This window comes from Brevibacterium iodinum ATCC 49514 (assembly GCF_900169265.1).
Taxonomy (GTDB): domain Bacteria; phylum Actinomycetota; class Actinomycetes; order Actinomycetales; family Brevibacteriaceae; genus Brevibacterium; species Brevibacterium iodinum.
Genome location: NZ_FXYX01000011.1, coordinates 57,672 through 101,430 on the forward strand (window position 1 = coordinate 57,672; position 43,759 = coordinate 101,430).

The following is a 43,759-nucleotide window of genomic DNA, read 5'->3' on the forward strand; positions in this document are numbered from 1 at the left end:
CTTGGTACACCGACAAACTAGAGGAGTCGACATGGCAGATCTGGATTATCCAGTGTCTTTGCGGTACTCGCGCGACCACGAGTGGGTTGCGACCACGGAAGACAACGCAGTAGTCCGTGTGGGTATCACTGATTTCGCCCAGGAACAGCTGGGTGACGTCGTCTATGTCGACCTGCCTGAAACCGGGGATTCGGTCACCGCAGGGGAGTCCTGCGGCGAAGTCGAGAGCACGAAGAGTGTCTCCGACCTGATCGCACCCGTGTCGGGGACCGTCACAGAGGTCAACGACTCACTCGACGATTCACCGGAGACCGTGAACTCGTCTCCCTTCGAAGACGGGTGGATGTATCTCGTCGAACTCAGTGACCCCGCACAGCTCGAATCGCTGATGGACAGCGAGGCGTACAAAGAGCTCATTCAGAGCGAGGAGGCGTAATGTCGCAGAACCACGATCAGAATCGTCCGACCCCCTCGCAGCCCTGGTATGACAACGGACAGGTCCCGCAGTCGAAGAAGTTCCCGTTCGGGGCCGGAAACGGCAATGGCGCTGACGAGTCGGCGACTCGGATGAACCCTCAGGTCGACCAGAACGGTCATGGGAACACCCCTCCCTACGGTCAGCAGCCTGCCGACGGTGCCCCGCAGGCACCGCAGTACGGCAATGGCCAGAATCACGGGGGCACGCCGCAGGGCGACCAGAGCTATGGCAACGGCCAGCAGTTCGGCGGCACCCCGCAGGGCGGACAGAACTATGGTGCGTCGCAGCCGGCGAGTCAGCCGTATGCCGGACAGGGGCAGGGCAGCCAGGGGCAGCCGCAGTATCAGCCTCAGCAGAATCAGTATCCGCCGCAGAACTACGGCCAGCCGCAGAACTACGGCCAGCCTCAGGGCGGCCAGAGCCAGCAGCAGTACGGCTCCAATGGTGCCGGCCAGTTTGCGCAGCCTCAGGGCAGCCAAGCTCAGCCGCAGTACGGGAACCATCCGCAGCAGGGCGGACAGGAACAGTACGGTTCGAACGGGGCCGGCCAGTACGGCCAGTTCGATCCGAACCAGCAGCAAGGCAGCCAGCCCGGCCCCGGCCAGTATGGTCAGCCGCAGTCCGGCCAACCCCAGGGTGGCCAGCCACAGGGCGCTCCGAGGAACGGCGGACAGGGCCCGATGAACGAATCGGGCAGCCAGCAGTTCCAGGGAATCCTGGATCCGCACACCGGCGAGATCCACCCGGTGCCCGACCTCGAAGGTCTGCAGGACGCCGATGCTCTGCTCGTCGTCGTCTCCGGACCGGACTCCGGTTCTCAGATCCTGCTCGACACCGATGTGGTCACGGTGGGTCGCAGCCCGAATGCCGACATCTTCCTCGATGACGTCACGGTCTCGCGTAAGCATGCCGAGTTCATCCGCACTCCCAGCGGGTTCACTCTGCGCGACACGGGTTCGCTCAACGGCACCTATGTGGGCCGTCAGCTCATCGACTCCATCGAACTGCAGAACGGAGCCGATGTGCAGATCGGCAAGTTCCGAATGATCTTCCAGCAGCGTCCGCGCTCCTGACCGAGGGATAATGTCAAAAGTCGAAGTCGAGGTTGTCGGCGTCCGCATCGAAATGCCCGCTAACCAACCGATTCTGCTGCTCAAGGCCAGCGAACCTGCTTACTATCTGCCGATCTGGGTCGGTGCGATCGAGGCCAATGCGCTCTCGATCGCGCAGCGGGGACTGACCCCGCCGCGCCCCATGTCACATGCTCTGCTGCTCGACGTCCTCGAGAAGTACGGGGCCGAGCTGCAGGACGTGACGATCACCGGCAAGGACGGTCAGATCTTCCTGGCAGAGCTGCACACGAATGACGGGAAGTCGATCTCCGCGCGCCCTTCGGACGCGGTGACTCTGGCGCTGACAGCCGACTGCCCCGTGTTCGTCGAAACACAATTGCTTGAAGAGTCCGGAATCGAAGCCCCCGAGGCCGATGAAGAGGAAGTCGCACAGTTCAGAGACTTCCTCGACAATGTCTCGGCCGAGGACTTCGAGACCGGTACCGAAAACCCATGAAAGTGAAACATTGAGTCTCCACACCGATCCGGTCCTGTCCAACAGAGAAATCGCCGCTGCCGGCCACGACAATCTCCGCGGTCTCGACGACTGGCGAGAGATGGATCCGAAGCAGCAGCCGACGTATCTCGACAGTGCTGCGCTCGACGAGGTGCTCACCGATCTGCGCAACTCACCCCCGTTGGTCTTCGCCGGTGAAGCCGATGTGCTCAAGCAGCGGATCGCCGCCGCCTCGCGCGGAGAAGCCTTCGTCCTGGCGGGCGGCGACTGCGCCGAATCCTTCGAAGGAGCCCAGGCGGACAAGATCCGGGCTCGTGTGCAGACGGTTCTGCAGATGGCGGCCGTGCTGACCTACGGCGGATCGATGCCCGTGGTGAAGATCGGCCGCATGGCCGGTCAGTTCGCGAAGCCGCGTTCGGCCGATATGGAGACTCGTGACGGAGTCACCCTGCCGTCGTTCCGCGGAGACATCGTCAACGGCTACGAGTTCACCGAGGAATCCCGCCGCCACGATCCGGAACGTCTGCTCAAGGCGTACCACATCTCCGCTTCCACGCTGAACCTCATCCGTGCGTTCACCCAGGGCGGCTTCGCCGATCTGCGATTCGTCCACGACTGGAACCGCGGTTTCCTCGCATCGAACCCCGGCTACCAGCGCTACGAGCAGACCGCTGCCGAGATCGACCGTGCCATCCGCTTCATGGATGCCTGCGGAGCCGACTTCGATGCGCTCAAGACCACCGAGTTCTACGCCGCCCACGAGGCGCTGCTGCTCGAATACGAACGTGCACTGACTCGCATCGACTCACGCACCGGTGAAGCCTACGACGTGTCCGGACACTTCCTGTGGATCGGCGAACGCACCCGCGAGATCGACGGCGCCCATGTTGACTTCCTGTCCAAGGTGCGCAACCCCATCGGCGTCAAGCTCGGACCCACTGCCACGGCTGATGACGCCTTGGCCCTGGCCGAGAAACTCGACCCGGACGCCGAGCCCGGCCGCCTGACCTTCGTCACCCGCATGGGTGCCGGTCAGATCGGTGAGTCGCTGCCGGCTCTGCTGTCGGGAATCGGCGACCGTCTGCCGCATGTGACCTGGGTCTGCGACCCGATGCACGGCAACACGATCACTTCGAACACCGGGTACAAGACCCGCCGCTTCGAAGACGTCATGGCCGAGGTCGAAGGATTCTTCAACGCGCACCGCGATGCAGGCACGATCCCCGGTGGACTGCACATCGAACTCACCGGCGATGACGTCACCGAGATCATGGGCGGGGCCACCGAGATCGACGACGAAGGCCTGCGTCGCCGCTACGAGACCCTCGTCGACCCGCGCCTCAACCACGATCAGTCGCTGGAGATGGCGTTCCAGGTCGCCGAGTACCTCACCCGTCGGCAGTAACCGCCACAACTGACAAAGCCGGGGGCTCCGCAGAATCTCTGCGAGCCCCCGGCTTTGTCGTCTGACCGACGGGAATCATCTTCGCCCGACCGACCCGTCGTGCCTGTCCGACTGTCGTGCCTGATCGACCGTCGTGCCTGACCGACGAGTCCTATTTGTCTTTGTCGTCGTCCTTCTTGTCGTCAGACTTCTTGTCCTTGGAATCGCTCTTCTCGTCCTTCTTGTCATCCTTCGAGTCGGAGTCTTCTTTCTTCTCCTTGCCCTTGGACACGCGGACAATGATGAGAGAGTTCGCGGGCTTCGCCTCGGTGCTCTTCGGGAACTGCGAGACGACCTTGCCCTTGGGCACGTCGTCGGAGAACACCTCGTCCTTGCCGACGCGGAATCCGCGCTTGGCCAGGGTCGCATAGGCGGCGTCGAAGGTCAGCCCCTCGACGTTGGGAACCGGGATCGGCGCGACGCCCTTGGACACGACGAGATCGATCTTCTCGCCCTTCGACAGCTTGGTTCCGGCCTTCTGCGATGCCGAGATGACGGAGTCCTTGGCGACAGTGTCGCTGTACTTCTCCTCTACCTTGCCGACCTCGAGGTTGACCTTCTTCAGCGCGGCCTCGGCTTCGTCGCGGGTCGTGCCCTCGAGCTTCGGAACCGCGAACTTCTCCTCACCCTTGGACACGACGACCGTGACGGAAGAGTCGGGGGCCAGCTCCGCACCACTGACGGGTTCGGTGCCGATGACAGTCCCGGCGGGAACCTTGTCGTCGAAGACCTCTTTGGGCTCGGCCTTGAGATCGTTGTCCTCCAGCTGCGAGGTGACTTCACCGACGGGCTTACCCGCCAACTCACCGGGAACGATGGATTTCGGTGTAGGCAGGTTCGCCACCACGAACCAGGCGACGAGAGCGAGCACGGCAACCACGGCGACGAGTCCCGTGAGGACACGACGGCGGCGACGTCGAACGGGAGATGCCCCCGCCGAGGCGGCCGCAGAGCCGGCGACCACCGCAGCCTTATCGTTGCGGTCGGAATCCGAATCCTTCGACACCGGTTCGTCGTCGGAGTCCTCTCGATCAGCGGAACCTTCCGAAGCGTCAGAATCAGCTGAATCGGCGGCAGCGCCTGCGGCTTCCGCACCCGTCGTGTCTGCGTCGGGGGATTCCGAGGCGGCACCGGCACCGGCAACCGCGGCACCGGCTACTCCGACTCCGGCCGCAGCGACGGCGGCCGCGCCGTCAGCACTGTCCGCGTGGTCGTGATCACCACGATCGGCGTCATCGGAGTCGGCGTCATCGTCAGGATCAGAGTCGTCCGATTCGGTACTGTCGACCCCGTCGGCATCGTCGCGGGAAGCTTCTGCGGCAGCCGCCTCGGCGGAGGACTCGTCGTCATCGGCATCGTCGGGACCGGCCGCACCTGCGTCCGTCTCGGTGTCGTCCTCTTCGCCTTCGAGATACGGGATCTCGTCGGTGCGGGAGCGCTTCTCCTTCGGCACCTCTTCGCCGAGGTCGATGCTCACGGTGAGCACGGGGGAGTGCTCACCGGTGGCGATCTGCGGATCTCCGAGGTCGAGCTCGGCCTCGGACATCTCCGCACGCGCTTCCGCCAACGCTGAGCGGAATTCGGCGGCATCGGCAGGTCGGTCCTCGGGGTCCTTCGACGTCGCCCACAGCACGAGCGCGTCCAGGCGCGGACTCAGGCGGGTGACGATGTCCGACGGCGGCGGAACCGTGTCGTGGACGTGACGGTACGCGACTTGGATCGGGACGTCGTCGGTATACGGCTGGGCACCGGTGAGCATCTCGTAGAACATGATGCCGACCGTGTACAGATCGGTGCGGGCATCGGCTCCGGCTCGGGTGACGAGTTCGGGAGCAACATAGCCGACCGTGCCTATAAGGGTCTTGGTCGTCGTTGCCGTGGTCACGGCACGGGCCAGACCGAAGTCGGCGAGCTTGACCTGACCGTCGGTTCCCAGCAGCACATTGTCGGGTTTGAGATCGCGATGGATGATCCCGGTCGAGTGCACGGCCTCGAGCGCGGCGAGGATCGCATCGAGGACGACGATCGCCTGTCTGGGCGTGAAGGTTCCGCGGTGCTTGAGCTCGCGGCGCAGCGTCACCGACGGCAGGTACTCCATGACGAGGTAGACGATGTCGCCGTCGCGCGCCTGATCGTGGATGGCCACGAGGTTCGGGTGGGTGAGCCGACCGGCGTTGATGGCCTCCCGGCGGAAGCGTTCGACGAAGGTGTCATCGGAGATGAGGTGCTCATGCATGACCTTGATCGCGATCTCTCGGTCGAGTCTCAGGTCGGTGCCGCGGTAGACCATGGCCATGCCGCCGCGGGCGATCTTGGCATCGATGCGGTAGCGGTCATTGAGCACCGTGCCGATGAGGGGATCTCGGCGGGCGGTCACAGGGCCTCCTCCAAACGCGCACGCTGCAGCTGGACGGCGCGGACGAAGGCCTTCGTCTCCGGCAGCAGTCCGTCGGCCCGAACCGAGCGCAGGTCCTGGTAGTAGCCGGCGATGGCTTCGTTCTCCGATTCGGCGGTTTCGATGAGCCAGCCGAGGATGACGGTGCCGGCGACGATATTGTCCTCGATGTCGAGCAGGTCGAGTCCGCGACCGACGATATCGGACGCCCAGCGACCGGATCGGGGAGTGATCTGCATGATCCCGATCGCGTTGCCGGCCGAGACCGTCGTGTGCTGGAAACCGGATTCGGCAGCGGCGACGGCCTGCATGAGGGCGGGATCGGCACCGAGCTCGACAGCCAGCGAGGCGACGAGCAGCTTCGCCTGAGCCGGGGCCGGATGGCGGCGGTGCAGCAGAGTGTATTTGTTCAGTCGCGCCGCGTGGAGCACCGAGGGGCGGATGCCCTCGACCTGCGCGCTGGCGGCAACGCGGGGGACGTCGCTCGGCGGTTCGGCCGGGGTGCGACGCGGGCGGGCCATCGACGGACGCAGCAGGAGGAGTTCGCCGACCGTGATGAACGAGTCATCGCCCATGGCGTTGGCCTGCCGCAGGGTCGCCGGCGAGATTCCGTGCCGCGCCGCGATCCCCTGCAGGGTGTCACCGGGGGCGACGACATGCGAAGGGTCATCATCGGGCAGATCGTTCTTCTCCGGCAGGGACAGGACCTGCCCCTGGTGGAGGTTCTGACGCGGCGAGATGCGGTTGAGTTCGGCTAACGCGGGCACTGAGACGCCGTGTTTGCTGGCCACACCGTAGAGGGTGTCGCCCTGCTTGACCTTGTATGTGCGGCCGCCATGGGTGACGGGAACGGTGGCACTCGCGGTGCCCGAGATCCACTGTGGAGCGGTGCTCGAGGTGGCTGCGTCCTCGTCAGCGGAGCGACGGTCGGATGTGTCCTCAGCGCCGTCATCGGACTGATCGTCGGGGGATTCGGTGGTGGGGGCCACCTCGGTGGGGGAGTCGTTTTCGGGGTCGACCCGTTCGGCTCCTGGGATCGGACCGGTCGAATTCACCTTCGATGCGGCGCGGATGTCAGGAGCGGCGGTGACGGGCCTGTGCCGTCGCGGTCGTGTCATCTGTCACCTGTTGACTTCATGTCGAGTGGGGAAGCTACGGTCTCCAGCCTAACGAGTAGCCGGGCTCGACCCGAGCATTCGGCACCGCATGGCGGGGTGTTTCTGCCGAATATTGCTACGCTTGGGGGCGTGAATACCGAAGAACTCGTCCAGGACTGGGCCCCGCTGCCCGACATCGCAGAGCTCACCGGGCTCGGCATCTCCCAGGTGCGGAGGCTGCTCGAAGACGGCGCCATCTGCGGAATCAAGATCGGCAATCCGAAGGTTCTGCGGGTTCCGTTGGCCTTCTTCGTCGACGGCGAGGTCGTCAAACCTCTCAAAGGCACCCTGCACACCCTCTATGACGCCGGATTCGACTACGAAGAAGCCATCGTGTGGCTCTTCACCCATGATGAGTCGCTGCCCGGCCGACCCATCGACCTGCTTCGCTCGGGTAACAAAAAGGAAGTGCGCCGCCGCGCTCAGGCTCTCGCGTTCTGATCTGCGCGGGCTCGAGGAGAGCAGCGCAGCATCCTTGAGGTGAGCAGCGTTTGACGTGGTCAACGCGGCACCCTCGAAGGGAGCAGACATGCTCGCCGGCCTCAGCTGGAGCGGTAGCTCAGGGCTTTCGCGAATCCCTTGAGTCGCTCCTGTGCGGCCGATCCGATGCGCACCTGCGCCGAGGCGGTCGACCCTGCCGCTGAACCTGCATCGGCATCGGCTTCTGCCCATGTATCGACCATCGTCGCTGCGTGGGCATGCTTGTCCGCGATGAAGGATTCGACGGCGGCGAGACCGCCCGAGTCCGTGATCATGTCAACGCATTCGGCCACCTCGGCGTCGCTGAGATCCGGATCGCCCAATCGCGCGGCGAGGATCTCGAGCCGGTCCGCCGAGATCCGGGCCGCGGTCTCGGCGATGAGCACGGTCCGCTTGCCCTCCCGAATATCGTCGCCGGCGGGTTTGCCTGTGGCCTCGGGGTCACCGGCGATTCCGAGCACATCGTCGCGCAGCTGGAACGCCTGTCCGAGGGGAAGGCCGAAAGCGGAGATCTCCTGCAGCTGCGCACCATCCGCTCCGGCCAGGGCCGCGCCGAGGAGGAGCGGCTGCTCGACCGAATACTTCGCCGACTTGAAGCTCAGCACCTCCCATGCGCGTTCGGCGATCCGATCGTCGCCGAGGGGGATCACCTCGGCGAGTACGTCGAGGTACTGGCCGACCATGACGTCTCGGCGCACGGTTGCACGCAGTTCGAGGGCGGCGCGGCTGTTGCCCAAGGCCTCCTGCGAGCGTTCGAAGAGCTCCTCGCTCAGCGCCAGGCAGATATCGCCGATGACGATGGAAGCGGAGACGCCGAAGGACGCGCCGTCGCCATGGAAGCCGGAGCGCTGATGGCGGGCCTCGAACTGTCGGTGCAGGGCCGGCCGGCCGCGACGGGTGTCCGAATTGTCGATGACATCATCATGGATGAGCGCGGCGGCGTGGAGGAGCTCGAGCGAACCGGCCGCCTGCGCCAGACCCGCGGTGACGTCGGCTGCGGAGCCGGCTGTCCGGTCGGCTGTGGGCCCGCCTGCCTCGCCGGCGCGGACGTCACCGCCGGCGAGCTGGAAGCCCCACCACAGCAGGACGGGGCGGATCCTCTTGCCGCCGCGGGTGAACTCGATGAGCGCCTCGCCGATCGCTGTCGCATCGAGTGAGATCGCCTCGAACTCGGCAGCCTTCTCAGCGAGGAAGGCCTCCAGTTGGGCGGACACCTCGGCAGCGATGGACTCGGGAGAGGAGAGGGACTCGACGAGGGTGGGAAGGGCATCGGCCGAGCTGGGCGCGGTGGACGGGACGGGAGTGTCGGACGGGGCGGGCTCAGGGGCGTCGCCGGTCATCCCTGATCTGTGCGAGGTCATGAACCGATGTTTCCGCCGACGGTCACGATCGAATTCGCCTTGTCCTCCGAATCCTCGGCGACCGTGACGACGAGGACGCTGTCATTGTCCTTGTGCTTGAAGTTGACCACGCGGGCGCTCTTCGTCTTCACCTCTTCGCCGAGGCGTTCGAAGTCCGCCTTGCCGAGCTCCTTCTCGTAGAACTCGAAGATGTCCCTGGCATCGGCCTTCGCCTTGACGACGAGGCTGACCTGCTCGGGCAGCTTCTTGTCCTTGTCGTTGTGAGCCTTCACGCTCGACGCCGAGAGCACCGCGGAATCCGGGTACGGCTTGATGTACTCGGGCAGATCCTTCACATCGTTCGATGTATCGGGGTCCGAGCCTGTGGCCTCGGTCGATGCTTCGGCCGAGGCGGACTCGGACTCGGCCGGGGACGCGGAGGCCGAGGCCTCCTGAGAAGCCGAAGGGGTCGATTCGGCCTTGTCTCCACCGTTTCCCGAGCAGCCCGCGAGAGCGAGCGCGGCAAGGATGGGCAGTGTCATGACAGCGGTGCGCGATACCATGCTTCAAGAGTACCTGGACAGTTCGGCGGAGCCGAAAGGAACAAGCGCGAGGGGCAGGCGATGAGTCGGAAGCAGCTGGCACGATCCGGAGGTGATCTGAGCCGCCTGGGCACGGACGACACCGGTGCCACCATGCTCCACCTCGATATGGACTCGTTCTTCGTCTCCGTCGAGCTGCTCAGTCGCCCGCATCTCGTCGGCCGCCCCGTCATCGTCGGCGGACGCAGCGGTCGCGGAGTCGTCGTCTCGGCCAGCTATGAAGCCCGCGAGTTCGGAGTGCATGCCGCGATGCCGATGTCGCGGGCCATGAACCTGTGCCCGGTCGCCGAGGTGATCCCACCTTCCCACGGCCTGTATTCCTCGTACTCCCGCCAAGTCTTCGATCTCGTCGCCGAGGTGACCCCCGACGTACGGCAGGTCAGCGTCGACGAAGCCTATATCGACGTCTCCGGAGCCGTGCGCCGACTCGGCTCCCCGGTGGAGATCACCAGGCAGCTGCGCGCCCAGATCCGGGAGCGCACCGGTCTGAGCGCCTCGGTCGGCATCGCCGTCAGCCGCGTCGTGGCCAAACTCGCCTCGACGAGAGCGAAGCCGAACGGCCAACTGCTCGTGCCCGCGGCCGCGACCCAGCAGTTCCTCGACCCGATGCCGATCGAAGCCCTGCCCGGGGTGGGGGAGAAGACGCAGGAGGGCTTCTTCCGCTATGGAATCCGCCTCATCGGCGACCTCGCCGCAGTCGACGAGGATTGGGCCGCCCGCGTCTTCGGTGCGCACGGCCATCAGCTGTGGCGGGCTGCCCACGGTCAGGACTCGTCCGGTTTCGACCATCAGGCCAAGGAACACTCGATCAGTGCTGAGAACACCTTCGGCGAGGACATCTGGGACGTCGCCGTTCTCGAACACGAACTGCTGCGCCTCGCCGACAAGGTCGCCTACCGTGTCCGTGCAGAAGGAAAGGTCGCCACAAGCCTCGGACTGAAGTACCGCCTCGGCGATTTCACGACTCTGTCGAGATCTGTGACTCTGTCGGCGCCGACGGATCTGGCCCGGGAGATGTACGAGGCGCTGCGCCCGGCTCTGCGCAAGCTGCGCGAGCAGCGCTCCCAGGGAGTCAGGCTGCTCGGCGTCCGAGCCGCCGGCCTCAGCGATTTCGCCGTCACCGGACGGCAAGCCACCTTGGACGAACCAGTTCATTCCGGACGCGAAGCCGAGGTCGCCCTCGATGAGGTGAGGCGGCGATTCGGCAGCGAAGCGATCTCCCAGGCCTCGCTTCTGCGCAAGCGCCCCGAGGCCTGAGAGCGGGTGAGCGGGAGCACAGTCTGAAGACCCCGTGGGAATCCGGCTCCTGACGGCCCCCGGAGATGTTTTTTCGGCCCTCAGAGACTATGATTGGGAGAAAGACCTGGGAAGCGAAACGGGGGTTCGAGATGCCACTCTCCGATCACGAACAGCAGCTGTTGGATCAACTTGAGAAGCAGCTGCGCAGTGAAGACCCTCGTTTTGCCCGGAATATCTCGGAAACCCAGGCCGCTGCCACGGGTCCCGGGTTCTCGGCGAAGCGCTTCGTCCTCGGCATCCTGATCGCCCTCGCCGGGCTGGCCGCGACGATCCTCGCGATCTCGCTCGTCTCCAGCTCCGCCTGGTGGATCGCTCTCGGCGTCGTCGGCTTCGGCCTCATGGTCACCGGAATGTACTGGGCGTTCAGCCGTCCCGGCCAGGTGCACACCACTCAGACGGACTCCCGGAACTCCGGAGCGAAGACCGGTGCCAAGGGCAACTCCGGATTCATGAGCCGAATGGAAGACCGGTGGGAGAAGCGCCAGCGCGGCGAATGATCCTGCTCAGGGCGATCAAGGCACTCTCGACATAAGGGTGCCTTTTTCAATGCCGGTCCGCGTACTCGCCGGTACTGTCCTTGGCGTTTTTGCCGGCGTCTTCGTCTTCGCCGAGGCGGCCCACTGTCGATCGGGCCGTCGTCGGCTGGGAGACTGTGATGCCTCTGGTGGCCGGCGATCACGGAGCGTTCGACGGTCGAGTCCAGGCGTTCGGGCCCCGGCCGCGGCAGGCAGAGACGAGAACACAGCCGACAGCGACCAGATCATCATCGTCCTCGGATATGCCAACCGCGGTCAGCGACCGAACGGAATCAACCGGTTTAGGGTCCGCGCGGGTCTGCGGTCGATCGATCCGGCAGCCCGGTCGACTCTCCTCATCTTCTGCGGAGGGGCCGTCACAGGACGAACACCGGAGGCCCTCATCCTCGAACGCTTCGCCCGGGACGAACTCGGCTTCACCGGCCGAACTGTGCTGGAAGGGCAGAGCACAACGACGTGGGAGAACATCGCCAACGCGATCCCCATCATCGACCGCGAACTCACCCCGGCCACAACGATCAGCATCGTCTCGAACTCCCATCATGCCGAGAAAGCCCGTGACCACCTGTGGCAGATGCGCCCGGACCTGGCCCGACGACTGGTCCGCGGGGGAGACTACCGGTTCGGAGAACATCCGCTGGTGAAGCCCATCGCCGCCGTGCGCGGCCTGCTCGCCCTGCGTGCACTCGATCAAGAGAACGCGAAACACGCGGCAGGGCACTAAGGTCCCAGACTCTCGCACTGAGCGCCCAGACTCTCCGAGACAGCGAAGAGTCTGGGCGCTCAGGACCGCCTCTTCGCACATCGACCAGGGTCGACAGGTATCGACCAGAGTCGTCAGCTCATCGTCATTTCGGACGATTGAACAGGCTGGCAGGCCAGATCTTCGCAGAGATCCGGCTGCCCGGCGTGGCCCGCTCCGACAAGTCCGTACTGACCTCGTCGACGAGCGCCTGCACCTCCGAGTCATCGAGCGACTCGGGAGCGGCACCGTAGCGCTGAGCTTCGAGAGCATCGACGAACGCTCCCAGCGCAGAATCATCATGACCCGACTCGGAAGGACGTGACGGGGCCGGGCTGCTCAGACGCCGCAGCCGTTCATCCGAACGATCGAACGTCGAGGAACCGGCGGCTTCTGCGCTCTGTGCGGTGGCACCGGAGCCGGCTGCCGCCTCGGCGGCGGACCTGCGCAACGGTTCGCCGGACTCCGGATCGATCTCGGGTGCCGTGGAGCCGGCATCCGCACCGGTAGAGCTCGAGGCATCCTCAGTCTCGGTCCCGCCGCCGGCAGCACCGGCAGCTCCGGCCGCGGGGGCGGCACCGGCGAGCACGAGCTCGTTGAAGCGCAGCGTCCGGCTCGAATCCAGGCTCTGCCCGTAGTCGGTGGCCAGAGCTCGGACCTCGGTCCATACCGCTTCGAGATTCTGCGGATCCTTCGTCCGGCGGGAGCGCAGGATCGACCGCCAGATCGCGGGCAGGGCAGCGAGCAGCAGCAGGACGAGCACGATGGCTGCGATGCCGAAGACAGTGCCGAAGTTCGAACCGGCCGGCTCTGCGGCCTGAGTGCTCGTCTCCTCCTCGGTGAGCTCCTCGGAGCCACCGGTCGGCGAAGCAGATTCGCTCGGCTCTTCGCTCGGGCTCGCAGACTCCGACTCGTCGCCCTCCTCCTGCTGGTCGGCGCCATCGGCGAGGGTCCACTTCGGCGGATCTCCGGCGGGACCGCCGGGGGTGGGTTCGAAGCGCACCCAGCCGGCACCTTCGAAGTAGAGTTCCGGCCAGGCATGCGAATCCTGCATGCTCACATCGACGCCGTTCTCGGATTCGTCCCCGCCGGCGTATCCGACGCCGATGCGGGCCGGAATTCCCATCGTCCGGGCCATGATCGTCATGGCCGAGGAGAACTGGACGCAGTAGCCCTGCTTATCGGCCAGGAAGTCCGAGATCGCGTCGCCGCTGGCCCGTTCGGGAGCATCGAGCGAATACTCGAAATCGCCGCCGCGGAAGTACGCCTGCAGCATGACTGCGGCCTCCCACTGGTTATCCGCATCGGCGGTGACCCGCTCTGCGGTCTCCTTCACGCTGGTCGGCAGGGAATCGGGGACGGCGAGTTCGGTCTCGAAGTCGCTCTCGGACACTGGAGTCGCCGACTGCAGATCCTCGACGTCGGGATTCGGGGACAGATAGTCCATCGAATACTGCAGTCCACCGGTCTTCTCACCGTTGCCGACGACCGTCAAGGTCTTCTCGTCGAAGATCCACCGACGACTCAGATCCTTCGGCTGCTGCGGAGCATACGGAGACGGCAGATACTGCTGGTCGTAGCTGTCGCCGACGGCGACGCTGATCGTCTGCTCCTTGAAGTTCTTGTCCCGCGGCATTCCCGCGGGCCATGGCATTCCGTCGGCGGCGATCGCGAACGGATCGAGGCTGAACGGGCTGGGTGCCCAGTTCTCACCGTCGAAGTCATCGATCGAGGTCAACCGGATCGGATCCGCGTCTGCGTCCGTCGTCTGGTAGCTGAACAGCGTCTTGTCATCCCGGTCGCCGAGGTTCTGGCGCAGGTTGAGGAATGGGTTCGTCACCGTCAGGTCGCCCTGGCCCTTCGAGGCCCGGTCGGGCAGGCTGGGCACCGGGGGCAGCAGAAGGGGCAGGCCGATGCCGATCGCCAGAGCCAGAGCTCCGGCGAGGATCGCCGTCATTCCTCCGCGCCACCGGGTCGCGGGCAGATAGGGGCTGAGCATGAGCAGCAGGAACGCCGCGAGGATCGCGACGATGTGCCACCACTTCACCTCCTGCGCGGCGAAGTAGACGGGGATCATCCACAGCACGAGCAGCAGCACACCGCCGACCTTCGGTGCCCGCAGATCCGAGACGAGGCCGTCGATGAGGATCGTGATGAGGGTGAAGGCGATCGTGAGCATCGCGATGAAGCCCGGTGTGCTCGCCGCCGGGGGAGCGGTCGCGTAGAGGTCGCTGACCCCCTCGGAGAGCAGATTGAGCACCGTTCCGAAGGACTCACCAGTCGGGATGAACCCGAGCAGAAGCGAATCCGCGGCGCAGACGATGAAGACCGCGATGAGACCGGCCACGCACTGGGCGATGACCGCGGTTCCGGTCGAGCGCAGTGCCGGAACGGTGCGGAACACGGCGCCGACGATGACGACGACGGCGACGGCGACCAGCACTGGCGAGACCCAGGCGAAGTCCTTGAACACTGCCGAGACGGCGACAGCGGTCAGGGCCATGGCGACGAAGACGACTATCGCCTCGAGCCAACCCGTGCTCGGACGCTCATCGCCCGTCGACACGGGTGCCGAATAGTCATTCGCCGGAGACTCGGAATCGACCCCGCGCGGACGTGCGTCAGGAGTATTCAGACTCATCGGCGCACCCCCTGCGGAGTCGAGCTCGCACCACCCGGAGCCGCAGACACGCTGCCGGCACCGACGGTTCCCGGTCCGGGCTCAGCCGAGGTCCGACCGGTGCCGCTGCGAGAGCGCTTGGACTCGAACGTCGTCCAGGACTCCGGCAGGTCCTCGCTGAGACCGAGCATCGTCAGATCGTCGATCTCGCTGAGAGTGCGCAGAGTCACCGGCACACGGCGGGAGAAGTGCGAGGCGAGTTCCTGCCCGCGCTGATCGCCGACGGAGCAGATGACGATGTGGTTCGGGTTGTCGTGCGCGGGCAGTTCGACCCTGCCCGGGCGCACAAGGGCGGAGAGCAGACGCAGCTTGTCGATCTCGCGGGCTCCTTTGAATCTGATCTGGTGTCCGGGAGCGACGACATTGACTTCGTAATCGGCCTTGAGGAACGCGGTTCCGGCCGCGGTCGCCGCGGCCAGCAGGAACTCGATCTCGAGGTCGCTCGGCTCCTCGGCGCCCTCATCGGCGACGAGGTCGATGAGGATGAGCGAATGGAGCGTCTCCTCATCGGCTTCGTGCCGGACCATGAGCTCGCCGGACTTCGCCGTCGAGGGCCAATGCACATGTCGGAGGTCATCGCCGGGCACGTACTCACGTGTGTGGAAGTCCCGGGTGGTGTGTCCGGTGCGGACCTTGCCGTCGTCGAGGCGGGAGGGCCGGATCGACGAATCCTGCGGGATGCGTGCAGGCAGGATCGGCACGGACACGGCCACGTGGAAGGCCCCGTGGACCTTCTTCTTCATCTTCACCAGGCCGAAGGGGCCGAACACGGTGATGAGGACCGCATCGATGCCGGAGACACCGCGGCGATTGGGGGTGAACGACGTCAGCACCGTCTGCGATGCCCCATGGGCCAGAGCCGGGACATCACCGGAGGTGGAGTCGCCGAATCCCTCGGCCGGAGTGAAATCGATCGTCGCGGCGGGAATCGCGAGCTGGCCGACATTGGTCACGCGCGCCTGGACTTCGACCTCTTTGCCTTCGGCGGCCAGCGGGTAGCGGTCTCCCGAAGGAGACAGCGCCACCTCCTGGAGGTTCGTGCTCATCGCGATCGACACCCGACGGGTGCCCCACAGGATGAGCAGCGCCGAGAGCAGGACCAGGCCGAGCAGCAGCAGACCGGCCGGCAGCAGGCCGGGCAGCGCGAAGCGGTAGGCCGTGATGATCAGGGCCGCCCCGGCCAGGACGAAGATGATGCCCGAAGTGCTCAGTCGCATGCGGTCACTGGTTCGCTGAGACGGGCACGCGGGACAGCACCCGACCGATGAGATCGGCAGCCAGGTCTGCGTCGTCTCCGTCGCGGGGGATGATGCGGTGGGCGAGGATGTACGGGGCCAGAGCCTGCACATCGTCGGGGGTGACGAAGGTGCGCCCCGACAGTGCCGCTCGGGCCTTCGCCGCCCGCAGCAGATGGACGCCGCCGCGCGGGGAGCTGCCGAGCAGGATCGCCTGATCGTTGCGGGTGGCATGGAGGATCGCCACGATGTACTCGCGCAGCTGCCGGCTCGCGGAGACATGGCGGACGATGGTGCGGGCCTGAGTGATCTGCTCGAGGTTCGTCACCGCGGCAGCGGTCTCGAGGGGATCGTTCTGGATCTGGTTGTCCAGCAGATCGACCTCATCGGACGTCGCCGGATATCCCAGGGAGATGCGGGTGAGGAAGCGGTCGCGCTGCGCCTCGGGCAGAGCGTAGGTGCCCTCCATGTCGATCGGATTCTGAGTGGCGACGACGATGAATGGCGTGGGCATCGGATAGGTCTGCCCGTCGATCGTCGCCTGACCCTCGGCCATGCACTCGAGCATCGCCGACTGCGTCTTCGGGGACGCGCGATTGATCTCGTCGGCGATGACGATGTTCGCGAACACCGGTCCCTGTCGGAACTCGAAGTGACGAGTCTCCTGGTTGAACAGGTTCACACCCACGACGTCGGTGGGCAGCAGGTCCGGAGTGAACTGGATACGGCGCACGGAACCGTCGACGACCTTGCCCATGGCACGGGCCAACAGGGTCTTGCCGACGCCGGGGACGTCTTCGAGGAGGACATGTCCGCCGGCGAGCAGTGCGATGAGCGAGAGCCCGACGGCCTCATCCTTGCCCTCGAGCACCGAGTTCATCGCGGTACGTGCCCGCGAGGTCAGATTCTGCACCCACTCGATGTGTTCGGCGCCGATCACGGAATTGGTCTGTGTACCTTCTTGGCTGGTCGACATACCCTCCATTGTCCCTTAAAGCCCGCACCCCAGCCACACGAGTTTCTTTCAGCTTCGTCACTCCCTTCTCCTCCCCACTCCCACTCCCTCCCCGAGGCGCCCCACCCCACTCCCCACCACCCTCCCCACTTTCCTCCACGCGGACCCTCCACTTTCCTCCCCACTCGCCTCCACTCCGGTGCGGGGAATCGCCTGCGATCCCTGGATTCTCGCGGATCTGCGCCGTTCTCATCGTCCTCGCCGAGGCGGCCCACCGCCTTCGCAGGCCCGCCGTTCTTCCCTCATCCGACACTCCCGCGACGCGGCTTCGAGAAAGTTTACCCACTTTCCTCCACCTATCTGACCTGGGAAAACAATGAGTCAGGAGCATCAGTGGGGCGAAAAGCTGGAATATGTGGAGGGAAGTGGAGTACTGTGGTTGCTATCGGAGCCGATGGGTTTCGAAAGGGGTGAGACGACATGTTCTTGGGCACTCATATGCAGAAGCTCGACGACAAAGGTCGCCTCATCCTGCCCGCAAAGTTCCGCGAGGAGCTGTCGCCCGGACTCGTTCTTACCCGTGGCCAGGAGAACTGCCTCACCCTGTTCCCCACCACGGAGTTCGAAGCCGAGCACGCGCGAATCCAGAACGCGCCGAAGACGAATAAGGAAGCCCGCGATTACCAGCGTGTGTTCCTGTCGGCGGCATTTGCGGACCAGCCGGACAAACAGGGACGCATCACGGTCCCGAACATATTGCGGCAGTACGCATCACTCGATCGGGAAGTCGCAGTGATCGGCATGGGCAACCGAGTCGAGATCTGGGATGCACCGACCTGGGAGGACTACCTCGTCGGCGCTCAGCAGGCCTTCGCCGAACGCGAAGAGGAGGTGATCCCCGGAGTGATCTGATTCTGCTCGGGTTTGATCCTTGCCCGCCGTGCTCGAGTTTCGGGGAACTTCCCCGTTTCCGAAGCTCGGACGTCCTGACACACTTCCCCGGTGGCAGGGCCACGGCGGTCAAGGTTCTGGCTCCAGCAGCGCACCTCCGACCACCCCCGTATGAAGGACCCACGAATGACAGCTCAGCACGTACCGGTGCTCCTGACGCGCGTGGTCGAACTCATCGGCGTCGGAGTCGAAGCCGCCAGGGAGGCCGGACTCACCCCGGTCGTCGTCGACGGCACACTCGGAATGGGCGGGCACGCCGAAGCAGTCCTCACGGCCTTCGACGATGTCCACCTCGTCGGCATCGACCGTGATCTGCAGGCCATCGACATCGCCACGAAACGCCTGGCCCCCTTCGCCGACCGAATCGATATCGTCCACGCAGTCGACGACGAGCTGCCCGATGTGCTGGCCGACCTCGGCATCGCAGAGATCAGCGCGATCCTGCTCGACCTGGGAGTGTCCTCGCTGCAGCTCGACGAGGACGAACGCGGATTCTCCTACTCCCGGCCGGCGCCCCTGGACATGCGCATGGACCGCACCCAGGAGCTCACCGCCGAGAAGGTGCTGGCCACCTACTCGGAATCCGAACTGCGCCGCATCCTCCGCGAATACGGCGAGGAGAAGCTCGCCGGCAAGATCGCGAAGATCATCGTCACCGACAGGGTCGACACCCCGTGGGAGACATCGGATCAGCTCGCGGCCATGCTCTCCCGAGTGATCCCGCAGACGAAGAAGAAGTCGCATCCCGCTAAACGCACCTTCCAGGCCCTGCGCATCGAGGTCAACGACGAGCTCGGGGTGCTGCGCACCGCACTGCCGGCGGCATTGGAAGCGCTGCACATCGGGGGAGTGGCCGTCATCGAGTCCTACCAGTCGCTGGAGGACACGATCGTGAAGAAGACCTTCCGAGCGGCCACGATCTCCTCGGCACCGCCGGATCTGCCGGTCGTGCCCGAAGAGCACCAGCCCTGGCTGACCGAGATCATCCGGGGCGCCGAAATGGCTGATGAACAAGAAGCAGAGACGAACCCGCGGGCGGCAAGCGTCCGACTGCGGGCAGTGCAGAAGATCAGGGAGGCACGATCGTGAGCAATTCCTCGGCAAGAGCTGGTCAGCATAACTTCCCCGAACGTCCTCGCCGGCTCGAAGAGGCCGGTGGTCAACAGGGCGGTGCGAAGCTGCGGCTGCTCAAATTCGAACTGCCGAAGTCCCGTCTGCCCTTCTCCATGCTGTGCGTGGGGATCCTGCTGGCCACCCTCGTGGCCGTGCTGCTGCTCAACATATTCGTCGCCAACACCTCCTACAAGGTCGACCAGCTGACGAGTGAGAAGGAAGCCCTGGCCGAGCAGAAAGACCGCCTCGTCGAGGACAACTCGTACCGCGAATCCCCGCAGAACATCTCCCTGGCCGCCGAAGAGCTCGGTCTCGTCCGTGATTCCTCACCCGAGTTCCTCGATGCGAAGACCGGGAAGATGATCGACGCCCCCGGAATCGACGTCAGCGGTGAGAAAGAGCCCACAGTCGTGCCCGGCCCGCGCGCCGATACACGAGATGACATCCGACCCAATCTACGATCGGATGAGAAGCTCCCGGTCGTCGGGGGCAGCCCGAGCCAGGACGTGGCGGCTCCGAGCCAGGAGGCGCCGAAGTAGTCCGAGCTCACCGGGACCAGGGAACGGCCTGACCGAAACATTCGCCGACCACGTCAAGGACCGAGGACTCCAGCTATGGGCTCAGCCAAGACCCGACTGAAGAAGAAGCGCGAGGGCGGTGGCCCCAATCTGCGGTGGCGGATGGGCTTCATCGCCGCGGTGTCGGTCCTCGTCCTCCTCATCACCTCCGTGCGCCTCGTATCCATCCAGGGTATGGACTCGATGAAGCTGGCTGAGAAGGCGCTGTCGAACCGACTCGTCACCCGGACCCTGCCTGCCGATCGCGGACAGATTCTGGCCGCCGACGGCACCGTGCTCGCTGACAGCGTCTCCCGCTACCAACTCGTCGTCGATCAGCAGAACGTCGCCCAGTACGAAGTCGACGGCAAACTCGTCGGAGCCTGGGGCGCAGCCGAAGCACTGTCGAAGCCGCTGAAGACCGACCCTGGTGTGCTCTATCCGAAACTCGTCGGCGACAAACGCTGGAACCCCGTCGCCAAGGGACTGACCTCGGAAACTTGGAGCGCGGTGAAGAAACTCGAGGTCCTCGGCATCTCCGCCGAGGAGTACTCGGTGCGCTCTTACCCTGCCGGGGGAGTCGCCGGAAACCTCGTCGGGTTCCTCAGCTCCGATGGCACGGCTCAGGCCGGTCTCGAATCGGCCTATGACGAACAGCTGTCGGGCAAGGACGGCCAGCAGCAGTACGAACGCGGAGCACGCGGAGAGATCATCCCGCTCGGCGACAACAACATGAAGGACGCCGTTGACGGCCAGGGGCTGCAGACGACGATCGACCCGGCGATGCAGTACTACGCTCAGCAGGCCATCGAAGAGCAGCGGAAGAAGCACGAAGCCGAATCCGCCTCGATCGTCATCAAAGAGATCAAGACGGGACGCATCATCACCGCCGCGGATGCTCCCACCGTCGACCCGAACTCTCCGGGCAAGGTCGACGGGCCCGACCGCGGTTCGCGCATCTTCACCGACATGTTCGAGCCCGGTTCGACCGCGAAGATGGTCACCGCCGCAGCACTGCTGGACCAGGGTCTCGTCACTCCCGAACAGGAGTTCACCGTCCCGGACAAGTGGAAGGCACCGAACGACGAGGAGTTCCGCGACTCCCACGAACACCCCGATGAGAAGCTCACATTCGCGGGCATCCTCGCCGAATCCTCGAACACCGGCACCGTGCTGGCAGGCAAGGAACTCACCGAGGCCCAGCGCTACGAATACATGAAGAAGTTCGGCTTCGGCACCAGTTCGGGAATCGACTTCCCGGCCGAGACCTCGGGCATTCTGCATCCGTACGAGGAGTGGGACGGACGCACGAAGTACACCGTGATGTTCGGTCAGGGCGTGGCCGCGAACGCGATCCAGACCACCGATGTCATCTCCACCATCGCCAACGGGGGAGTCCACGTGCCCTCCCGCCTCGTCGACGGAATGATCTCCCCGAACGGACGCACCATCTCCACCCCCGCAGGAGAGAAGGAACGCGTCGTCAGCAAGAAAGCCGCCGACGAGACCCTGCGGATGCTCGAAGGCGTCGTGGCCGAAGGCACGGGCAAGTCCGCCCAGGTCTCCGGCTACAGGGTCGCAGGAAAGACCGGCACCGCGCAGGCGCCGGCAGCCGAGGGCGGAGGCTATGACGGATACACCGCCTCCTTCGTCGGCGTCCTGCCCGCCGAAGATCCCGAACTCGCGATCTCCGTGACTTTGCAACGTCCTCGGAACGGCTACTACGGTGGACAGGCCGCAGCCCCCGTGTTCTCCGATGTCGCGGGCTTCGCCATGCGGCATCTCAAGATCCCACCGTCGACGCAGAAGCCCGACCTGCCCGCCCGAGAATGGAAATGATGCGCTTTTCACAGCTGCTGCCGATCGCACCCGGCACCCTCCACGGTGACCCCGAGACAGAGGTCACCGGAGTCTCCCATGACTCGCGTGCGGTCTCACCCGGTCAGCTCTACGCCGCCCTGCCGGGAGCGAACGTCCACGGTGCGAAGTTCGCCCCCGAGCTGATCCGATCCGGGGTCGACGCCATCCTCACCGACGACGCCGGCTGGCAGCTCATCACCGAAGCGCTGAGCACGGACGAGGCGGACCGGGGCCTGCTCGCCGGTGTCACCGCTCTCATCGTCGAAGCGCCCCGCGCCGTGCTCGGGTTCGTCTCCGCCGCCGTCTACGGGACCACCTCGGTGCCGGAGCTCATCGGAGTCACGGGAACGAACGGGAAGACGACGACGACCTACCTGGCCGACGGGATGCTCGCGGCACTGGGCCATCGCACCGCCGTCATCGGCACGGTCGCCATCCTCATCGCCGGTGACACCGTGCCCAGCGTGCGCACCACGCCGGAGGCCCCCGAGCTGCATGCCCTGTTCAAGAAGATGCGCGCGGCCGAGGTCGACACCTGTGCGATGGAGGTCTCCTCCCACGCGCTCATCCAGCACCGCGTGGACGGGGCTCACTTCAGCGTCGCAGGGTTCACGAACCTGTCCCAGGACCACCTCGACTTCCACAACACGATGGAGGAGTACTTCGAGGCCAAGGCCCAGCTGTTCACCCGCACATTCTCCGATAAGGCCGTCATCGTCGTCGAAGACGAATGGGGCGAGCGGATGACGGAGGCCGCGCAGGTGCCCGTGCGCACTCTGGGACGCGACGACCGCAGCCAGTGGCGCATCGAACACACCCCGGGCGAATCGGACTTCGTGCTCCACCTCGACGACGGGGAGAGCATCCGGCTCCGCTCACCGCTGCCCGGCGATTTCAACGTCACGAATACGGCCCTGGCAGCCTCGATGCTCATCGAGGCCGGCGTCAGCGCCGAAGAGATCGATGCGATCGGTCGCAGCTTCGCGGCCACGGTGCCCGGACGGATGGAGATCATCGACGTCTCCGGTCCGCGGGCGCTGAGCGAATCCCACCCGGAGATCCTGCCGCGCGCCATCGTCGACTATTCGCACACCCCCGACGCGATCGCGAAGGCACTGGCGACGCTCCACGCCGACTCCGATGAGCTCATCATCGTCTTCGGCGCCGGAGGAGACCGTGATCGCGGCAAGCGCTTCGGCATGGGGCAGGCGGCGGCACGTGAAGCCGATGTGATCGTTCTCACCGACGATAACCCGCGCACCGAGGATCCCGACACGATCCGCGCTGCCGTCAGGCAGGGAATCGACGCCGAGGTGGATGCGGGACGGGCCCGTGTGAAAAAGATCATCGAGGTCCCCGACCGCGGTGCCGCCATCGACGAGGCGATTGCCGAAGCAGACGCCTCGGCGACCGTGCTCATCGCGGGCAAGGGCCATGAGACAGGCCAGACCGTGGGCACCACGGTCACCGATTTCGACGACCGGGCCAGGACACGCTCAGCGCTGTCCATGCGACTGGGCGGCGCACAACCAGGTAAAGTTCACAGATGATATGAAGCGACTGACTGCAGCCGAAATCGCAACCGCCCTGAGCGGCGAGTTGTACGGCATCGACCCCGAGACCCCATTGACCACCGGTGTGGTGACCGACTCGAGAGAAGTCGGACCCGGCGATATCTACGTCGCCCGCCGAGGCGAGAGCTTCGACGGCATCGAATTCGCCGCCGCCGCCGTCGAGGCGGGAGCGGCCCTGATCATCGGCGAATCCGTCCCCACCATCGACGACGAACCGCTGCCGGTCGTCGTCGTCGCCGATGCCACCGAAGCGCTCGGCCAGCTGGCCAAGCACAGCATCGAAGGCCTGCGCACAGACGGCGAACTCACCGTCATCGCGATCACCGGATCCGTCGGCAAGACCACGGTGAAGGACCTCGCCGCGGATCTGCTCTCGGGTGAGGCGGAGACCGTGTGGCCGCCGAACTCCTATAACAACGAGGTCGGAGTCCCGCTGACGGCTCTGCGGGCGGTCGAATCCACCCGTTTCCTCGTCCTCGAGATGGGGGCTCGGTCGATCGGCAACCTCGCCTATCTGACCAGCCTCATCCGCCCCGATATCGCCGTCGAGCTGGCCGTGGGCACCGCCCACTCCGGAGTCTTCGGTTCGATCGAGAACACCGCGCGGGCGAAGGCCGAACTCGTCGAGTCCCTGACGGCCGGATCCACCGCCGTGCTCAACGCCGACGACACCCGCGTGTCGGCGATGCGTGAGGTGCTCGCTTCGGACGTGACGACCTTGTGGTTCTCACAGCGTGAGTCCCTGCCCGAATGGGTCGGCGCCGACGATCTGATCGTGCGCGGCACCTCGGTGTCCACGGATTCCTCCGGTCATCCGACGTTCACCCTTACCCTGCCCGGTGAGGAGCCCCGCGATGTGCGCCTGGCGCTCATCGGCGAACACCATGTCGGCAACGCTCTGGCGGCAGCCGCCATCGCCCACGCCTGCGGCGTCGCGGCCAGGTCGATCGTCACCACCCTGTCGACCTCCTCGGCGGCCAGCCGCTGGCGCATGGAGCTCATCGATTCGCCGTCGGGCGTGACAGTGCTCAACGACGCCTACAATGCGAACCCCGAATCCATGCGGGCTTCGCTGAAGACCCTGGCCTCGATGGGCCGCGGTGATGAGGAGACCAGCCCGCGTCGCACCTTCGCCGTGCTCGGCGAGATGCTCGAACTCGGGTCCGATTCGGTGTCCGCGCACTCGGACATCGGCGAACTCGTCGTGCGCCTCAACATCACTCGCACCATCGTCGTGGGAGAAGGCGCGAAGCCGATCTTCAACGCTGCGAACCTCGAAGGCTCCTGGGGCAACGAGGCGGCCTGGGTCGCCACCGCGGCTGAGGCGAAAGATCTTCTCAACGCCGAACTCGCTCCCGGCGACATCGTTCTGTTCAAATCCTCCCGCGATGCCGGTCTGCGCTACCTGGGAGACGAAATCGCCGGAGTATCGGGGGCCCAATGATTGCCGTACTGCTCGCAGCCTGCCTGGCTCTCATCTTCGCCCTCGTCGGGACCCCGCTGTTCATCCGGGTGCTCGTCAAGAAGGGGTACGGCCAGTTCGTCCGTGACGACGGTCCAACCTCGCACGCGACGAAGCGCGGAACCCCGACCATGGGCGGAGTCGTCATCATCGGCGCCGCTGTGCTCGCCTACCTGCTCGGACACCTGTTCACCGGTTCCGTGCCCACGGCGTCCGGCCTGCTCGTGCTGTGGCTGGCTGCGGGACTGGCGGTCGTCGGATTCCTCGACGACTTCATCAAGATCAAGAAGCAGCGGTCTCTGGGCCTGCGCCCGATGCCGAAGCTCATCGGCCAGGCCTTCGTCGGAATCTCGTTCGCCGTGCTCGCGCTGCAGTTCCCGAACTCCTTCGGCGAGACCCCGGCGTCGACGAAGGTGTCGTTCATCCGCGACACGAACCTCGATCTCGCATTCGGCTCGGCGGTCCTCGGCCTCATCCTGTTCGTCATCTGGGCGAACCTCATCGTCACCGCAGTCTCGAACGCGGTGAACCTCACCGACGGCCTCGACGGTCTCGCCGCCGGCGCCTCGGTGGTCGTCTTCGCCGCCTATGTCGTCATCGGCACCTGGCAGTCGACCCAGAACTGCAACCTCATGTCCGAGGCCACGAACGCCTGCTACTACATGCGCGACCCGCGCGACCTCGCCATGGTCGCCGGCGCCATGGCCGCGGCCTGCTTCGGCTTCCTGTGGTTCAACACCTCGCCGGCGAAGATCTTCATGGGCGACACCGGTTCGCTGGCCATCGGCGGTGCCTTCGCCGGACTGGCGATCATGTCGCGCACCGAGCTGCTGCTCATCGTCCTCGGCGGACTCTTCGTCATCATCACCCTGTCGGTGATCATCCAGGTCGCTTCCTTCAAGACCACCGGCAAACGCGTGTTCCGCATGGCGCCCCTGCAGCACCACTTCGAACTCAAGGGCTGGGCCGAAGTGACGATCGTGGTGAGGTTCTGGATCATCGCGGCCCTCTTCGTCATCGCCGGAATCTGCCTGTTCTACGCCGATTGGGTGGCGCGCATTGGCTGATGAACCGACCACCAAGGAGATCCCGGCCGCACTGCACGGACCGAGATCATCCCTGGCAGGACTGCGCATCCTCGTCACCGGTCTCGGGGTGACGGGATTCCCCGCTGCCGTCCACCTCGGCGAACGCGGAGCCGATGTCATCGTCATCGACGGCGACGCCACCGCAGATGTGAGCGAGAAGGCGCAGATCCTCGAGGTCTTCGACGTCGACATCCGACGGGGGCCCGACCACGTCGAAGCCCTGCCCGAGGGCGAACTCGACCTCGTCGTCACCTCACCAGGATGGCGCCCGGACCAGCCCGTGCTCGCGGCCGCAGCGAAGGCCGGCATCCCGGTCATCGGCGAAGTCGAACTCGCGTGGCGGATCCGCGGCACCAACGATGCCAAATGGCTCGCCATCACCGGCACCAACGGCAAGACGACGACTACGACGATGCTCGAATCGATGCTGCTGGCCGCCGGGCTCAAAGCCAAGGCCTGCGGCAATATCGGCACCCCGCTGCTCGAAGCCGTGCTCGAACCCGGACTCGAGGTCCTCGCGATCGAACTCTCGAGCTTCCAGCTGCACTGGCAGGAGTCGATGAGCGCCGACGCCGCAGCCGTGCTCAACATCGCCCCCGATCACCTCGACTGGCACGGGAGCGCCGAAGCCTATGCGGCAGACAAAGCGAAGATCTTCCACAATGCGAAGCTCGCCTGCGTATACAACTGCGCCGACGAGGTGACACTGCACTTGGTCGAAGACGCCGACGTCATCGAAGGAGCCAAGGCCATCGGCTTCACCACCGGTGTGCCTCGCCCCGGCGAGCTCGGCGTCGTCGAGGACCTGCTGGTCGACCGAGCCTTCATTCCGCAGCGCTACTCATCGGCCGCCGAACTCGCCTCCCTCGACGACGTGGCGACGGCCACCGGCGTCGTGGGTTCGCGGCCCGCCCCGCACCAGGTTGCCAATGCTCTGGCCGCAGCCTGTCTGGCCCGCGCCATCGACGTGCCCGGTCAGGCGATCGCCGCGGGACTGCAGAACCATTCGCTCGGCGCCCACCGCATGGTCACCGTCGCCGAGGCGGACGACATCCGCTGGGTCGACGATTCCAAAGCGACGAACACCCACGCAGCGAATGCCTCGCTGGCCGCCTTCGACTCGATCATCTGGATCGCCGGAGGACTGCCCAAGGGCGCCGACTTCACCTCGCTGTTCGCCGACCACCGCGAACGGCTGAAGGCACTCGTGCTCATCGGCTCGGACGATTCGGCCTACCGCGAGGCGATCGCCGCGACCATCCCCGACCTCGAAGTCGTCCGGATCGAACCGGCCCTGGCCGTGGACTCCGGAGTCCCGAAGCGCCGCGGAGAGGCCGTCGTCGCGGCCGCCGTCGACGCGGCCGCGCGGTTGGCCGAAGCCGGAGACACCGTTCTCCTGGCACCGGCGGCCGCGAGCATGGACCAGTTCCTCAACTACAACACTCGCGGCGATCTCTTCGCCGAGGCCGTCAACTCGCACCTGGAGCGCTGAGATGGGACGGCAGACCACCGCGAAGGCGGATGAACGCCGCCGCCGCAAGCTTGCGAAGACGTTTGTCTCGGCATCCGCTCCGACGACGCCGCCGACTGCGCGGTCGACGGCCGGGACGCAGCAGACGGGTGTCAAGACCGCCCCGAAGGCGCGGTCCGCGAAGTCTGCCGGCGCAGCGTCTGCCTCGAAGACAGCGCCGACGACGACCGCAGGCAGGCGCTCGTCAGGAACCATCAGGTCGACATCTGCCGCACGCGACTCCAGACCGAAGGCGGGGGCCGCGAAGAAGCCTGCGAAGACCGCTGGGAAGAGTGCCGCGAAGGCTGCTTCGAAGAAGCCGGCGGAGTCTGCAGGGAAGAACAAGACCGCCTCGGTGCTCAAGAAGGCATGGACCCACCTGCGCGGTGACATCTCCAGCCTCTCCGCACACCCGCTGACGACCTACTTCCTCATCCTCGCCTCCGTCGTCCTGCTCACGGGACTCGGCCTGGTCATGGTGCTCTCCGCCTCATCGATCACCTCCTACGACGGGGGAGCGGGCTCCTCATTCGCCTACTTCAACAAGCAGGCGATGTTCGCCGGGGTCGGTCTCGTCCTCATGTACATCGCGAGCAGGATGCCGCTGCAGTTCTGGAAGCGGATCGCCTGGTTCGCCATCATCGGCGGACTCCTCATGCAGGCGGCGGTATTCGTCCCCGGGCTCGGCAAAGAGACGAAGGGCAATGCGAACTGGATCGGGTTCGGCGGATTCCAGATCCAGCCCTCGGAGTTCCTCAAGGTCGCCCTCGCCCTGTGGCTCGGCTTCATCCTCGCCCAGAAGGCCGGGAAGATGACCACCTTCGGCCACGCCATGATCCCCGTCGTGCCCGGAGTCCTCGGCGCCGCCGGACTCGTCGTGGCCGGCAACGACCTCGGCACCGGCCTGGTCATCATGGCCATGGCCGTCGTCTGCCTGTTCGTCGGCGGATTCCCGATGAAGTACTTCATCCTCCTGGGCGGCGTGCTCGCCGCGGCGGTCACCTTCTTCGTCCTCAGCTCCCAGAACCGTCTCGACCGCATCCAGGCGATGCTCACCGGTCACGCGGATCAGAGCGCCGCGGCCACCATGGGCCAAGCCTGGCAGTCCAACCACGGACTGTTCTCGCTGGCCTCCGGCGGATGGCTCGGGGTCGGGCTCGGCGCCAGCCGTGAGAAATGGTCCTGGCTGCCCGAAGCCCACAACGACTTCATCTTCGCCATCATCGGAGAGGAGCTGGGCCTCGTCGGCACCCTCGTCGTCATTCTCATCTTCGCCGTCCTCGGCTTCGCCATGGTCCGCGTGGTGATGCGTTCGAACAGTCTCATGGTCCAGGTCGCCACTGCCGGCTTCTTCGCCCTCATCATCGGGCAGGCCGGAATCAATATCGGCGTCGTCACCGGACTGCTGCCGGTCATCGGTCTGCCGCTGCCGTTCGTGTCCTACGGCGGCTCCTCGATCATCGCCTCTCTCCTCGCCGTGGGAGTGGTGCTGTCGTTCGCTCGCACCGAACCGGGCGCCGAGGCGGCCATCGCCGCCAACAAGGATCGACTGCGATCCTCACTCGCCGTGCTTGCCCGCAAGAAAAGGAAATGAGATGACGAGTATCCTCCTCGCCGGTGGAGGCACCACCGGCCATATCTCGCCGATGCTGGCGATCGGCCGTGAGCTGCGCCGGCAGCACCCCGACTGGGACGTCGTGGCGTTGGGCACTCCCGACGGACTTGAAGCCGAGATCGTTCCACGCGCCGGGTTCGAACTGCTCACCATCGACAAGGTGCCCATGCCGCGGTCGATCAGTCCCGCCCTGCTGAAATTCCCGGGACGCTTCCGCGGCAACATCTCCGCCGTCAAGCAGATCATCGCCTCCCGCAGCGTCGATGCCGTCGTCGGCGTCGGCGGCTACGTCTGCCCGCCGGCTTTCCTCGCCGCCAAACAGGCGAAGATCCCGCTGATCGTCCACGAAGCCAACGCGAAGCCGGGAATGGCCAACCGCCTCGGCGCCCGACTGACCACCACCGGGCGCGTCGGGATCACGTTCCCGGACACCGAGCTGCGCAATTCGACCCTCGTCGGCATGCCCATGCCCACAGAGATCACTGATCTCGACCGCAGCGATTCGGGTCAGCGCGCGGCGTTCCGTGCCGATCTCGGGCTGCGCGACGACCGTCCGGTCCTCGTCGTGACCGGCGGATCCTCCGGTGCGCAGAAGATCAACGAAGCGTTCCTGGCCACCGCGACCGCGTGTCAGGAGGCCGGCATCCAAGTCCTCCACATCACGGGAGCCGGGAAGGGCGAGGCCCTGCGGGAGGCGGCGGCCGAACTGCCCGACTACCACGTCGCGGACTACGTCGACGGAATGCATCGGGCCTATGCGGTCGCCGATCTGCTCGTCGCCCGCTCCGGTGCCGCCACGGTCTCCGAAGCCACGGTCGCCGGAGTCCCGGCTGTCTACGTGCCCCTGGCCATCGGCAACGGAGAACAGCGCCTCAACGCCTCCGGAAGCGTCTCCGCCGGTGCCTCACTCATGGTCGACAATGCCGAATTCTCACCGTCGACGGTCATCGACACCATTCTGCCGCTGCTGGCCGACGAGTCCCGTCTGACGCAGATGAGCCGGGCGGCTCTGCGTCTCAACTACCCCACCGATGCCGCGGCCCGCATGGCCGGCATCGTCAACCGCGCGCTGGAAGGCTGATCATGACCTCTGCGAACACGAGCCCCGCGAACATCGTTCCCGTCGGCGAACTCGGAGCCGTCCACTTCATCGGCATCGGCGGATCGGGAATGTCCGGAATCGCCCGGATCATGGTCATGAACGGAGTCACCGTCTCCGGTTCGGATGCGAAAGAATCCAACGTCGTCGACGTTCTCCGGACCCTGGGCGCCACGGTCACGATCGGACATTCGGCCGACAATCTCGGCGAGGCCGATACCCTCGTCATCTCCTCGGCCATCCGCAAGGACAACTCCGAACTCGTCGAAGCACAGCGCCGGGGACTGCGCATCCTCCACCGCTCCGGAGCACTCGCGTCCCTCATGGTCGACCGGCGGGCCGTGGCCGTGGCGGGCACCCACGGCAAGACCACGACCACGTCGATGACCACCGTGGCGCTGCAGGCCTGCGGAGTCGACCCGTCGTTCGTCATCGGGGGAGTGCTGTCGACGACGGGCACGAACGCCCATCTGGGCACCGGAGACGTCTTCGTCGCCGAAGCAGACGAATCCGACGGATCGTTCCTCCTCTACGAACCGGCCATCGGCATCCTCACGAACGTCGAAGCCGACCACCTCGACCACTACGGAACCCCGGAGAAGGTGCGCGAAGCCTTCATCGAGTTCTGCGACGGCATCCAGACCCGGGGCGGAACGATCATCGCCTGCGCCGACGATCCCGGCTCCCACGACGTCGCCCTGCACTCCCGCAGCCAGGGAGCTGATGTCGTCCTCTACGGCACGTCCGAGGATGCCGATATCGTGCTGCGCGACCTCGACTCCGGAATCGGCTCGAGCTTCGTCCTCGACCTGCCCGGACGGGAAGGCGAGCTGCGAGTCGAACTGCGGCAGCCGGGAATGCACAATGCGCTCAACGCCACTGCCGCCATCGCCGTGGCACACAGCCTCGGCGCCGATCTCGAGCGCGCGGCCACGGGACTCGCCGGCTACGGAGGCACCCGCCGCCGCTTCGAAGAACGCGGAATCGCCGCCGGCGTGCGCGTCATCGACGACTACGCCCATCACCCGACCGAGGTGCGCGCGGTGCTCAGCGCCGCCCGCGGAGTCGTCACCGACGGGGGACGGGTCTGGGCCGTCTTCCAACCCCACCTGTACTCGCGGACGATGGAATTCCGCGAGGAGTTCGGACAGGCCCTCGGTCTGGCCGACGAGGTCGTCGTCCTCGACGTCTTCCCCGCGCGCGAAGACCCCGTGCCCGGAGTCACCGGCGCGCTCATCGCCGACCGGGTCCCGCACGAGAACGTGACCTTCCTGGAGTCCTTCGCCGAGGCGGTCCCCTTCGTCGCCGCTCGAGTGAAGCCCGGAGATCTCGTGCTCACTGTCGGTGCCGGTGACGTGACCATCCTCGGGCCCGAGCTGCTGAGCGCGCTGGAGGGCTGACGCCCATGGTGCCGCTTCCCCCGGCTCAGGCCGGTGACAACTCCACCGCGGACCTCACCGGAGTCATCCGGGCCCGTCGCCTCAAGACCTGGCGACGACGCCTCATCGCCATCGGCATCGTGGCCGCCCTCATCGCCCTCGTCGCCGTTGCCTGGTTCTCGCCGCTGCTGTCCCTGCAGAAGGTGCAGGTGAGCGGCAGTCGCCTGCTCGACACCGATAAGGTCAGCAATTTCGTGCTCGACGACCAGGGTGGCCGACCGCTGCCGCAGGTGCGCCCCGGCCGAGTCGAGGACGCGGTGCTGAAGGAATTCCCGAAAGCCGAGGCGGCCTCCGTCCACTACGCGGGCCCCCGAGCGCTGAAGATCGAGATCACCGATCGCACCCCCGTCATCGCCATCAGAGGCGAATCCGGCTATCGCCTCTACGACTCCGAAGCCGTCGACCTCGGCACTGTCGACACACCACTGAAGAAGCTCACGGTGCTCAGCGGCGGCGGACACCAGCCGGACAGAGAGACCGTCTCCGCGGTCATCCGGTTCATGGGCGAACTGCGACCGGAGCTGAGGCGACAGCTGGTGACGATCGAGGCCAAGGATGCCATGAGCCTCAAGGGACGTCTCGACACCGGAAAGCAGAAGGCCACGGTCGTCTTCGGTGATTCCTCGGACTCCAGCCTCAAGGTGCGCACCGCTGCCCAGCTGGCCGCCGAGGGCCGCACCGAGATCGATGTCTCCGTGCCCTCGGTGCCCGTGACCGACTGAGTCCCGCTCGGCCGGTCGTCGGCCAGAACCGATGTCGAACACTCCGCCGCGGCCGGTCCGGGCCCCCGTGCGCTGCCACGTATGCGCCAGTCGCTGCGATTGCCTCCGTTTGGCCCCGACACACCGGGTGTGAAGTTTGGCCGAACCCCGACACTCCGGCGAGAATGGTTGCAGTGAGATTGCCCCGCCCAATAGCCTCAGGGCAGAGAACACAGACCGAATGCGCACGCAGACCCTGCGGAGCGCAAGCGCTTGAGACGAGGAACCGACTTGGCTGAATTCCCACAATCCGGAGCGGACATCAAAGTTGCCGGAACCGGCGGCGGCGGTGTCAACGCTGTACAGAGGATGATCGACGTCGGCCTGCGCGGCGTGGAGTTCATCGCGATCAACACCGACGCCCAGGCTCTCGTCCTCTCCGACGCCGATGTCAAGCTCGAGATCGGCCGTGACCAGACCCGAGGCCTCGGCGCCGGCGCAGACCCGGAGATCGGCAAGAAAGCCGCCGAATCCTCCGAAGACGCCATCCGCGACGCTCTCGAGGGCGCGGACATGGTCTTCGTCACCGCCGGCGAAGGCGGCGGCACGGGAACCGGCGCAGCCCCGGTCGTGGCCCGCGTGGCCCGGTCGCTCGGCGCTCTGACCATCGGCGTCGTCACTCGCCCCTTCACCTTCGAGGGACGCCGTCGTTCCGCGCAGGCAGAAGCCGGAATCGCCGCGCTGCGCGAAGAGGTCGACACCCTCATCGTCATCCCCAACGACCGTCTGCTCTCGATTTCCGATCGCAGCGTCTCCGTCGTCGAAGCATTCCGCTCCGCCGACGAGGTCCTGCGCTCCGGTGTCCAGGGCATCACCGACCTCATCTCGGTCCCGGGTCTGATCAACCTCGACTTCGCCGACGTCAAGTCGGTCATGCAGGATGCCGGGACCGCGCTCATGGGCATCGGTGCGGCAACCGGCGACGACCGTGCCGTGCAGGCGGCCGAATCCGCGATCGCGTCCCCGCTGCTGGAAGCCAGCATCGACGGCGCCCACGGAGTGCTCTTCTGCATCACCGGCGGCGGCGACCTCGGACTCTTCGAGGTCAACGAGGCCGCACGCCTGGTCCAGGAGGCCGCGCACCCCGAGGCGAACATCATCTTCGGCGCCGTCATCGATGACAACATCGGCGACGAATGCCGAGTGACCGTCATCGCCGCCGGATTCGACAACACCTCCCCGAACGCGGAGGTCGCCGGATCCGACCAGATCCCCGCGCCGATCCCGGCCGCTGCTCCGGCCGAGACCGAATCCGAGTCGCCCGTCATCGCCGAGTCCGGGCCCGAGGCCCCAGAAGCCGATGAGCCTGCACCTGCGCCGCGCCGCAGCGAGGAACACCAGATTCCCGCTTCGCTGCCGGGCGAACGCAGCAGCTCGAACTTCGACTCCGACCTCGATATCCCGGACTTCCTCAAGTAATATGCTGCGCTCGAGGTTCGTCGTCCCGGGCGGGCGCGCCGCCCACGTCGCCTTCACCGACCGGCACGGCGGGTACTCGAGCGGGGACTTCTCCTCGTTCAACCTCGCCCGCCACGTCGGAGACGATGACGAGCTCGTCGCGGCCAACCGAGCCGCTCTCGCTCAGGTCATCGGCCTGAGCGGGGAGCGGCTCTCGTTCGTCTCCCAAGTCCACGGCACCGATGTGCACATCATCGGCGACGAAGCACAGCTGCGGCAGACTCCGGTGGAGGCCGACGCCCAACTGACGACCGTCCCGGGGATCGGACTGGCGATCATGGTCGCCGACTGCACCCCTGTCATGCTCGCCGATGCCGACGCCGGTGTCATCGCGGCCGTCCACGCGGGCCGCCCGGGAATGTCCGCAGGAATCGTCGACAGAACGGTGGCCGCGATGCACGACGCCGGTGCACGGGACATCCACGCGGTCATCGGTCCCTCGGTGTGTCCGCGCTGCTACGAAGTCCCTGCCGAGCTGAGGAGCGAGGTCGCGGCGATCGAGCCGACAGCCGCCTCGGTGTCAGTGACCGGAACACCGGCACTCGACGTCGCCGGGGCCATGGCCGAACAGCTGCGCCGGGCGGATGTGACCATCGATCATTTCTCGCGCACCTGCACAAAGGAATCCGAGGACCTCTTCTCCTACCGCAGGCAGAAGCGCACGGGCCGTTTCGCAGGGATCATCTGGCTGCAGGAAGAAAACACCGCGACACACCCATAGGACTCACCGGCCCGGATGCTCGCGTGCGATAGTTTGGGCGACAGGTGAGCAAGTGCCGAAGTCCGAGGAGCTTTAGACATGTCAGCAATCAAGAAGACGCTGGAATACCTGGGTTTCGTCGAAGAAGAGGACGAGACCACCCAGCACACCGATCGCCGTGAACCCGCCCGCCGGGACCGCGAGGTCGTCGAGACCTTCGACGAGGACGACCAGTACGACGAACCGGCCGCAGCCGAAGAACGGACTCCGGCTCCGGTGACACCGATCCACCCGTCACCGATTCGTCCCGTAGACACCCCGGCGCCAGGAACCTCAATGAACCGCATCAGGACCATCCACCCCCGCAGCTACAACGACGCCATGGTCATCGGTGCCGCCTTCCGTGAGGGCACCCCTGTGATCATGAACCTCTCGGAGATGGACGAGAACAACTCCAAGCGCCTTGTCGACTTCTCCGCGGGTCTCATCTTCGGCCTCCACGGGTCGATCGAGCGCGTGACGAACAAGGTCTTTCTGCTCACCCCCGAGAACATCGAAGTCGCCGGCGAGAGCGAAGCCGATTCGGACACTCAGGCCAGCTTCTTCAACCAGAGCTGAGCACGCTGGAGAATCTCTCAACTCGTCCTCAGCTGGAGCCGATAGGCTGAAGCCTCAGAACTCAAGCAACAACGAAAGGCGCGGGCGACCCACGTGGCCATCATCTTCTACATCCTCGGTACTGCACTGAGCCTCTACGTCTACGTGCTCCTGGCGCGAGTCGTGCTCGATCTGGTCCAGGTGTTCTCCCGCGATTGGAGGCCCACCGGGTTCCTCCTCGTCCTCGCCGAGATCGTGTACACGCTCACCGATCCGCCGCTGAAGCTGCTGCGCAAGATCATTCCGCCGCTGCGGCTGGGTCAGGTGTCTCTCGACCTGGGATTCATCGTCCTGCTCATCGGCATCCAGATCATCGCGTCGGTGTTCTTCAACCTTTCGCACACCTCCGCCTGAAGCCCGCCATCACAGTGTGCTCCGCTGAAGAACCACTGTGAATGGATATGGGGAGGGGAACGGAGTGAAGAATATGCCGGTCGATGAAGGGCATTCGATTGATCGAAAACCGGATAAATGGTGAATATGCTCACCGGAATTGGCTGTCTGTGTGCTCGAGTTGTTAGCCTCGAATGCGGAAGACTTCGTCATTGAATGCGAGACACGCCATTACTGCGGGACAAAACTGCAGGTGTTACGCTAATGTGACGTTGAAGCCGTCCTTCTGGGCGGCAGCGTAATGAATGTAGATCGACCGAAGGTGACCTCATGGCGCTCACGCCTGAAGACGTAGTAAACAAGCGGTTCCAGCATGTGAAGTTCCGCGACGGGTACGACCAGGACGAAGTCGACGATTTCCTTGATGAGGTCGTCGTTGAAATTCGCCGTCTCTACCAGGAGAACGACGAACTGCGTCAGAAGCTCTCCACCGCCGAACAGCGGGTGAAGGAACTCGAAGCCGGCGGCGCCTCCGCCGCACCGGCACAGGACATCGACGCCACACAGGCGATGCCCGCCGCTGTTCCTGCTCCCGAAGAGAAGGAAGAGGCTCCGGCTCCGGCCGAGGCACCTGCCGCTCCCGCCCCGGTCGAAGAGACCCCGGCCCCGGTCGTCAAGGAAGCCGCTCCCGCACCACAGGACGACTCCGCCGCACCAGCGATGGCCGCCGGTGCTGCCGGTGGAGCTGCTGGTGCCGGTCTCGGTGCTGCCGCGGTCGGCGGCGACGGAGACGCTCATGGTCTCATCGCTCTGGCTCAGCGCGTCCACGACGAGCATGTTGCCGAAGGTGAGCGCAAGCGCGACGAGCTCATCAAGGGCGCTGAGAAGGAAGCCGCCGACATCGTTCGCAAGGCCGAAGCCAAGCGCGACGAAACGCTGTCGACCCTCGAATCGCAGAAGTCGACCCTCGAGCGCTCGATCGACCAGCTCTCGAACTTCGAGCGCCAGTACCGCACTCGACTCAAGAGCTACCTCAACGATCAGCTGCGTGACCTCGAGAACTCCACGAGCCTGGCTCCGGAGACCCTCGACGGAAACGGCCCACTGGGCGGTTCCTCGAACCACAAGCTCTGATCTCAGCGCATCACCGACCGAGGTCCGGGAACTCCGCGGAGTACCCGGGCCTCCGTCGTGTTCGCACACTGCACCGTCATGCGGCTGAATCCCGCAGCCTCGGCGGTGGTCTAGAATGAACCAAATGAACGATCCTGCCTCACGGTTGAAACGACCTCGCGCCGCCATGATGGCCCTGCTGTTCACAATCGCGGCAGTCGTGCTCGTGATCGATCAGTTCACCAAATTCCTCGCCGTCAGTCTCCTCGAAGACCAACCACCGGTGCCTGTGATCGGATCGCTGGCCGGATTCACCTTCTACCGCAATCCCGGAGCCGCGCTCGGCCTCGGCTCGAGCGTGACGTGGATCTTCCCGATCATCGCCATCGGCGTCTTCGCAGCGATCCTCGTGATCTCGCGCAAGCTCGGCTCGAGAGCCTGGGCGATCGGTCTCGGTCTGCTCCTGGGCGGACTCTTCGGCAACCTCGTCGACAGGCTCTTCCGCGAACCCGCATTCCTGCACGGAGCCGTCGTCGACTTCATCGATCTGTCGCTGTTCATCTGCAACGTCGCGGACATCGCGATCTCCGCTGCCGCGGTGACGTTGGTCATCGTCAGCCTCAGAGGCATCGACATCGACGGATCGGACTCCACCCGCGTGAAAGAGGACTCTCATGACTGAACGCTCCATCCTCGTCCCCGAGGGACTCGACGGTCAGCGCGTGGACGCTGCGATGTCGAAGCTGCTCGGCCTTTCCCGGACAGCCGCCGCCGATATCTGCGCCGACGGGGGAGTGGAGATGTCCGGTCGTCCGGTCATCAAGTCCGATCGTGTCATCGCCGGGGAACGGCTCGACATCATGATGCCCGAACCGAAGAAGCCCCTCGAGGTCGTGCCCGATCCAGTGCCGGGAATGCGCATCGTCCACGATGAAGACGCATTCGTCGTCGTCGACAAGCCCGTCGGTGTGGCAGCACACCCGGCTCTCGGCTGGACCGGACGCACCGTCGTCGGCGGGCTCGCCGCCGCGGGATTCCGCATCGCGACTTCCGGCGCCCCCGAACGTCAGGGCATCGTGCAGCGACTCGACGTCGGAACCTCGGGGCTCATGGTCGTGGCGAAGAGCGAATACGCCTACAGCGTGCTCAAACGCGCCTTCAAGGAACGCACGGTGGAGAAGACCTACCATGCGGTCGTACAGGGACTGCCAGATCCAGTGCTCGGCACCATCGATGCCCCGATCGCCCGACACCCCAAGCACGACGGACTCTACGCAGTGCGCACCGAAGGCAAGAACGCGATCACCCACTACGAGGTGATCGAAGCCCACCGCCGTGCCGCGCTCGTCGAGGTCCACCTGGAGACCGGACGCACCCACCAGATCCGCGTCCACTTCTCCGCCACCAAACACCCCTGCGTCGGCGACCTGCCCTATGGCGCCGATCCGGTGCTGGCGAAGGAACTCGGTCTCGAACGCCAATGGCTGCATGCCGTCAAACTCGGCTTCCACCACCCCGACACGCAGAAGTGGGTCGAATTCGAAAGCGGTTATCCCGAGGACCTGCAGACTGCGCTCGGCCGCATCCGGCCGAACTGACGCCGCGGGCACGCGTTGCCGCTTTCCGGACTGTGTCGGAGACTGACTGCTGAGCGACGCGCCGACGGGACCCGGACTAACCGGAGCCTCGTCGTGAAGTGCCCGGAACAACAGTCGCGGGAACCCGACCCGCGGGTGCCGATGGACTAAGCTGGAACGGCAACACCGGCAACTTCAGGAAGGCGGCGCCCAGTGCCGAACGAGGACTTCGTCCACCTCCACGTCCATACCGAATACTCCATGTTGGACGGTGCGGCCCGCCTCGCCGATCTGATGGCGGCGACGAAGGCATCGGGAATGTCCGCGATCGCCACGACCGACCACGGATACCTGTTCGGCGCCTTCGACTTCTGGTCGCAGGCGACAGCCGCCGGAATCAAACCCATCATCGGCGTCGAGGCCTATGTCACCCCCGGCACGGACCGTCGGGACAAGACCCGCGTGAAGTGGCGCACCGACGAATCGCAGAAGAGCGACGACCTCTCCGGCGGCGGTCTCTACACGCACATGACCCTGCTGTCTCGGAACAACACAGGCATGCGCAACCTGTTCAAGGCATCGTCGTATGCCTCACTGGACTCGGTGACGGCGAAATGGCCCCGACTGGACCAGGAACTGCTCGAGAGCTACTCCGACGGACTCCTCGCCACCACCGGCTGCCCGTCGGGAGAGGTGCAGGTGCGGCTGCGCCTGGGACAGTACGAAGAGGCCAAGGCGGCCGCCGGAAAGTACCGTGAGATCTTCGGCAAGGACAACTACTACGTCGAACTCATGGACCACGGTCTGTCCATCGAGAAGCGAGTGACGAAGGACCTCATCCGGCTGTCGAAGGAACTCGACATTCCGCTGGTCGCCACCAACGACCTCCACTACACGCACGAATCGGATGCGAAGGCGCACGAGGCGCTGCTGGCCATTCAGTCCGGATCCAAGCTCATCGAACCCACCTACGATCAGGGCGGTTCGCGATTCGCCTTCTCCGGCTCCGGCTACTACCTCAAGACCCCCGCAGAGATGCGGGCCCTGTTCAAGGAATTCCCCGAGGCCTGCGACAACACTCTCGAAATCGCCGAGAAGTGCGAAGTCTCCTTCGACACCTCGGCGAACTACATGCCGAAGTTCCCGTGCCCTCCCGGCGAGGACGAGACCTCGTGGCTGATCAAGGAAGTCGCGAAGGGTCTCGACTACCGGTACCCGAACGGCGTTCCCGACGAGGTCCGCCGGCAGGCCGACTACGAGCTCGACATCATCATCTCGATGGGCTTCCCCGGCTACTTCCTCGTCGTCGCCGACTTCATCAACTGGTCGAAGGACAACGGGATCCGCGTCGGGCCCGGCCGTGGTTCGGGAGCCGGCTCCATGGTCGCCTACGCCATGCGCATCACCGACCTCGATCCGCTGCAGCACGGGCTGTTCTTCGAGCGCTTCCTCAACCCGGACCGAGTGTCCATGCCCGACTTCGACGTCGACTTCGATGATCGTCGCCGCAGCGAGGTGATCGACTATGTGACCGAGAAGTACGGCGACGAGCGTGTGGCGATGATCGTCACCTACGGCACGATCAAGACGAAGATGGCGCTGAAGGACTCCGCGCGTGTGCTCGGCAAGCCCTTCTCGATGGGTGAGCGCCTGACGAAGGCGCTGCCGCCGGCGGAGATGGCCAAGGACATCCCGCTCAAGGACATCGAGGATCCGGGGTCCAAGCGGTACAAGGAAGCCGGCGAGTTCCGCGAACTCGTCGACACCGATCCGGAGGCTCGAGAGACCTTCGAGACCGCGAAGGGCCTGGAAGGGCTGAAGCGTCAGTGGGGTGTCCATGCCGCCGGTGTGATCATGTCCTCGGATCCGATCATCGACGTCATCCCGATCATGCGTCGGTTCCAGGACGGTCAGGTCATCACCCAGTTCGACTACCCGACATCTGAGGGCCTCGGGCTCATCAAGATGGACTTCCTGGGGCTGCGGAACCTCACGATCATCTCCGATGCGGTGGAGAACATCAAAGCCAACCGGGACTTCGATCTCGACCTCGAGCACCTCGCCCTCGACGATCCGGCGGCGTACGAGCTGCTGACCCGCGGTGACACCCTCGGCGTGTTCCAGCTCGACGGCGGCGGTCTGCGTGCCCTGCTGCGGATGATGAAGCCGGATAACTTCGAGGATATCTCCGCGACCCTGGCGCTCTACCGCCCCGGCCCGATGGGTGCGGATTCGCATACGAACTATGCCCTGCGCAAGAACGGTCTGCAGGAGGTCACCCCGATCCACCCGGAGCTCGAGGAGCCGCTCAAGGAGATCCTCGATACGACCTACGGTCTCATCATCTACCAGGAGCAGGTGATGGCGATCGCGCAGAAGGTCGCCGGCTACTCGCTGGGCCAGGCCGATATCCTCCGCCGCGCGATGGGCAAGAAGAAGAAGTCCGAGCTCGACAAGCAGCAGGTCGGATTCTTCGGCGGAATGAAGGAACGCGGCTTCTCCGAAGCCGCCGCCCAGGCCCTGTGGGACATCCTGCTGCCGTTCTCGGACTACGCGTTCAACAAGGCGCACTCGGCCGCCTACGGCGTCGTGTCCTACTGGACCGCCTATCTCAAGGCGCATTACACGGCCGAATACATGGCGGCCCTGCTGACCTCGGTCGGCGACAACAAGGACAAGCTCGCGATCTACCTCAACGAGTGCCGCCGCCTCGGAATCACCGTGCTGCCTCCGGACGTCAACGATTCCGCTCTCCACTTCACCCCTGTCGGTACGGACATCCGCTTCGGCATGGGAGCGGTGCGCAACGTCGGTGCCCACGTCGTCGAGGGCATCGTCGAGGCCCGTGGAGAGAAGGGCTCCTACACCTCGTTCACGGACTTCCTCGACAAGGTGCCCAGCCATGTGTGCAACAAGCGCACGATCGAATCACTCATCAAGGCCGGCGGCTTCGACTCGCTCGGCCACAGCCGCCGCTCACTCGTCGAAGTCCACGAGGAGGCCGTCGACTCGGTCATCGGCGTCAAGAGGCAGGAAGCCAACGGTCAGTTCGATCTCTTCGCCGGGCTCGGCGGGGGAGACGACTCACCGGGTTTCTCCGTGACAATTCCCGATCGTCCCGAGTGGGAGAAGAAGGAGAAGCTGTCCTTCGAACGCGACATGATCGGCCTCTACGTCTCCGATCACCCGCTCAACGGGCTCGAAGGCGTGCTGGCCGCCGAATCCGATGCCTCCATCGCCGAGGTGGTCGATCCCGAGTCGCACCGTCATGACGGATCCCAGATCAAGGTCTGCGGAATGATCACGCAGGTCACCCGCAAGGTGTCGAAGAACTCCGGGCGTCCCTATGCGATCGTGACCTTGGAGGACCTCGAAGCAGAGATCGAAGTGATGTTCTTCGGCGACACCTACGAGCCCGTGGCGAGCCTCCTGGCGACCGACCTCGTGATCTCCCTGACCGGGCGCATCCGCACCTCCGATGACCGTCCGACCTCGTTGATGGCGATGTCGATGACGATTCCCGATGTCACCGATCCCAACGATCGGCCGCTCAACCTCATCATGCCGATGGAGAAGGCGACCGAGGAGATGGCGACGAAACTCAAGCAGATCCTCGAATCCAACAAGGGACAGACCGATGTCCACATCACCTTGTCCCAGCCGGGACGGCAGACGGTGATGCGCCTCGACCGATCGATCCGAGTCGACCCGAACCCGAGCCTCTACGGAGACCTCAAGGCGCTGCTGGGATCCCGCTGTCTGAGCGTCTGAGTCGCGAGCGCCGAGCCCGCCCTCGTCCGCACTTCGGGCGGGAGGAGAGCGGTGCTGCTGTGGAGACTAGAATGGTGCGGGTGAACATTCTGGACTTCCGTGGTGAGACCCTCAACAGGCGATTCCTGGCGCAGAAGCTGCCTCGGGCCGCCGAGACCCATGCCGATATCGAACGACGGGTGGCTGAACTCCTCGACACCGTCGCCGGTGGGGGAGCGGCCGCGGTGAAGGACTTCACCGAACGCTTCGACGGAGTGCGCCCCGAAACGCTGCGGGTACCGGAATCCGCGCTGGCCGAAGCAGCGGCAGAACTCGATCCCGCAGTCAGGGCCGCGCTCGACGAATCGATCGCCCGCGCCCGGAAGGTCGCCGCCGATCAGCGCCCCGTCGATGTCCGCACCGAACTGGCCTCCGGTGCCTTCGTCACCACCCGTCACCTGCCGGTCGATCGGGTCGGACTCTATGTGCCCGGCGGACTGGCCGTCTACCCGTCGACGGTGATCATGAACGTCGTGCCAGCACAGACGGCCGGCGCACGCTCGCTGGCGATCGCCAGCCCACCGCAGAGCAATGGTCTGCCGCACCCGATCGTGCTCGCCACCGCACACATCCTCGGCGTGGACGAGGTCTGGGCGATGGGTGGGGCACAGGCGATCGGTGCTCTGGCATATGGCTTCGACGACGGTGAGGAACTCGAGCCCGTCGACCTCATCACCGGTCCCGGAAACGCCTATGTGGCTGCGGCGAAGTCGCTCGTCCGCACCAGAGTCGGCATCGACGCAGTCGCCGGCCCTACAGAGATCATCATCCTCGCCGACGAACAGGCGGATCCGCGCTTCGTCGCCGCCGACCTCATCAGTCAGGCCGAACACGACGAACTGGCCGCCTCGGTGCTGGTCACCGACTCCGTCGATCTCGCCGACGCGGTGCAGAAGGAGTTGGACGTGCAGGTGCCGGAGGCGATGCACACCGAGCGGATCGGGACGGCTCTGGCCGGAAGGCAGTCGGCGATCGTGCTCGTCGACGACCTCGATGCCGGGATCACCGTCGTCAACGGCTATGCCGGTGAGCACGTCGAGGTCCACACGGTCGATGCGGAAGCGGTCGGGGCCCGGATCACGAACGGGGGCGCTGTCTTCCTCGGCGATTGGGCTCCGGTGTCACTCGGTGACTACTGTGCCGGGTCGAACCACGTGCTGCCCACGATGGGCACCGCCGCTCACGGCTCCGGGCTGGGTGTGCACTCATTCATCAAGGTCAGCCAGGTCATCGACTATGACCGTCAGGCACTGTCCGCGGTGGCAGAGCACATCGGTGTTCTCGCCGACGGCGAACAGCTGCCGGCCCACGGCCGGGCTGTCGACATCAGGTTCGAGGAGTAGAGATGCGCTGTCCGTTCTGCCGAGAGTCCGATTCGCGGGTCGTCGATTCGAGGACCAGCGAGGACGGCGCTGCGATCCGCCGGCGCCGTCAGTGCCGTCATTGCGGTCGCCGCTTCACCACGATGGAGGCCACGAGCCTGTCGGTGATCAAACGCTCCGGAGTCACCGAGGAGTTCTCCCGTCAGAAGATCATGTCGGGTGTGCGCAAGGCCTGCCAGGGACGTCCGGTCAGCGACGATGATCTCGCGAAGCTCGCTCAGCGGGTGGAGGAGAATATCCGGTCGCGCGGCATCGCCGAGATCGACGCCGACGAGGTGGGACTGTCGATCCTCGAACCGCTGCGCGAACTCGACCAGGTCGCCTACCTGCGATTCGCCAGCGTCTACCAGGGATTCGACTCGCTCGAGGACTTCGAGGCGGCGATCGATTCGCTGCGCGCCGACGCGTTGCTGCAGTCCGGTCAGACTCGGGAACCCACCCCCGACGACTTCGCCGACTGAGCTGCTCGGGGTCCCGGCCGACCGGATCCTGAGACTGCTGAGATTTCTGTCAGAAATCTTCGTTTCGAGTACCGCGGTACAGAAATAGTTGTGTAGTATTGAACGTGCGCGCTACGGCGCGCGGCCGCTTGCGGTTCGGAGGGGAAGCCGAACCCAAGCGGCCTTTCACATTCACCCCCAATTGCTACCTGACGGCGGCCCAGCAACCTCGCGCTGTGAGTATTGACAGTGGCTGGTCTGGGACTGGCTGGCAGAGTAGGTGTTGGCCTCTCCGTCCAGTGATCGTGACTCCACCTCGCGCTGACCCACACCGTGGTGTCTTGCCCT

Annotated in this window: 37 protein-coding genes; 30 read left to right on the forward strand and 7 right to left on the reverse strand. The window is 65.4% G+C overall.

Annotated elements, in window-relative coordinates; all coding sequences use genetic code 11:
* Nucleotides 1-31 precede the first annotated feature (31 nt).
* Genes gcvH through BI49514_RS09265 form a run of 4 tightly spaced genes read left to right on the forward strand, consistent with a single transcriptional unit; the run spans nucleotide 32 to nucleotide 3,452 of the window.
* Nucleotides 32-436, forward strand: a complete 405-nt coding sequence (gcvH, locus tag BI49514_RS09250) for a glycine cleavage system protein GcvH (protein ID WP_101546267.1) — start codon at nucleotides 32-34, stop codon at nucleotides 434-436.
* Nucleotides 436-1,551: an FHA domain-containing protein gene (locus BI49514_RS17290; protein WP_101546268.1), complete on the forward strand. Its 1,116-nt coding sequence runs from the start codon at nucleotides 436-438 to the stop codon at nucleotides 1,549-1,551. The genes gcvH and BI49514_RS17290 overlap by 1 nt, the downstream gene beginning before the upstream one ends.
* A gap of 10 nt (nucleotides 1,552-1,561) precedes the next feature.
* A complete protein-coding gene (locus BI49514_RS09260) occupies nucleotides 1,562-2,047 on the forward strand; it encodes a bifunctional nuclease family protein (RefSeq protein WP_101546269.1) in 486 nt (161 codons plus the stop codon).
* 10 nt (nucleotides 2,048-2,057) lie between these two features.
* Nucleotides 2,058-3,452: a class II 3-deoxy-7-phosphoheptulonate synthase gene (locus tag BI49514_RS09265; RefSeq protein WP_101546270.1), complete on the forward strand. Its 1,395-nt coding sequence runs from the start codon at nucleotides 2,058-2,060 to the stop codon at nucleotides 3,450-3,452.
* 151 nt (nucleotides 3,453-3,603) lie between these two features.
* Here the strand turns inward: BI49514_RS09265 and BI49514_RS09270 are convergent, their stop codons facing one another.
* Together BI49514_RS09270 and BI49514_RS09275 are read right to left on the reverse strand one after the other, a co-directional pair.
* Nucleotides 3,604-5,868: a protein kinase domain-containing protein gene (locus BI49514_RS09270; RefSeq protein WP_101546271.1), complete on the reverse strand. Its 2,265-nt coding sequence runs from the start codon at nucleotides 5,866-5,868 to the stop codon at nucleotides 3,604-3,606.
* Complete coding sequence (locus BI49514_RS09275) at nucleotides 5,865-7,004, reverse strand: lytic transglycosylase (RefSeq protein ID WP_101546272.1); 1,140 nt, start codon at nucleotides 7,002-7,004, stop codon at nucleotides 5,865-5,867. The genes BI49514_RS09270 and BI49514_RS09275 overlap by 4 nt, the downstream gene beginning before the upstream one ends.
* Before the next feature lie 129 nt (nucleotides 7,005-7,133).
* Between BI49514_RS09275 and BI49514_RS09280 the strand changes: the two genes are divergently transcribed.
* Nucleotides 7,134-7,484: an Rv2175c family DNA-binding protein gene (locus BI49514_RS09280; protein ID WP_101546273.1), complete on the forward strand. Its 351-nt coding sequence runs from the start codon at nucleotides 7,134-7,136 to the stop codon at nucleotides 7,482-7,484.
* A gap of 101 nt (nucleotides 7,485-7,585) precedes the next feature.
* Here the strand turns inward: BI49514_RS09280 and BI49514_RS09285 are convergent, their stop codons facing one another.
* Nucleotides 7,586-8,884, reverse strand: a complete 1,299-nt coding sequence (locus tag BI49514_RS09285; RefSeq protein WP_244195126.1) for a polyprenyl synthetase family protein — start codon at nucleotides 8,882-8,884, stop codon at nucleotides 7,586-7,588.
* Nucleotides 8,881-9,426, reverse strand: a complete 546-nt coding sequence (locus BI49514_RS09290; RefSeq protein ID WP_244195125.1) for a hypothetical protein — start codon at nucleotides 9,424-9,426, stop codon at nucleotides 8,881-8,883. Before BI49514_RS09290 ends, BI49514_RS09285 begins: the two co-directional genes overlap by 4 nt.
* 60 nt (nucleotides 9,427-9,486) lie before the next feature.
* Between BI49514_RS09290 and dinB the strand changes: the two genes are divergently transcribed.
* From dinB to BI49514_RS09305, 3 genes are all read left to right on the forward strand, one after another.
* Entirely contained in the window at nucleotides 9,487-10,722 is a 1,236-nt protein-coding gene (dinB, locus tag BI49514_RS09295; protein WP_101546275.1) for a DNA polymerase IV, read from the forward strand.
* Between the two features lie 131 nt (nucleotides 10,723-10,853).
* A complete protein-coding gene (locus tag BI49514_RS09300; RefSeq protein WP_101546276.1) occupies nucleotides 10,854-11,261 on the forward strand; it encodes a DUF3040 domain-containing protein in 408 nt (135 codons plus the stop codon).
* Between the two features lie 49 nt (nucleotides 11,262-11,310).
* Nucleotides 11,311-12,024 carry a YdcF family protein gene (locus BI49514_RS09305; protein WP_101546277.1) on the forward strand — a complete coding sequence of 238 codons (714 nt, stop codon included), beginning with the start codon at nucleotides 11,311-11,313 and terminating at the stop codon, nucleotides 12,022-12,024.
* 124 nt (nucleotides 12,025-12,148) lie between these two features.
* Here BI49514_RS09305 and BI49514_RS09310 read toward each other — a convergent pair whose 3' ends face one another.
* From BI49514_RS09310 to BI49514_RS09320, 3 genes are read right to left on the reverse strand one after another with little or no spacing between them, the layout of a single operon-like run.
* Nucleotides 12,149-14,683 carry a transglutaminase TgpA family protein gene (locus tag BI49514_RS09310; RefSeq protein WP_101546278.1) on the reverse strand — a complete coding sequence of 845 codons (2,535 nt, stop codon included), beginning with the start codon at nucleotides 14,681-14,683 and terminating at the stop codon, nucleotides 12,149-12,151.
* On the reverse strand, nucleotides 14,680-15,939 hold the full coding sequence (locus BI49514_RS09315; RefSeq protein WP_101546279.1) for a DUF58 domain-containing protein: 1,260 nt from the start codon (nucleotides 15,937-15,939) through the stop codon (nucleotides 14,680-14,682). Before BI49514_RS09315 ends, BI49514_RS09310 begins: the two co-directional genes overlap by 4 nt.
* A gap of 4 nt (nucleotides 15,940-15,943) precedes the next feature.
* A complete protein-coding gene (locus BI49514_RS09320) occupies nucleotides 15,944-16,933 on the reverse strand; it encodes an AAA family ATPase (protein ID WP_101546280.1) in 990 nt (329 codons plus the stop codon).
* 459 nt (nucleotides 16,934-17,392) lie between these two features.
* Between BI49514_RS09320 and mraZ the strand changes: the two genes are divergently transcribed.
* The 22 genes from mraZ (at nucleotide 17,393) to nrdR (ending at nucleotide 43,432) form a co-directional block, all read left to right on the forward strand.
* Nucleotides 17,393-17,824 carry a division/cell wall cluster transcriptional repressor MraZ gene (mraZ, locus tag BI49514_RS09325; RefSeq protein ID WP_039208349.1) on the forward strand — a complete coding sequence of 144 codons (432 nt, stop codon included), beginning with the start codon at nucleotides 17,393-17,395 and terminating at the stop codon, nucleotides 17,822-17,824.
* Nucleotides 17,825-17,989: 165 nt separating this feature from the next.
* Nucleotides 17,990-18,952, forward strand: a complete 963-nt coding sequence (rsmH, locus tag BI49514_RS09330; RefSeq protein ID WP_180954373.1) for a 16S rRNA (cytosine(1402)-N(4))-methyltransferase RsmH — start codon at nucleotides 17,990-17,992, stop codon at nucleotides 18,950-18,952.
* Entirely contained in the window at nucleotides 18,949-19,515 is a 567-nt protein-coding gene (gene ftsL, locus BI49514_RS09335; RefSeq protein WP_101546282.1) for a cell division protein FtsL, read from the forward strand. The genes rsmH and ftsL overlap by 4 nt, the downstream gene beginning before the upstream one ends.
* A gap of 75 nt (nucleotides 19,516-19,590) precedes the next feature.
* A complete protein-coding gene (locus BI49514_RS09340; protein ID WP_101546283.1) occupies nucleotides 19,591-21,372 on the forward strand; it encodes a peptidoglycan D,D-transpeptidase FtsI family protein in 1,782 nt (593 codons plus the stop codon).
* Nucleotides 21,372-22,943, forward strand: coding sequence for a UDP-N-acetylmuramoyl-L-alanyl-D-glutamate--2,6-diaminopimelate ligase (locus BI49514_RS09345; RefSeq protein WP_101546284.1), 1,572 nt, complete (start codon nucleotides 21,372-21,374; stop codon nucleotides 22,941-22,943). Before BI49514_RS09340 ends, BI49514_RS09345 begins: the two co-directional genes overlap by 1 nt.
* A 1-nt stretch (nucleotide 22,944) precedes the next feature.
* The gene (locus tag BI49514_RS09350) at nucleotides 22,945-24,411 is read left to right on the forward strand and encodes a UDP-N-acetylmuramoyl-tripeptide--D-alanyl-D-alanine ligase (RefSeq protein WP_101546285.1); all 1,467 of its coding nucleotides are present in this window, start codon (nucleotides 22,945-22,947) and stop codon (nucleotides 24,409-24,411) included.
* The gene (gene mraY, locus BI49514_RS09355) at nucleotides 24,408-25,496 is read left to right on the forward strand and encodes a phospho-N-acetylmuramoyl-pentapeptide-transferase (protein WP_101546286.1); all 1,089 of its coding nucleotides are present in this window, start codon (nucleotides 24,408-24,410) and stop codon (nucleotides 25,494-25,496) included. Before BI49514_RS09350 ends, mraY begins: the two co-directional genes overlap by 4 nt.
* Complete coding sequence (murD, locus tag BI49514_RS09360; RefSeq protein WP_244195124.1) at nucleotides 25,489-27,009, forward strand: UDP-N-acetylmuramoyl-L-alanine--D-glutamate ligase; 1,521 nt, start codon at nucleotides 25,489-25,491, stop codon at nucleotides 27,007-27,009. Before mraY ends, murD begins: the two co-directional genes overlap by 8 nt.
* 1 nt (nucleotide 27,010) lies before the next feature.
* Nucleotides 27,011-28,621 carry a putative lipid II flippase FtsW gene (gene ftsW / locus BI49514_RS09365; RefSeq protein ID WP_101546287.1) on the forward strand — a complete coding sequence of 537 codons (1,611 nt, stop codon included), beginning with the start codon at nucleotides 27,011-27,013 and terminating at the stop codon, nucleotides 28,619-28,621.
* A gap of 1 nt (nucleotide 28,622) precedes the next feature.
* Entirely contained in the window at nucleotides 28,623-29,723 is a 1,101-nt protein-coding gene (murG, locus tag BI49514_RS09370) for an undecaprenyldiphospho-muramoylpentapeptide beta-N-acetylglucosaminyltransferase (protein WP_101546288.1), read from the forward strand.
* Nucleotides 29,724-29,725: 2 nt separating this feature from the next.
* On the forward strand, nucleotides 29,726-31,141 hold the full coding sequence (gene murC / locus BI49514_RS09375) for a UDP-N-acetylmuramate--L-alanine ligase (protein ID WP_101546289.1): 1,416 nt from the start codon (nucleotides 29,726-29,728) through the stop codon (nucleotides 31,139-31,141).
* 5 nt (nucleotides 31,142-31,146) lie between these two features.
* The gene (locus tag BI49514_RS09380) at nucleotides 31,147-31,902 is read left to right on the forward strand and encodes a cell division protein FtsQ/DivIB (RefSeq protein ID WP_101546290.1); all 756 of its coding nucleotides are present in this window, start codon (nucleotides 31,147-31,149) and stop codon (nucleotides 31,900-31,902) included.
* Between the two features lie 270 nt (nucleotides 31,903-32,172).
* The gene (ftsZ, locus tag BI49514_RS09385; protein ID WP_101546291.1) at nucleotides 32,173-33,360 is read left to right on the forward strand and encodes a cell division protein FtsZ; all 1,188 of its coding nucleotides are present in this window, start codon (nucleotides 32,173-32,175) and stop codon (nucleotides 33,358-33,360) included.
* 1 nt (nucleotide 33,361) lies between these two features.
* Nucleotides 33,362-34,120: a peptidoglycan editing factor PgeF gene (gene pgeF / locus BI49514_RS09390; protein WP_101546292.1), complete on the forward strand. Its 759-nt coding sequence runs from the start codon at nucleotides 33,362-33,364 to the stop codon at nucleotides 34,118-34,120.
* A gap of 78 nt (nucleotides 34,121-34,198) precedes the next feature.
* Nucleotides 34,199-34,717 (forward strand): cell division protein SepF, encoded by a 519-nt coding sequence (locus tag BI49514_RS09395; RefSeq protein WP_101546293.1) that lies wholly within the window; start codon nucleotides 34,199-34,201, stop codon nucleotides 34,715-34,717.
* A gap of 93 nt (nucleotides 34,718-34,810) precedes the next feature.
* Nucleotides 34,811-35,110, forward strand: a complete 300-nt coding sequence (locus BI49514_RS09400; protein WP_101546294.1) for a YggT family protein — start codon at nucleotides 34,811-34,813, stop codon at nucleotides 35,108-35,110.
* Nucleotides 35,111-35,419: 309 nt separating this feature from the next.
* Nucleotides 35,420-36,223 carry a DivIVA domain-containing protein gene (locus BI49514_RS09405; RefSeq protein WP_101546295.1) on the forward strand — a complete coding sequence of 268 codons (804 nt, stop codon included), beginning with the start codon at nucleotides 35,420-35,422 and terminating at the stop codon, nucleotides 36,221-36,223.
* A 124-nt stretch (nucleotides 36,224-36,347) separates the two neighbouring features.
* A complete protein-coding gene (locus BI49514_RS09410; RefSeq protein WP_101546296.1) occupies nucleotides 36,348-36,884 on the forward strand; it encodes a signal peptidase II in 537 nt (178 codons plus the stop codon).
* Nucleotides 36,877-37,800: an RluA family pseudouridine synthase gene (locus tag BI49514_RS09415; RefSeq protein WP_101546297.1), complete on the forward strand. Its 924-nt coding sequence runs from the start codon at nucleotides 36,877-36,879 to the stop codon at nucleotides 37,798-37,800. Before BI49514_RS09410 ends, BI49514_RS09415 begins: the two co-directional genes overlap by 8 nt.
* A 240-nt stretch (nucleotides 37,801-38,040) precedes the next feature.
* Nucleotides 38,041-41,550 (forward strand): DNA polymerase III subunit alpha, encoded by a 3,510-nt coding sequence (gene dnaE, locus BI49514_RS09420; protein ID WP_244195337.1) that lies wholly within the window; start codon nucleotides 38,041-38,043, stop codon nucleotides 41,548-41,550.
* A gap of 71 nt (nucleotides 41,551-41,621) precedes the next feature.
* Nucleotides 41,622-42,932, forward strand: a complete 1,311-nt coding sequence (hisD, locus tag BI49514_RS09425) for a histidinol dehydrogenase (protein ID WP_101546299.1) — start codon at nucleotides 41,622-41,624, stop codon at nucleotides 42,930-42,932.
* Nucleotides 42,933-42,934: 2 nt separating this feature from the next.
* A complete protein-coding gene (gene nrdR, locus BI49514_RS09430) occupies nucleotides 42,935-43,432 on the forward strand; it encodes a transcriptional regulator NrdR (RefSeq protein ID WP_025777954.1) in 498 nt (165 codons plus the stop codon).
* The last annotated feature ends 327 nt before the right edge of the window (nucleotides 43,433-43,759 follow it).

What these genes read in the sequence shown, in the direction of transcription:
- gcvH (WP_101546267.1), top strand. Translation starts at nt 32, where the DNA reads ATGGCAGATCTGGATTATCCAGTGTCTTTGCGGTACTCGCGCGACCAC.
- BI49514_RS17290 (WP_101546268.1), top strand. Translation starts at nt 436, where the DNA reads ATGTCGCAGAACCACGATCAGAATCGTCCGACCCCCTCGCAGCCCTGG.
- BI49514_RS09260 (WP_101546269.1), top strand. Translation starts at nt 1,562, where the DNA reads ATGTCAAAAGTCGAAGTCGAGGTTGTCGGCGTCCGCATCGAAATGCCC.
- BI49514_RS09275 (WP_101546272.1), bottom strand. Translation starts at nt 7,004, where the DNA reads ATGACACGACCGCGACGGCACAGGCCCGTCACCGCCGCTCCTGACATC.
- BI49514_RS09285 (WP_244195126.1), bottom strand. Translation starts at nt 8,884, where the DNA reads ATGACCTCGCACAGATCAGGGATGACCGGCGACGCCCCTGAGCCCGCC.
- BI49514_RS09290 (WP_244195125.1), bottom strand. Translation starts at nt 9,426, where the DNA reads ATGGTATCGCGCACCGCTGTCATGACACTGCCCATCCTTGCCGCGCTC.
- dinB (WP_101546275.1), top strand. Translation starts at nt 9,487, where the DNA reads ATGAGTCGGAAGCAGCTGGCACGATCCGGAGGTGATCTGAGCCGCCTG.
- BI49514_RS09300 (WP_101546276.1), top strand. Translation starts at nt 10,854, where the DNA reads ATGCCACTCTCCGATCACGAACAGCAGCTGTTGGATCAACTTGAGAAG.
- BI49514_RS09305 (WP_101546277.1), top strand. Translation starts at nt 11,311, where the DNA reads ATGCCGGTCCGCGTACTCGCCGGTACTGTCCTTGGCGTTTTTGCCGGC.
- BI49514_RS09310 (WP_101546278.1), bottom strand. Translation starts at nt 14,683, where the DNA reads ATGAGTCTGAATACTCCTGACGCACGTCCGCGCGGGGTCGATTCCGAG.
- BI49514_RS09315 (WP_101546279.1), bottom strand. Translation starts at nt 15,939, where the DNA reads ATGCGACTGAGCACTTCGGGCATCATCTTCGTCCTGGCCGGGGCGGCC.
- BI49514_RS09320 (WP_101546280.1), bottom strand. Translation starts at nt 16,933, where the DNA reads ATGTCGACCAGCCAAGAAGGTACACAGACCAATTCCGTGATCGGCGCC.
- mraZ (WP_039208349.1), top strand. Translation starts at nt 17,393, where the DNA reads ATGTTCTTGGGCACTCATATGCAGAAGCTCGACGACAAAGGTCGCCTC.
- rsmH (WP_180954373.1), top strand. Translation starts at nt 17,990, where the DNA reads ATGACAGCTCAGCACGTACCGGTGCTCCTGACGCGCGTGGTCGAACTC.
- BI49514_RS09340 (WP_101546283.1), top strand. Translation starts at nt 19,591, where the DNA reads ATGGGCTCAGCCAAGACCCGACTGAAGAAGAAGCGCGAGGGCGGTGGC.
- BI49514_RS09345 (WP_101546284.1), top strand. Translation starts at nt 21,372, where the DNA reads ATGCGCTTTTCACAGCTGCTGCCGATCGCACCCGGCACCCTCCACGGT.
- BI49514_RS09350 (WP_101546285.1), top strand. Translation starts at nt 22,945, where the DNA reads ATGAAGCGACTGACTGCAGCCGAAATCGCAACCGCCCTGAGCGGCGAG.
- mraY (WP_101546286.1), top strand. Translation starts at nt 24,408, where the DNA reads ATGATTGCCGTACTGCTCGCAGCCTGCCTGGCTCTCATCTTCGCCCTC.
- ftsW (WP_101546287.1), top strand. Translation starts at nt 27,011, where the DNA reads ATGGGACGGCAGACCACCGCGAAGGCGGATGAACGCCGCCGCCGCAAG.
- murG (WP_101546288.1), top strand. Translation starts at nt 28,623, where the DNA reads ATGACGAGTATCCTCCTCGCCGGTGGAGGCACCACCGGCCATATCTCG.
- murC (WP_101546289.1), top strand. Translation starts at nt 29,726, where the DNA reads ATGACCTCTGCGAACACGAGCCCCGCGAACATCGTTCCCGTCGGCGAA.
- BI49514_RS09380 (WP_101546290.1), top strand. Translation starts at nt 31,147, where the DNA reads ATGGTGCCGCTTCCCCCGGCTCAGGCCGGTGACAACTCCACCGCGGAC.
- pgeF (WP_101546292.1), top strand. Translation starts at nt 33,362, where the DNA reads ATGCTGCGCTCGAGGTTCGTCGTCCCGGGCGGGCGCGCCGCCCACGTC.
- BI49514_RS09395 (WP_101546293.1), top strand. Translation starts at nt 34,199, where the DNA reads ATGTCAGCAATCAAGAAGACGCTGGAATACCTGGGTTTCGTCGAAGAA.
- BI49514_RS09405 (WP_101546295.1), top strand. Translation starts at nt 35,420, where the DNA reads ATGGCGCTCACGCCTGAAGACGTAGTAAACAAGCGGTTCCAGCATGTG.
- BI49514_RS09410 (WP_101546296.1), top strand. Translation starts at nt 36,348, where the DNA reads ATGAACGATCCTGCCTCACGGTTGAAACGACCTCGCGCCGCCATGATG.
- BI49514_RS09415 (WP_101546297.1), top strand. Translation starts at nt 36,877, where the DNA reads ATGACTGAACGCTCCATCCTCGTCCCCGAGGGACTCGACGGTCAGCGC.
- dnaE (WP_244195337.1), top strand. Translation starts at nt 38,041, where the DNA reads ATGTTGGACGGTGCGGCCCGCCTCGCCGATCTGATGGCGGCGACGAAG.
- hisD (WP_101546299.1), top strand. Translation starts at nt 41,622, where the DNA reads ATGGTGCGGGTGAACATTCTGGACTTCCGTGGTGAGACCCTCAACAGG.
- nrdR (WP_025777954.1), top strand. Translation starts at nt 42,935, where the DNA reads ATGCGCTGTCCGTTCTGCCGAGAGTCCGATTCGCGGGTCGTCGATTCG.